At 31.0% G+C, this 57,671-nt stretch carries 59 protein-coding genes (1 of these 59 running past the window's edge); 12 read left to right on the top strand and 47 right to left on the bottom strand.

Annotated features, from left to right (window positions below):
• The 13 genes from ACO6OL_RS01365 to ACO6OL_RS01305 form a co-directional block, all read right to left on the bottom strand.
• Positions 1–1,549, bottom strand: the 5' portion of a protein-coding gene (locus tag ACO6OL_RS01365; protein WP_485501865.1) for a DNA polymerase. The gene continues 425 nt to the left of window position 1, outside the view; 1,549 of the gene's 1,974 nt are visible here — the first part of the coding sequence; the start codon lies at positions 1,547–1,549; its stop codon lies beyond the left edge, outside the window.
• Between the two features lie 53 nt (positions 1,550–1,602).
• On the bottom strand, positions 1,603–2,286 hold the full coding sequence (locus ACO6OL_RS01360) for a DUF2815 family protein (protein WP_485501864.1): 684 nt from the start codon (positions 2,284–2,286) through the stop codon (positions 1,603–1,605).
• A gap of 27 nt (positions 2,287–2,313) precedes the next feature.
• Entirely contained in the window at positions 2,314–3,495 is a 1,182-nt protein-coding gene (locus ACO6OL_RS01355) for a DUF2800 domain-containing protein (protein ID WP_485501863.1), read from the bottom strand.
• Positions 3,495–3,938, bottom strand: a complete 444-nt coding sequence (locus ACO6OL_RS01350; protein ID WP_485501862.1) for a hypothetical protein — start codon at positions 3,936–3,938, stop codon at positions 3,495–3,497. Before ACO6OL_RS01350 ends, ACO6OL_RS01355 begins: the two co-directional genes overlap by 1 nt.
• An 11-nt stretch (positions 3,939–3,949) precedes the next feature.
• Positions 3,950–4,309, bottom strand: coding sequence for a hypothetical protein (locus ACO6OL_RS01345; RefSeq protein ID WP_485501861.1), 360 nt, complete (start codon positions 4,307–4,309; stop codon positions 3,950–3,952).
• On the bottom strand, positions 4,287–4,475 hold the full coding sequence (locus ACO6OL_RS01340; protein WP_485501860.1) for a hypothetical protein: 189 nt from the start codon (positions 4,473–4,475) through the stop codon (positions 4,287–4,289). The genes ACO6OL_RS01345 and ACO6OL_RS01340 overlap by 23 nt, the downstream gene beginning before the upstream one ends.
• Positions 4,465–4,677 carry a hypothetical protein gene (locus ACO6OL_RS01335; protein ID WP_485501859.1) on the bottom strand — a complete coding sequence of 71 codons (213 nt, stop codon included), beginning with the start codon at positions 4,675–4,677 and terminating at the stop codon, positions 4,465–4,467. The genes ACO6OL_RS01340 and ACO6OL_RS01335 overlap by 11 nt, the downstream gene beginning before the upstream one ends.
• Positions 4,667–5,275: a hypothetical protein gene (locus ACO6OL_RS01330; RefSeq protein WP_485501858.1), complete on the bottom strand. Its 609-nt coding sequence runs from the start codon at positions 5,273–5,275 to the stop codon at positions 4,667–4,669. Before ACO6OL_RS01330 ends, ACO6OL_RS01335 begins: the two co-directional genes overlap by 11 nt.
• Positions 5,276–5,355: 80 nt before the next feature.
• Positions 5,356–5,805 (bottom strand): dCTP deaminase/dUTPase family protein, encoded by a 450-nt coding sequence (locus ACO6OL_RS01325; protein ID WP_485501857.1) that lies wholly within the window; start codon positions 5,803–5,805, stop codon positions 5,356–5,358.
• Positions 5,798–5,995, bottom strand: coding sequence for a hypothetical protein (locus tag ACO6OL_RS01320; RefSeq protein WP_485501856.1), 198 nt, complete (start codon positions 5,993–5,995; stop codon positions 5,798–5,800). Before ACO6OL_RS01320 ends, ACO6OL_RS01325 begins: the two co-directional genes overlap by 8 nt.
• A 4-nt stretch (positions 5,996–5,999) precedes the next feature.
• Positions 6,000–6,260 (bottom strand): hypothetical protein, encoded by a 261-nt coding sequence (locus ACO6OL_RS01315; protein ID WP_485501855.1) that lies wholly within the window; start codon positions 6,258–6,260, stop codon positions 6,000–6,002.
• A gap of 1 nt (position 6,261) precedes the next feature.
• Complete coding sequence (locus ACO6OL_RS01310; RefSeq protein WP_485501854.1) at positions 6,262–6,426, bottom strand: hypothetical protein; 165 nt, start codon at positions 6,424–6,426, stop codon at positions 6,262–6,264.
• A 71-nt stretch (positions 6,427–6,497) separates the two neighbouring features.
• On the bottom strand, positions 6,498–6,707 hold the full coding sequence (locus ACO6OL_RS01305; RefSeq protein ID WP_485501853.1) for a hypothetical protein: 210 nt from the start codon (positions 6,705–6,707) through the stop codon (positions 6,498–6,500).
• A gap of 160 nt (positions 6,708–6,867) precedes the next feature.
• Between ACO6OL_RS01305 and ACO6OL_RS01300 the strand changes: the two genes are divergently transcribed.
• The 3 genes from ACO6OL_RS01300 (at position 6,868) to ACO6OL_RS01290 (ending at position 9,287) form a co-directional block, all read left to right on the top strand.
• Positions 6,868–7,488: a LexA family transcriptional regulator gene (locus ACO6OL_RS01300; protein ID WP_485501852.1), complete on the top strand. Its 621-nt coding sequence runs from the start codon at positions 6,868–6,870 to the stop codon at positions 7,486–7,488.
• Positions 7,489–7,536: 48 nt separating this feature from the next.
• Complete coding sequence (locus ACO6OL_RS01295; protein ID WP_485501851.1) at positions 7,537–8,037, top strand: hypothetical protein; 501 nt, start codon at positions 7,537–7,539, stop codon at positions 8,035–8,037.
• Positions 8,038–8,258: 221 nt separating this feature from the next.
• On the top strand, positions 8,259–9,287 hold the full coding sequence (locus tag ACO6OL_RS01290; RefSeq protein ID WP_485501850.1) for a site-specific integrase: 1,029 nt from the start codon (positions 8,259–8,261) through the stop codon (positions 9,285–9,287).
• Between the two features lie 362 nt (positions 9,288–9,649).
• On the opposite strand, the gene cysE is transcribed toward ACO6OL_RS01290, so the two are convergent.
• The 10 genes from cysE to ACO6OL_RS01240 form a co-directional block, all read right to left on the bottom strand.
• Positions 9,650–10,189, bottom strand: coding sequence for a serine O-acetyltransferase (cysE, locus tag ACO6OL_RS01285; RefSeq protein ID WP_314160006.1), 540 nt, complete (start codon positions 10,187–10,189; stop codon positions 9,650–9,652).
• A complete protein-coding gene (locus ACO6OL_RS01280) occupies positions 10,189–11,097 on the bottom strand; it encodes a PLP-dependent cysteine synthase family protein (protein WP_485501849.1) in 909 nt (302 codons plus the stop codon). Before ACO6OL_RS01280 ends, cysE begins: the two co-directional genes overlap by 1 nt.
• Before the next feature lie 684 nt (positions 11,098–11,781).
• Positions 11,782–13,245 (bottom strand): IMP dehydrogenase, encoded by a 1,464-nt coding sequence (gene guaB / locus ACO6OL_RS01275; protein WP_485501848.1) that lies wholly within the window; start codon positions 13,243–13,245, stop codon positions 11,782–11,784.
• 17 nt (positions 13,246–13,262) lie between these two features.
• On the bottom strand, positions 13,263–13,853 hold the full coding sequence (locus tag ACO6OL_RS01270) for a xanthine phosphoribosyltransferase (RefSeq protein ID WP_371454344.1): 591 nt from the start codon (positions 13,851–13,853) through the stop codon (positions 13,263–13,265).
• A 108-nt stretch (positions 13,854–13,961) separates the two neighbouring features.
• Complete coding sequence (gene hslO / locus ACO6OL_RS01265) at positions 13,962–14,837, bottom strand: Hsp33 family molecular chaperone HslO (protein WP_485501847.1); 876 nt, start codon at positions 14,835–14,837, stop codon at positions 13,962–13,964.
• Positions 14,838–15,038: 201 nt separating this feature from the next.
• Positions 15,039–15,584: an LOG family protein gene (locus ACO6OL_RS01260; RefSeq protein WP_314160011.1), complete on the bottom strand. Its 546-nt coding sequence runs from the start codon at positions 15,582–15,584 to the stop codon at positions 15,039–15,041.
• Positions 15,585–15,699: 115 nt separating this feature from the next.
• A complete protein-coding gene (locus ACO6OL_RS01255) occupies positions 15,700–16,473 on the bottom strand; it encodes a type III pantothenate kinase (RefSeq protein ID WP_314160012.1) in 774 nt (257 codons plus the stop codon).
• A gap of 165 nt (positions 16,474–16,638) precedes the next feature.
• Positions 16,639–17,817, bottom strand: coding sequence for a helix-turn-helix transcriptional regulator (locus ACO6OL_RS01250; RefSeq protein ID WP_314160013.1), 1,179 nt, complete (start codon positions 17,815–17,817; stop codon positions 16,639–16,641).
• Between the two features lie 28 nt (positions 17,818–17,845).
• On the bottom strand, positions 17,846–18,667 hold the full coding sequence (locus tag ACO6OL_RS01245) for an ABC transporter permease (protein ID WP_314160014.1): 822 nt from the start codon (positions 18,665–18,667) through the stop codon (positions 17,846–17,848).
• Positions 18,667–19,884: an ABC transporter ATP-binding protein gene (locus ACO6OL_RS01240; RefSeq protein ID WP_314160015.1), complete on the bottom strand. Its 1,218-nt coding sequence runs from the start codon at positions 19,882–19,884 to the stop codon at positions 18,667–18,669. Before ACO6OL_RS01240 ends, ACO6OL_RS01245 begins: the two co-directional genes overlap by 1 nt.
• Positions 19,885–20,380: 496 nt before the next feature.
• Here ACO6OL_RS01240 and ACO6OL_RS01235 point away from each other — a divergent pair, with 496 nt between their 5' ends.
• A complete protein-coding gene (locus ACO6OL_RS01235; protein ID WP_485501846.1) occupies positions 20,381–20,947 on the top strand; it encodes a 5-formyltetrahydrofolate cyclo-ligase in 567 nt (188 codons plus the stop codon).
• Positions 20,922–21,698: a class I SAM-dependent methyltransferase gene (locus ACO6OL_RS01230; protein WP_485501845.1), complete on the top strand. Its 777-nt coding sequence runs from the start codon at positions 20,922–20,924 to the stop codon at positions 21,696–21,698. Before ACO6OL_RS01235 ends, ACO6OL_RS01230 begins: the two co-directional genes overlap by 26 nt.
• Here the strand turns inward: ACO6OL_RS01230 and ACO6OL_RS01225 are convergent.
• The 5 genes from ACO6OL_RS01225 to ACO6OL_RS01205 all read right to left on the bottom strand — a co-directional run bounded on the left by ACO6OL_RS01225 (position 21,695) and on the right by ACO6OL_RS01205 (position 29,365).
• Complete coding sequence (locus tag ACO6OL_RS01225; protein ID WP_314160018.1) at positions 21,695–21,961, bottom strand: UPF0223 family protein; 267 nt, start codon at positions 21,959–21,961, stop codon at positions 21,695–21,697. The two genes, ACO6OL_RS01230 and ACO6OL_RS01225, sit on opposite strands and share 4 nt — an antisense overlap.
• Before the next feature lie 7 nt (positions 21,962–21,968).
• Entirely contained in the window at positions 21,969–22,643 is a 675-nt protein-coding gene (locus tag ACO6OL_RS01220; RefSeq protein WP_314160019.1) for a response regulator transcription factor, read from the bottom strand.
• Between the two features lie 97 nt (positions 22,644–22,740).
• On the bottom strand, positions 22,741–23,100 hold the full coding sequence (locus tag ACO6OL_RS01215; protein WP_485501920.1) for a VanZ family protein: 360 nt from the start codon (positions 23,098–23,100) through the stop codon (positions 22,741–22,743).
• A gap of 466 nt (positions 23,101–23,566) precedes the next feature.
• The gene (locus tag ACO6OL_RS01210; RefSeq protein WP_485501844.1) at positions 23,567–29,227 is read right to left on the bottom strand and encodes a collagen-flanked surface repeat-containing protein; all 5,661 of its coding nucleotides are present in this window, start codon (positions 29,225–29,227) and stop codon (positions 23,567–23,569) included.
• A 24-nt stretch (positions 29,228–29,251) separates the two neighbouring features.
• Positions 29,252–29,365, bottom strand: a complete 114-nt coding sequence (locus ACO6OL_RS01205; protein WP_485501843.1) for a YSIRK-type signal peptide-containing protein — start codon at positions 29,363–29,365, stop codon at positions 29,252–29,254.
• A 727-nt stretch (positions 29,366–30,092) separates the two neighbouring features.
• Between ACO6OL_RS01205 and ACO6OL_RS01200 the strand changes: the two genes are divergently transcribed.
• Positions 30,093–30,410, top strand: a complete 318-nt coding sequence (locus ACO6OL_RS01200; RefSeq protein WP_048803358.1) for a DUF1904 family protein — start codon at positions 30,093–30,095, stop codon at positions 30,408–30,410.
• Between the two features lie 300 nt (positions 30,411–30,710).
• Here ACO6OL_RS01200 and ACO6OL_RS01195 read toward each other — a convergent pair whose 3' ends face one another.
• From ACO6OL_RS01195 to ACO6OL_RS01185, 3 genes are all read right to left on the bottom strand, one after another.
• Positions 30,711–32,444 (bottom strand): ABC transporter ATP-binding protein, encoded by a 1,734-nt coding sequence (locus ACO6OL_RS01195; RefSeq protein WP_485501842.1) that lies wholly within the window; start codon positions 32,442–32,444, stop codon positions 30,711–30,713.
• Positions 32,431–34,194 (bottom strand): ABC transporter ATP-binding protein, encoded by a 1,764-nt coding sequence (locus tag ACO6OL_RS01190; protein ID WP_314160023.1) that lies wholly within the window; start codon positions 34,192–34,194, stop codon positions 32,431–32,433. Before ACO6OL_RS01190 ends, ACO6OL_RS01195 begins: the two co-directional genes overlap by 14 nt.
• Before the next feature lie 390 nt (positions 34,195–34,584).
• Positions 34,585–35,193, bottom strand: coding sequence for a ribonuclease H1 domain-containing protein (locus ACO6OL_RS01185; RefSeq protein WP_485501841.1), 609 nt, complete (start codon positions 35,191–35,193; stop codon positions 34,585–34,587).
• Positions 35,194–35,539: 346 nt separating this feature from the next.
• On the opposite strand from ACO6OL_RS01185, the gene murC reads away from it, so the two are divergent.
• Together murC and ACO6OL_RS01175 are read left to right on the top strand one after the other, a co-directional pair.
• Positions 35,540–36,844 carry a UDP-N-acetylmuramate--L-alanine ligase gene (gene murC / locus ACO6OL_RS01180; protein ID WP_485501840.1) on the top strand — a complete coding sequence of 435 codons (1,305 nt, stop codon included), beginning with the start codon at positions 35,540–35,542 and terminating at the stop codon, positions 36,842–36,844.
• A 66-nt stretch (positions 36,845–36,910) separates the two neighbouring features.
• The gene (locus ACO6OL_RS01175) at positions 36,911–37,429 is read left to right on the top strand and encodes a DUF948 domain-containing protein (RefSeq protein WP_485501839.1); all 519 of its coding nucleotides are present in this window, start codon (positions 36,911–36,913) and stop codon (positions 37,427–37,429) included.
• A gap of 159 nt (positions 37,430–37,588) precedes the next feature.
• Here the strand turns inward: ACO6OL_RS01175 and ACO6OL_RS01170 are convergent, their stop codons facing one another.
• Both ACO6OL_RS01170 and ACO6OL_RS01165 read right to left on the bottom strand, forming a co-directional pair.
• A complete protein-coding gene (locus tag ACO6OL_RS01170) occupies positions 37,589–38,032 on the bottom strand; it encodes a DUF3021 family protein (RefSeq protein WP_485501838.1) in 444 nt (147 codons plus the stop codon).
• 11 nt (positions 38,033–38,043) lie between these two features.
• Positions 38,044–38,478 carry a LytTR family DNA-binding domain-containing protein gene (locus tag ACO6OL_RS01165; protein ID WP_314092492.1) on the bottom strand — a complete coding sequence of 145 codons (435 nt, stop codon included), beginning with the start codon at positions 38,476–38,478 and terminating at the stop codon, positions 38,044–38,046.
• Positions 38,479–38,939: 461 nt separating this feature from the next.
• Between ACO6OL_RS01165 and mscL the strand changes: the two genes are divergently transcribed.
• On the top strand, positions 38,940–39,311 hold the full coding sequence (mscL, locus tag ACO6OL_RS01160; protein ID WP_485501837.1) for a large conductance mechanosensitive channel protein MscL: 372 nt from the start codon (positions 38,940–38,942) through the stop codon (positions 39,309–39,311).
• Between the two features lie 272 nt (positions 39,312–39,583).
• Here mscL and ACO6OL_RS01155 read toward each other — a convergent pair whose 3' ends face one another.
• The 4 genes from ACO6OL_RS01155 to ACO6OL_RS01140 all read right to left on the bottom strand — a co-directional run bounded on the left by ACO6OL_RS01155 (position 39,584) and on the right by ACO6OL_RS01140 (position 42,359).
• Positions 39,584–40,582, bottom strand: a complete 999-nt coding sequence (locus tag ACO6OL_RS01155; protein ID WP_485501836.1) for a D-2-hydroxyacid dehydrogenase — start codon at positions 40,580–40,582, stop codon at positions 39,584–39,586.
• A gap of 111 nt (positions 40,583–40,693) precedes the next feature.
• Positions 40,694–41,392, bottom strand: coding sequence for an HAD family hydrolase (locus tag ACO6OL_RS01150; protein WP_485501835.1), 699 nt, complete (start codon positions 41,390–41,392; stop codon positions 40,694–40,696).
• Between the two features lie 101 nt (positions 41,393–41,493).
• On the bottom strand, positions 41,494–41,640 hold the full coding sequence (locus tag ACO6OL_RS01145) for a hypothetical protein (protein WP_485501834.1): 147 nt from the start codon (positions 41,638–41,640) through the stop codon (positions 41,494–41,496).
• A 41-nt stretch (positions 41,641–41,681) separates the two neighbouring features.
• On the bottom strand, positions 41,682–42,359 hold the full coding sequence (locus ACO6OL_RS01140) for an HAD family hydrolase (RefSeq protein ID WP_485501833.1): 678 nt from the start codon (positions 42,357–42,359) through the stop codon (positions 41,682–41,684).
• Positions 42,360–42,712: 353 nt separating this feature from the next.
• Between ACO6OL_RS01140 and ACO6OL_RS01135 the strand changes: the two genes are divergently transcribed.
• Positions 42,713–43,549 (top strand): DegV family protein, encoded by an 837-nt coding sequence (locus ACO6OL_RS01135; protein ID WP_485501832.1) that lies wholly within the window; start codon positions 42,713–42,715, stop codon positions 43,547–43,549.
• A gap of 118 nt (positions 43,550–43,667) precedes the next feature.
• On the opposite strand, the gene ACO6OL_RS01130 is transcribed toward ACO6OL_RS01135, so the two are convergent.
• From ACO6OL_RS01130 to ACO6OL_RS01090, 9 genes are all read right to left on the bottom strand, one after another.
• Positions 43,668–43,862: a heavy-metal-associated domain-containing protein gene (locus ACO6OL_RS01130; RefSeq protein WP_485501831.1), complete on the bottom strand. Its 195-nt coding sequence runs from the start codon at positions 43,860–43,862 to the stop codon at positions 43,668–43,670.
• 31 nt (positions 43,863–43,893) lie between these two features.
• Positions 43,894–46,347 carry a heavy metal translocating P-type ATPase gene (locus tag ACO6OL_RS01125; RefSeq protein ID WP_485501830.1) on the bottom strand — a complete coding sequence of 818 codons (2,454 nt, stop codon included), beginning with the start codon at positions 46,345–46,347 and terminating at the stop codon, positions 43,894–43,896.
• A 381-nt stretch (positions 46,348–46,728) separates the two neighbouring features.
• A complete protein-coding gene (locus ACO6OL_RS01120; protein ID WP_485501829.1) occupies positions 46,729–47,376 on the bottom strand; it encodes an RDD family protein in 648 nt (215 codons plus the stop codon).
• 13 nt (positions 47,377–47,389) lie between these two features.
• Positions 47,390–48,367, bottom strand: a complete 978-nt coding sequence (gene sppA / locus ACO6OL_RS01115; protein ID WP_485501828.1) for a signal peptide peptidase SppA — start codon at positions 48,365–48,367, stop codon at positions 47,390–47,392.
• A gap of 87 nt (positions 48,368–48,454) precedes the next feature.
• Positions 48,455–49,726 carry a DUF4767 domain-containing protein gene (locus tag ACO6OL_RS01110; protein ID WP_485501827.1) on the bottom strand — a complete coding sequence of 424 codons (1,272 nt, stop codon included), beginning with the start codon at positions 49,724–49,726 and terminating at the stop codon, positions 48,455–48,457.
• Between the two features lie 11 nt (positions 49,727–49,737).
• On the bottom strand, positions 49,738–51,099 hold the full coding sequence (dnaB, locus tag ACO6OL_RS01105) for a replicative DNA helicase (RefSeq protein ID WP_485501826.1): 1,362 nt from the start codon (positions 51,097–51,099) through the stop codon (positions 49,738–49,740).
• A gap of 22 nt (positions 51,100–51,121) precedes the next feature.
• A complete protein-coding gene (gene rplI / locus ACO6OL_RS01100) occupies positions 51,122–51,565 on the bottom strand; it encodes a 50S ribosomal protein L9 (protein ID WP_314160041.1) in 444 nt (147 codons plus the stop codon).
• A 31-nt stretch (positions 51,566–51,596) separates the two neighbouring features.
• Positions 51,597–53,543 (bottom strand): DHH family phosphoesterase, encoded by a 1,947-nt coding sequence (locus tag ACO6OL_RS01095; protein WP_485501825.1) that lies wholly within the window; start codon positions 53,541–53,543, stop codon positions 51,597–51,599.
• Positions 53,544–53,545: 2 nt separating this feature from the next.
• Positions 53,546–54,541 carry a DUF2232 domain-containing protein gene (locus ACO6OL_RS01090; protein ID WP_485501824.1) on the bottom strand — a complete coding sequence of 332 codons (996 nt, stop codon included), beginning with the start codon at positions 54,539–54,541 and terminating at the stop codon, positions 53,546–53,548.
• 319 nt (positions 54,542–54,860) lie between these two features.
• Between ACO6OL_RS01090 and ACO6OL_RS01085 the strand changes: the two genes are divergently transcribed.
• The gene (locus tag ACO6OL_RS01085; RefSeq protein WP_485501823.1) at positions 54,861–55,625 is read left to right on the top strand and encodes a D-alanyl-D-alanine carboxypeptidase family protein; all 765 of its coding nucleotides are present in this window, start codon (positions 54,861–54,863) and stop codon (positions 55,623–55,625) included.
• A 26-nt stretch (positions 55,626–55,651) separates the two neighbouring features.
• Positions 55,652–56,608, top strand: a complete 957-nt coding sequence (locus ACO6OL_RS01080; RefSeq protein ID WP_485501822.1) for an SH3 domain-containing protein — start codon at positions 55,652–55,654, stop codon at positions 56,606–56,608.
• A 122-nt stretch (positions 56,609–56,730) separates the two neighbouring features.
• Here ACO6OL_RS01080 and ACO6OL_RS01075 read toward each other — a convergent pair.
• On the bottom strand, positions 56,731–57,671 hold a 941-nt coding region (locus tag ACO6OL_RS01075; protein ID WP_485501821.1), incomplete at its 5' end, for a DUF1542 domain-containing protein.

Below are 57,671 nucleotides of genomic sequence, written 5' to 3'. Positions count from 1 at the left end.
CAAGTCCTCTTACATATTGAGTTCCGTTGCCATTCATAGCTTGAATTACAGCATCTCCAACTGCATACCATAAGCGGACAATGTTCTTATTAGCTTCTCTCCAACGAACCTTAATATCCATAAGTTCTTCACTAGTAAGGCCCATTCTATCAGCTCCCATTGCTATTAAAGCTGATTCACCGCCTTGATATCCTAATGCTAATGTAGCAACTTTACCACGTTGCCTTAAGCTATACTCAGGATTACCTTTTGAGATTTTATCAATCGGTACATTAAACATCTGACTTGCTGTTGCCTCGTAGATTTTACCGTGTGTTGCGAATACTTCGTTGACCCACTCTTCACCTGCTAACCAAGCAATTACACGTGCTTCAATAGCACTAAAATCGCTTATTATAAATTTATCCTTGCTAGCAATAAATGCTGTTCTTACTAGTTGGCTTAGTGTGTCAGGCACATTACCATATAGAAGTTTTAAAGCTTCATAATTACCAGCTTTTGCAAAATTTCTAGCTGTGTCTAGCGTATCGATGTAGTTTCTAGGTAAGTTTTGAACCTGCACTAATCTACCGGCCCAACGACCAGTCCTGTTAGCTCCGTAAAACTGTAACAGCCCTCGAACTCTATCGTCCTTACACATCGCATTTTCCATAGCTGCATATTTACTAACACTAGTTTTTCCAAGTTGTTGCCTTATCTCTAAAACTCTTTTAACTTTCAACGGTAAATTATCTCTTGATAACAAATCAGAAATAACATCTTTTGTTAATCCATCAAGTTCTTCTCCTAATTGATTTTCAACCCAAGTTTTAAGTTGACTAACACTATTTGGATTTTCAAGTTCGGTAATTTTAAAAGCTTCCTCTGTTAAATTATTAGTACTTTCAGAATCGATAGAAAGCACACCATTTACAAGTGATCTATCTACCATTACTCCGTTAGCGTTCATTAGAATATCCATTTCCCAAAGTTTTTGTTCTTTTGATGGAACTTCAAAAGCTTTTATATATTGGTATATTTCATATTCTGCTTCTACGTCCTGCATATTATAATCACAGTATAGTTTCCATTTCTCTAAATCATGATGCGGATTATTCCAAGTCCTACCACCATTGGTCTTTGTTGGCTTACAGGGAACAGAGAAATATTGAATTAATCTACTTCCAGTTGTCAATTTTTTCTTATCTTCTGAAATACCTATTGCCTTACCAGTCATTCCTAATCCAGCAGGCAATCCTAAATAAGTTGCGTGCATCATAGTACACCTCCACTGAGATATATTAGTCTCATATCCAGCCCTATTTAAGCAGTACCACTCAAAAGCAGCATTATATGCATGCTTAATACAATCTGGATTATTTAATAAAGCAGCGATATCATCTGGAATTTTTTCACCTTGTTTTAAATCTACCAATTTAACTTCCGAATCATTAAGTTTGTAAGAGAATAGCAAAATTTCAAAGTCTTCAGATTGAGCATATTTATAAGCCCCACATTTAGATATATTCTCACTGCTTCGTGTTTCAATATCAATACTTAAATGTTGCATATAGTCCTCCTAAAAATTTAGGGGGGCTAACCCCCCATAGTAATTTATTAATTTTAAAGTGGAAGTCCAGTTAATGGATCTATCCCAATTGAAACTTGTTGAGTTGGTTGTTGGTATTGAGGTGTAGTTTGTTGATACTGCTGTACAGGTTGTGCTTGTTGCGGATTAGGGAATGGATTAGGATTTGATGCACCACCTAACGTTGTAAATAATTTATCTGCAGATACTGGAGCACCACCTAAGGCTTCACCATCTCTAACTTTTTGAATGTGAGTAAGCCCGAATCCAACACCTTTTTTCCCTGTATGCATATATGGAAATACATTAATAGCTACGTTCGCATAAACTCCTGAATAAATTTCAGATTGATTTAATATAGGTTGAACATTTTGATCTACAATTTGCGGTTGTCTATCAGCGTTTGCACTGGCTGTGAAAACCCAACAACCTTTACATTCATCTCCGAATGGTGTTCCATCTTGCTTCACTCCATCACCATCATGGATAGGATTAGCAACTACAGGTGGCATTACACCGTTCCATTTTTCATTTAATCCTTTTTGAGCTGCAGCTTGAATTGCTGCATCTAATCTTTGCTTACTATTTAAATCGCTTTTTGGTAATAAAATTGTAGTGCTATATTTTGGCGGTAAATCTGGATTATTTGAGAAAGGTTTAAATACATTTACATAACTTAATCTCACGTTTTGTACTACTGCTGTTGTTTCATTTGTCATAATTTTAAAATCTCCTTAATTTCTGTTTTAATTTATTGGTTTAAATATACTTGTTGCTTTTACTGTGTCAGTAATCGCAGGTCTTTTATCGTTTTCAAATACTAAAGTAGGCTTTCCTGTACTTGTAACAACCATATCACCTACTAAATTGTTAAATTGTTCTTTCCCAAGGGCTTTTTCTAGTTTAGCCAAAGTCAACGGTACTTTATCAAAAATTATAGCTTCATCAATACCGCCATCAATTAATTTCTTAAGTGCCTCATCTTGATTAGTCCAAGAGCGTGAAGTTCTTCCAGCTACTGCTTTTAGTCCCTTAACATCTTCACCAGTTAAGCATAGATTTAAGGCATAGGCTTTTAAATCGTTAACCCACTTCGCTATGTCTTCACCTCGTGAGATATATTCGAATAGCTTATCTCTAGGAATTTCATTAGGATTTAAGTGAATTTCCGATTCTAGAGATAAATTATTCTCCGCCCTGGCAGAACAAATATCACGGGCTTTACAGAATTTACAAGCCTTAGCAGATGGAACTAATTCACCTTCACCACTTAGAGCCTTACTTGATTGAACGCTGAAATAATCACCCCACAATAACAATTCAGAGAGGTCAACTTCCCAACTTGAATAATTATTTAAGCGTGGTTGTACAATATTCATTTCAATTTTTTTTATATCGTAAATTAAGCTAAAAGCGTTATAAGCTCCAAGTGCATATAAGATTAGCTGTTCATTTTTCTCAGCAGAGACTGGAACCCCCTTGCCATATTTCAAATCAATAATAGAAAGTGTAGTCCCGTGAATTAAAATACAGTCACAAGTCCCAAATCCTCCTGGAACCCAACTAGAAAAATCTACTCTTTTTTCAATCTCTATATAAGGCTTAGATGGAAAGCTTAAAGCTTTTTCTTTTATAAAATCAACATAATTGTCTGTAAATCCATCCATTTCAGCTTGATATAATTCATCTTCTTTTATCTTTTTAACTGCAGCATTAAGCTTTCTTTTACCAAAGCCTTTTGAATCTAAATAATGCTTTAGTTTAAGTTCGCTTAATTCATGTGCCAATGTTCCTTCCTTTGCATAAACAGACTCAGTGTCTGGAATACCTTCCTCCATTTGAACACTACCAGGACAGGTGACCCACCTACTGGCACCACTAGCACTAAGCTTTGCATGAGCCCTTTCTTTGTGATTAATCTCAGTCATTAGATAGCCGCTCCTAATTCTCTTAATCTAAGTGCAAAAGCTCCGTATTGTTCAACAGGTAATGTTGTAAGGGCTAATGAGTTAAACTCTTGTAATAAGCCCTGTAAAAGTTGAATTTTACCAGCTTGAACTAATGTACTTGATGCACGTTGTAAATCTTCTAATGTATAAGTTTTCTCTGCAACAGGTACTGCAGTTTGTACTGGTTGAGTTTGCACAGGCTGTTGAACTGGTTGTACAGGTACTGTTTGCTGAACAGCTTGTACTGTTTGCACAGGTTGTTGAGTTGGTAATTGAGTTTGTTGAACAGGAGAATCTTTAAAAGCCTCCACATTAACTGCTACATTCTCAACTGCATTTCCATATCTTGCTACAATTTCATCTAATAAAAGGATATCCTCCTTATTTGTGATTAACACATTTGCATTTACTATTAATTTCATTTTTTAATCTCCTATTTTAAATCTTTTAATAATCTTCTACCTTCTTGAATATACTGAATTTTTATATTATGATCTGTACATTCTTGAATATTTTCTATAACAACATCAACTAATTTTTTCAAATATCCTCTTCTTGAGAACTCTTCTGAAGAATGGTTATAATCTTTCAAAAATGCTATGCTTTCTAAAGCGGTATATTTACCATCCTCGATTATAATTTCACCATTATTTTTTAATCTGTTTAAAGGCATTCTCATTTTGTCATAAGGAAAACCTAAATTATTAATTAGTTCATATTTTGAACATCCAGGATTAGAATATATGTAATTTCTAATTGCTTGAGTTAAATTAACTCCAGTATTCTTCCTCATTTTTAAACTTCTCCATTTCTAATACTTTGTTGTCAAATATATCTTGTGCTTCTCTAATTTTTCTACGTTCTAATGAATCGAACACTCCAAAATCAACACAATCAGACATTTTATTGCTTGTGAATTTTAAATCCTCTATTTGTTCTGAGAAACGTTTATTCTTCATCTCCTAATCTCCTTTGTTTTCTGTATTTTATATACTCTTCTAATACTTCTAATTCTTCATCTTCTGACAATTCAAAGTAAGCTTTATTTACACCTGCGTCTTCGTATGTAAATGTATCGTGAAAATGTGCTATATCACTAAAGATATATCCTTCCGTATAAAGTTCTTTAAGTTCATCTAAAACTATTTCTTTATTCTCCATAAGCTAAATCTCCTAAAATATCGATCAGTTCTTTAACCTCTTCAATAGTAAGTTCTTGTTTCTCTATTAATTCCCTGAACCTTTCATTTTTAAATGGATTTTTACCAATTCTAGCTAAATTTGCAATAGCACTAGGTATGTTACAGATACCTTCAACTTTTAAAGCTTGAATATTTCTTATTCGGTTGATAAGTCGCTCTTCTTGAGAATTTAATAAGGTGTGTAATTTACCTATAGTTGCTATTTCTTCTTTTTCGTTTAATAAATCATTTCCTTGTTCATCAAGTAATTTAGCTTTATACTCCTTACCTAAAATAGAACTAAGTAAGAATGCTGCTTCTTGAATTATCTTCTTAATATCAGTTGTCGGATCATCGTGTTTTTTACACAATCTAAAATATCTTTTACCAATATTCCCATACCAAAATGCTTGTTCATGAGTTAATTTAGTATCGTTTAGTACATCTTTTAGTACGTGTCTTGTTTCAAGTTGTAAATTATCGACAACAACCTCTTTTCCATCGATAATTACAGGAATATTTTTAAGTTCAATTTTGTAATGTTTTGGATTAGGTTTGTTAATATTATCTTTTGTCACTTGATTTTTCCTCCTAAATGTGTTATTTTATAGTTGTAAATTTTTGTAAGTAGTCGTTGTTTTAAACGGCTATTTTTTTATTATTTGTTGCCACTACTACCATATCCACCAGTTCTTTCTTGCGACAGCACTTCTATATTGTCAATCGGTAAAAACTGCATAAATATTCCTTGACCTATTCTTGTGTGCTTTTCAATAATCACTTCTTTATCGGTGATATTATCATATAGAAAAGTTATATGTCCCTCATTACTTTTATTGTTGTAAAAACCTTTATCAATAACAGCAACACTATTACTCATTCGTAATCCGTATTTCTTTGCCATACTAGATCTAGCAAATAATAATAGCACCTCACCATCACTCATATAAGCTTTAACTCCAGTAGGAATTAAATTATTAATTGTTCCTGGTCTCAAGACTACTCTTTCTGCTGTGTAGAAATCTGCACCGCCATCACCAACATTTGCAATTACAGGTAATTTTCCGTCATATCCTTTTACAAGTTCAAATCCTCTCATTTTATTCATCTTCTACCTCCATATCAGGAAATATGTCTTTCCCTCTTTCATCAAAATACACAAATGGAATCACCGTTCCAGTTGTTAGCATTGCTATAATTATTTGCCAATCAAAATTACTGAATGTTAGCATACATACAGCAACAACTGAACACGTCCAATAATACACATTGAATTTTCTTCTTCTTAGATTATTCATTTCTTTATGCTCCTTTCTTTTGAGAATCGTTATATAGATGTAAAAACATCTCGACCCTTGCATAATGATATTTTTTTAAACGGTCATTAACCCTACGAATTAAATCATAAGAATTATCTAGCTTCATAATCTCAGGTTCAATTTTTTTCAACATATATTTTGAAATAATATTTTTTTTCAATAATTCTTTTTCGTAAACCCAAAATTTTCGTTCAGCTAAAAATTTCTCATAAGCTTTATCTTGTTCAGATGTGTTAAATTGCATTTTAATCACTCCTTTCACTCATTATTGAATCTATCTCAACATCATCTACGATTAATTCAATAGTGAGTTTTGTTCTATTGGTATCAGCATCAATGGTATAACTGATTAACTTATCCAATTTAATATCATTCAAATAAAATTCATTGTTATTAATTGTAAATTTCATCTCCACTCCTCCTTTCTGCCTTATTAAATAAGGGGGTTTTTGTTTAGTTGTTAAACTTGCAAAAATGCAAGTTAGTTATTAAAAAAAATAGTGAACGTTTCTTCACGAGTTAAATTTAATGTTTTTCTAATTAAATTTGCTTCATCTACATAAAATCCACTAGAATTAATTTGATTAATCTTGTTAGAGAAACCATTTAATGTAATTCCTAGCATTTTAGCCATCGCTTCATACGTTATTTTATTTTTTTTCATTTTGACTTTTAGTAACTCGTAGTCCAAAATCTCACCTCCATTTCTTGCGTTTTTGCAATTTTTATTTTATAGCATATTTTAAAAACTGTCAATACTTTTTTGCAAGTTTTTTAATATTTTTTTAAAAAAACTTGCGTTTTTACAATAAAAATGTTAAAATTAAAATTGTAAAAAGGTGGTGGAAATAATGGATAAAAGTAACGTTGGACAAAGAATATTCAAAATTCGAAAAAAGAAAAAAATTACAAGAAAACAAATAGCAGATTTTTTAGACGTTCATGAAACGACTATAAAAAGATATGAAGATGGAACTACTAAAAAAATACCAACCGAAGTAGTAGAAAAAATCGCTAAATTCCTGAATGTTTCTATAGACTATTTAACAGGTTGGGAATACGAACCTCAACCAACCCAAGGCTTAAAAATCCCAGTCTTAGGAACAGTCGCAGCGGGAATACCTATCTCAGCTGTTGAGGATATTTTAGACTATGAGGAAGTACCACAATCGTGGGAAAATCAAGGAGAGTTCTTTGCTCTTAAAATCAAAGGAGATAGCATGGAGCCAAGAATGGAAAGCGGAGATGTTGTTATCGTAAAGCAACAATCAGATGCTAATAGTGGAGATACTGTTATTGTTTTAGTTAATGGGGATGATGCAACTTGTAAAAAACTTCAGAAGACTGACAATGGAATAATGTTAGTAAGTACTAATCCAAAATACCCACCTATGTTTTATTCAAATGATGAAATAGTAACTAAACCAGTTGTGATACTAGGAAAGGTTGTAGAGTTAAGACAAAAATATTAAGATAGCTTTACACCTGTTGAAAAATAAAATATTAAAGGAGATTAAAAAATGAAATCAAAAATATTATTAAATTCACTTATCGCAGGAGCTATATTAATTAGCGGATGTTCAAGTAGTAAGGAGGAGAAAAAGGAAGAAAGTAAAACAGAACAAACTCAACCTAAAGAAAAACTATCAGTTGAAAATATTAAATATGAAAACAGAAAAGATCCAGATATAAAATATGTTAGCTATGGAATAGTTAAATTAACTCAAGATGAGTGGAATAACTTAACACCAGAAAAAATTTATACATTTATCAAACAGTGGGTTGAAAAAAGAGATGCTTACCATCAAAAATCATTGATTATTTACAATGAGTCGACAAAAAAAGCGATTATTTCCTTAGGTACTGAGGAGACAGTCAACTATAGACCATTTGAAATTAACGTATCTCCAAAATCAAAATTTGATGTTTCTAATCCTACTACTACAATGTATGTATGGAACGGAAAAAACAAAACTTACAACCATGTAGAATCACAAGTTAAGCTTGACCTAACAAAATAAACCATATCGAATTCGATTAGTTTAAACAAAATAAAAAAACTCCCCCGTCCGCCAAGATAGTGAGAGTTTTTATCAACCGTAAGTCCATTTTGAGTATTAATATATCGCCATACATTAATAGGATTCTCAAAACTACTTAAGATGTGGAGCGAACCTCGCTCATTTAACTAATATTATACCATACACATCTTAAGTTTATCAAGAAAGGATGTGTATTTGTTATGCAAAAAAGACAACTTCCAAATGGAAAATGGCAATTTACAGAAGGATATAAAGATAAAGAAGGAAAATACAGACGAATTACTGTAATTAAGCCAAACAAAACACGAGCTTCGGAAAAAGAAGCATACGAGGAATTGCAACAAAAGATTAGAGAAAAACTAGAAGATAAAGTAGAGTTAAAAACTATAGGTTTCTATAAGGAAGAATTTTTAGAAATTAAAAAGAATTCTGTCAGCATCAACACATTAACCTCTTATGAGTTTTGTCTTAAATTACTAGAGGATGATTTATATCTCCATGATATCACTAAATTAAAGTATGAAAAGAAACTGATTGAGTATAGAGAAAAATATTCTCCTAGTCATGTTAAATTAATTAAAACTATCTTTAACATCTTCTTTAAATTTATTAAATCATACTATGTTCCAACATTTAACATTAATCTAGAATATACCTTATCTAAAGAAGATAAATTCAAAGAAAAGCAAAAGATTAAATATATAGAAACTAATAAAATTCAAGAAGTGTTAGAATCAATCACCCACCCTATTACCAAAGATTTTGTAACAGTTCAATTATTAACAGGTTTACGTGCTGGAGAATTGCTAGCAATAACACCTGAAGATATTGATATAGAAAATAAAACACTTAGTGTAAATAAAACTAAACACACTTCAGGAATCTTTACATCTCCTAAAACTTTATCCAGTATTCGTATAATTGAAATCGACGATAGAACCTTAAATATTTTAATGCGATATATGAGTGCGTCAGAGACTTTATTCGATACTAATCTTTCAACACTAAATCACAATTTAAAAAAAATAAAACTATCTACTCACATGTTCAGACACACTCACGTTGCACTACTAGTTGAAGCAGGAGTGCCTATTAAAGTTATTTCTGAGAGATTAGGACATTCAAAAATTGATACTACATTAGATATTTACACTCACGTTACTGAAAATATGAAACTAGACCTTAGAACAAAACTGGATAAGCTTTGCGCAGATATTACGCAAAAATAAAAACGAGCCTGTTAGATGCCTATTTAACAGGCTTTGTACAATTATAACATATAAAAAATAAAGGAGCTAATATCTAAAATTATGATTTCAAAAAATCAATTTATTGAATAACTCCTTTATTCTTCTATAAATATTTAATTGTTTAATTCTTATAATTTAAAAGTAAGAGGGTGACTCGACAAAATCGTGATTTCTTAAGAAACAAGATTTTGTCGAGTCAGCCCCGCACAGTTTATTAGATATCTAAAAAGCTTTTATAAAACATATTTAGATATCAATAAACCACTGCGTCTATCAGTTATAATATAAACTTTTTTAAAATCTAAAACTTTCGGTTTGGCTCAACCACTTACTTTTTTATTTTAAATCTTAGTTTTCTCAGATTCTAAATACTTTACTACAGGTTTCGCTTCATAAACTATTGTTCCTGCAGGAATACTATGTTTTACAACTGCATTGGCTCCTATTTTCGAATTTTTTCCAATTGTAATATTCCCTAAAACTTTTGCTCCAGCACCTATCATTACATTATCTTCTATCGTGGGATGTCTTTTAATTGGATCTAATGTTGTGCCACCTAATGTTGTGCCATGATACATCGTGACATTATCTCCTACTACGGCTGTTTCTCCTATAACTACACCCATACCATGATCAATGAATAGTCCTTTGCCTATTTTTGCTCCTGGGTGTATTTCTATACCAGTCTTACGACGTGCTCTTTTTGATAATAATCTAGCTGTAGTATGCCATCCTTTTTTATATAGTTTATGAGCAAAAAAATGATAATTAAGAGCCTTTATATGTGGATACGTAAGATACACCATAAGTTTTGACTCCGCTGCAGGATCATCTTTCAAAACTCTGTTTAGATTATAATTTAAATTTTCAAAATAGCTCATTACACTTCTACATATGTAACATCTTCGAAATCAAGTACTGATAAATATTTATCCACTCCATCCGGTAGGATTGTTACGATATTTTTACCTGGATATTTCTCAGCAGCCTTTTTAGCTCCAACTATCGCAGCCCCTGAAGAAATACCTATACCTACACCTGTTGAACGTAAGAAGTTCTTAGTCTCTTCGATTGCTTCTTCACTTGTTACAGTGTATACATCATCCATGTACTCTTTTCGGAAGTTTTCTGGAATAAATCCTGTTCCAATACCTTGGATTTTATGAGCACCTCCACGCCCTTCACTAATTGCTGGTGATTCCGCTGGTTCTACAGCAATCGTTACAACTTCTGGTTTTTGTTCTTTCAGATATCTTGCTACACCAGTAAATGTTCCTCCAGTACCAACTCCTGCAACAAAGACATCAATATTTGGAACTTGTTCTAAAATTTCACATCCTGTTGTTTTGTGGTGATATGCAGGGTTAGCAGGGTTATCAAATTGACTTAGAGAAATTGCATTGCTGTATTTTTTACGAATTGCAGCAGCTTTTTCGATTGACCCTTTAATACCTAATTCTTTAGGAGTTAAAATTAATTGTGCCCCATAGGCTTTAATAATATTACGTCTTTCAATACTCATACTTTCAGGCATAATTATAACAGCTTTTAAATCTAAAACTGAAGCTAAAATAGCCACAGCTATACCAGTATTCCCACTAGTCGGTTCTACTATAATAGTATCTTTATTAATAGCACCTTGAGACATAGCTTCTTCTAACATACCTAATACAGCTCTGTCTTTTACACTTCCTCCTAAGTTGTATTTTTCTAGTTTCACAAAAATATTTGTGTTATCTAATTGATATACGGGTGTGTTACCCACGAATTTTAATGATGTTGAAATCATAAAATCCCTCCTCTTCTGACTTATTAAAATAACTTTATTATTTGATTTTGATTATATCACATTTTCTTACTGAAAATAAAGTAATTAAACTAAAATTCTTCAACGTTTTCATCAGCTATATTTTAATTTTTTCTCAAAAAATCGAATAAGATTACTATGAAATATCAAAATATAAAACACGATAAGTTAACAAGTGAGAAATATAAATCTAAACAGTACTTGCAGTAATGAATTTACTAAAATCTAATTTTTATCAAATTACTCATATTAACTCTTATATAAATTTATAAAAAAGCGTAGAAAAGTTCAAATTTTTTTTTATAATTTTATCTAGAAAATAAATAAAAATATCTATATCTATAGCGAATAAGTCGAAATTAAAAATAAATCTAAACGATAAAATACTCTCTACATTCTTTGTGTGATTCTTTCACTACCTATTACCTTATTAAAAAACATTCCTGGTGACACGTATTTAGACTAAAAGCAAAAAAGGGAGTGACTCAAAAATCGTGATTTCATAGAAATCGATTTTGTCGAGTCACCCCCGCACAGGTTATTAGATATCTAAAAAGCTTTTATAAAGCGCATTTAGATATCAATAAACCACTGCGTCTATGAGTTATAATATACACTTTTTTAAAATTTAGAGCTTTTGGGTCAGCCATTTTCTTATGCATTCTTTTATTTAGAGTAGTTTGGACTTTCTTTTGTAATTTGAACATCGTGTGGATGAGATTCGATTAATCCTGCACCTGTCATACGAACAAATTGTGAATTTTCACGAAGTGCACGTAAATCACGTGAACCTGTGTAACCCATGCCTGCACGTAATCCTCCGATGATTTGGTAAATTGTTTCAGAAACAGCACCTTTATAAGGTGTACGTCCTTCAATTCCTTCTGGAACTAATTTTTTACCATCTTCTTGGAAGTAACGGTCTTTAGATCCTTTTTCCATTGCAGAAATTGATCCCATTCCACGGTATGCTTTAAATGTTCTACCTTGGAAGATTTCTAATTCACCTGGTGATTCTTCACAACCTGCAAACATAGATCCTAACATTACGGCATGTCCACCAGCTGCGATAGCTTTTACTACGTCTCCAGTATATTTAATTCCACCATCAGCGATGATTGTTTTTCCTAATTCACGAGCTACTGTCGCACAGTCATAAATAGCAGTTATTTGTGGTACCCCTACCCCTGCAACTACACGAGTAGTACAGATTGACCCAGGTCCGATACCAACTTTAACAACATCTGCTCCTGCTTCGAATAAATCACGAGCAGCTTCTCCAGTTGCAACGTTACCTGCAATGATATCTAAATTAGGATAGTTAGTTCTTAATGTTTTAACAGCATCTAATACACCTTTAGAGTGTCCGTGAGCTGTATCTACTACAATAGCATCTACACCAGCCGCTACTAAAGCATCTACACGTTCAACTGTATCGTTTGTAATTCCAACAGATCCAGCTACTAATAAACGTCCTTTAGCATCTTTTGCTGAGTTAGGATATTTTGCTAATTTTTCAATGTCTTTAATTGTAATTAATCCTGTTAATTTTCCTTCTTCATTAGTTAAGATTAATTTCTCAATTTTGTGGCTACGTAAGATTTCACTGGCCTCTTCTAAAGTAGTTTTCTCTGGAGCAGTAATAAGATGCTCTTTAGTCATTACTTCACTAATTTTAATGTCGAAATCAGTTAAAAATCTCATATCACGGTTAGTGATGATCCCTACTACTTTCATATCTTTTTCATTATTTACTATAGGTACACCTGAAATTCTGTATTGTTGCATTAACTCTTCTGCTTCATATACTAAGCTATCTGGTGTAAGGAAGAAAGGATCAGTTATTACTCCACTTTCTGAACGTTTAACTTTTCTTACTTCTTCAGCTTGTTCTTCAATGCTCATATTTTTGTGAATAACACCAAGACCACCTTCACGTGCCATCGCTATTGCCATTTTGTGTTCTGTTACTGTGTCCATTGCAGCAGAAATAACAGGTACTGATAATTTGATTTTCTCCGTTAAACTAACTTTTAAATCAACCTTCTTAGGTAAGATGTCACTTTTTGCTGGTACTAAAAGTACGTCATCAAATGTTAAACCTTCTTTTTGAAATTTATTTTCCCACATTTTATTAAAATCCTTTCTTATTTTTCATCATCAGATATATTAAATTTAACTTCATTATTCTCAAGAGAAGCAATTCTACATAAAGAACAAACATTTACATTTCTCTCGTCTAATAATTTTCTACCATCTTGGAAACTTTTCTCTACTAGAATGCCGACACCTACAGTTTCAGCCCCAGCTTGTTCTACTATTTCCATAAGTCCTAGAGTAGCTTGCCCATTAGCAAGGAAATCATCGACTATAAGAACTTTATCATCTTTATTAATGAATTTTTCAGAAACTACTATAGTATTAGTTATATTTTTAGTATAGCTATGAACTTCTGCAGTATACACATCGTTATTTTTCAAAGTAGATGGCTTACTCTTTTTAGCAAACACCATCGGTACTTTAAATAAATTAGCAACCATAATAGCTGGTGCAATACCACTTGCCTCAATTGTCAAAATCTTCGTTATTTTCTCTTTTTTAAAATACTCGTAAAAAGATTCTGCCATTTTCATCATTAAACCAGCATCGATTTGATGGTTTAAAAATGAATCAACTTTAAGGACATTATTATCATAAACTTTACCATCGGTAATAACCATTTCTCTTAGTAATTCCATAACTCCTCCTATATAAACTTTGAGTAATTTTATTTATGATACCAAACTTTCATTGAAAATTCAAGAGCCTAATGAAATGTTATTCATTAAGGCTCTTTATTCATAATATTATTTTAAATTGTCTAATAAGTCAGTTATTTCATTTTGAGAAAAATGATATTTTTCTTTACAAAATGCACAAACTAATTCTGTTGTCTCTTGTTTAGCGATATCTGCCAACTCTTCTTTACCTAATGTTACCAAAGCATCAGCATAGCGCTCTTTAGAACATGTACATTTGAACTCAACGTCATTCTTATGTAAGATACGGTAGTTTTCTTCTCCACCAAAGATAATATTCGCAATTTCTTCAGGCGTTTTCCCTTCATGAATAAGCGTAGAAATAGGCTTAATATTGCTAATTGCTTTTTCAATCTTAGTTATAGTTTCATTAGTGGCATTCGGAAGTACTTGTAGAATAAATCCACCTGCAGCTATTACAGAATTGTCAGTTTCTACTAATACCCCTAAAGATACTGCTGAAGGCACTTGCTCACTAGCAGCAAAGTAGTATGTGAAGTCTTCTGCAATTTCTCCTGATACTATCGGTGAGGTAGTTGTATACTTTTCATTTAATCCTAAATCACGCACTACTGTGATATTCCCACTACCTACTACTCCTTTTACATCAAGTTTTCCTTGTGCATTACTCGGAATATGAACTTGCATATTTTTTGCGTATGCTGTAGTTTCCCCAAGTTCATTTGATGAAGCGTATATAGTTCCTACAGGTCCATCTCCACGTACAGCTACATCAATTCTATCTCCACTCTTAAGCATAGCTCCCATCATAGTAGTAACCGTAGCAGTACGTCCTACTGCTGCAATTGCCGTTGGATACGCATCGTGTCTTTGTCTAATTTCTTCTACTAAATCTGTAGTTTTTGTCACAAAAAATCTAATTTCATCATTAAAGGCTAATCCTCTAATTAAATAATCTTTCATTAAAATTAATTCCTTTCAAATTCTTATACTTCTATAAATTTCTTACGATTTTCTATTATACATTTAATTTCTATTATTGTCTATTTATTTCATAGAAGCGACTCAAAAATCGTGATTTCTTAAAAAACAAGATTTTGTTGAGTCACTTTTTTAAAATTTACTACTTTTGGGTCAACCTCGCTAACTTAACTACATCTTCTCTTATTTATTATTATAATTTCTAATAAACTCATTCATCTCAGCTACACTATCAGTAAATAATGTTCTTTCTCTATCTTCTTTAGTTAAAAATCCTTCTTCAACCATCTTATCAAAGTATTGTTCCAGAAAATCATAATATCCATCAACATTCATTAAAATACACGGGGCATCTTTTTTTCCTACTCGAACCCATGAAATTACCTGTGAGATTTCTTCTAATGTTCCAGGACCTCCTGGCAGAGCAACAAATATATCACCTAAATCAACAAGCTTATCCTTCCTTACAGACATATCATCAACAATAATAAACTCATTAATACCAGTGTGACTAATTTCTCTATCTACTAAAAATTGAGGCATTATACCAATAACTTCACTATTATTTTCTAATACAGTATCAGCTATAACACCCATCAAACCTACTTTACCACCACCGTAAACTAGCGTGTAGTTGTTATCAGCAATCCATTTACCCAGTTCAATAGCATTTTCTTTATATGCTTCATTTCTACCATTATTAGCTCCACAAAAAACAGTAATTTTCATTATTACTAGCCTCCTTTTAAATATCTGATGAGTTATCTTTATTTATTTCATGTAAAAGATTTACCTTCCAAAACAAAGTGGTAAATCCTTAATATATAGAAAGTATTAATAATTATTATTTTTCTTTATTCATTTTATATAATTCAATAATACCTTTTAGCGTTAACTCTTCATCAACTACGTCAACTACATCACTATATTTGGCTATAAATTTAGATAAACCACCTGTTAACACTACTTTATAATCTTTATCTAAATCTTGTTTCAGATGCTTAATAATATTTTCAAATTGACCCAAGAAACCATAGAATAATCCCGCTTGCATCTGACTAGTTGTATCTAAGCCTAAAGAAGAATTTACAGCTTCAAATTCTACTCTTGGTAACTTAGCAGCTCTTGAATACAATGCTTCAGCACTAATATTCATTCCTGGACAAATAATTCCACCACGGTAATTCATATCTTCATCTACACAATCAAAAGTCGTCGCCGTTCCAAAATCAACTACAATAGCAGGCAAATACGAACTAACTTTCGCACCAACGATATCAACAACACGATCCGCCCCTAGCTTACTACTATAAGGTTCCGGAACTTTTATTCCGGTATTAATTTCCGCTGAAACAATAACCGGTTCTTTTTCAAAATATTTTTTACTCAGTAGTTCTAGAGCAAACATCATCTTTGGAACAACACTTGAGATAACTACGCCATCAAAATCTTCAAACTTTATCCCTTTATCAATGAAGAAATTTCGAATAATAACATAAAGTTCATCTTCAGTTTTGGTATTATCTGTGGCGATGCGCCAAGAATGAAGCATCTTATAATTACTACCAAATACTCCCAGTACAATATTCGTATTTCCAACATCTAATGCAAAAATCATCTACAATCTCCTATGATTAACTTATTTTAAGAATGATTATATTATACCACAATTATTCTAATGCAAATAGTAAAATACAAATATATTAGAGTCAATAAATTAAACTACTGGCAAAATTAAAAAAAGATTGTTGACTACCCTTTTAGCCAACAATCTTTTTTTCTATTATCTTCTTGATAACGATTCTCTATATTTAAGTGGTGTCATTTTCACTAGAGTTTTGAATATTCTAATGAAGTAACTTGTATCAAAATATCCAATATAATCAGCTACTTCTGAAATTGAAAAATCAGTATTCGCTAATAAATAACAAGCGTTAGAAATACGTTTATCATGAATATAATCTACAATACTAATCCCCATATCTTTGTTAAAAATTGAAGATAGATAACTCTTATTCACACCTAGATAATCACTTACATTATCTAAACTGATTTTTTCTGAAATACGGTCATTAATATATGCTATACAGTTACGCACTACAGCCTGTTTGTCTTTGTATTTATTTCTATCTACAAGTAAGCAATAGCTTCTAATAACGTCTTCTGATAAATCGTAGTTATCAAGTTTATTTTTAATCTTAACCCATAATTCTTCAATACCTAAATAATCATCATTATGTTGTTCTAAAGCATAGCGTAATAAATCATTCATATTATATGATTTTCTACGACGAACATTAACACCTTGTTCAATATGATTTTCTTCTACTCCGTGATTTCTTTGACGAAGATCGAACAGCATATTTACACGAGAAATATTCCCATCTACTACAGCTTCTAAGATTTCATGTTTAAACTTAACCTCACTCTCTAAAATTCCGTTTAAATATGTATTTTTTCTAGAAGCCGTTCTTCTTACATTTTTTACACTTGAATCTTCTATTAAGACAATTGCATCTAAGAAGTCTACATCTTCACTTTCTACTAATAATTCTATTAAATAGTTGAATTTCTTTCTTGGTGTGATTGGCAATGAAAAATATACATCACGAATTAATTCACTAATACTTGCACCATATTTAGTTAATGATTCTTGGAATAGTTTCGTCGGTATTAAATACTCTAAAAATGGAGTGATTAAATAGAATTCTTCTTCATTTTCACTTGGTATAAATAAACATGAAATCCCCAATCCACTTTGACATTTTACCAATTTACCTGAATGTAATCCTTCTTTAATTTTTGGTAAATTTCTCTTAATAAATCTACTGAAAATACTACTTAATTGCTCTTCTCCTAAGTTAAAGCGGATTTCTTCATCAGTATATTTATAAGTCAATACATCTCCATTTAAATCTAAAATATCCTTAATTCTCTCAATTTTTTTAAATGAACTTCTCATTTTACCTACCTCCTAACAACTTTTAATTTTAATCTATTGTAATATCTCGTCTTGCATTTACAATATATGAAATTGTAAAGAATACAACACTATATGCTACTAGCATGATAATTAATGCATTCGCATTATCAAACTTAAATACTTCCCTTACAGCATTTCGAGCTGCTTCATCTTTATAGTAATCACTAAATAATGGAACATCAAACATGTGGTATTTAGCCCATGAATACTTTGTAACAGCAAAGACTGTTAGACCTTGTATTAATCCAGTTCCTAAAAGTGACAGCATTACTAATACTAGTGATAAAATTTGTGTTTTAAATACTACACAAACTAATACAACCATAGCAACAAAGAAGATAAACACCGCTAAATCTGCTAAATTCGTAATGATTAGTTGTTTAGCAACTGTTCTACCAAAATACCCTTCTTCTATAGTATCCTTCAAGTGGTTTAAACCTACTTTTCTATCAAAAAACACATAGTATTTTGTTAAAAAGTCAAATACTGTTCCTACTACTAAGAAAATAATGTAGTTGATAAATGCTAAAACTATTTTCGCAGTAAGTATTGCAGAACGTGATTTTGGTTTTGTGTATAAGAATTTAATAGTTCCTTTTGAATACTCTTGAGATAGATTATTAGCTAACATAATTAGTGAGAATACCAAAGCAAGTGCAGCTGAAACTACTGTTATTCCACTTAATATTTTCACCGCATCAATACCATCTTCAAACTGTCTTTTTGTAAAGTAACTATTTAGTAAAATAATCCCAAATGATAGTAAGAAATATAGCCACGTAGTTTTCTTTTTATAATCTTTTATAAATTCATTTATTAGTAATTTCATTATTTTCTCTCCCCTCCTGTAATTTGTAGGAATCGATCCTCTAATGATGTATGTAATTCACGAATTGTATCTAATTCTACATTATTATTAACTAGATATGTAATAATACGAGCTTTTCCCTCACGGTCAAGATTTTCAAATACAAAGCCATCCTTAGTTAACTCATATTTAACACCTAGTTCTCTTACTAATCTTTCCGTTTTTTCTACATCGTAAGTTGTTATTAATGTTTTAATAATCTCATCTGCTACAAGATTTTCTAATTTGTCATCTGCTATGATTTTACCTTTTTCTATTACGATAACTCTATCACAAACTTTTTCGATTTCATCCAATAAGTGAGATGAAATTAATATTGAAACTCCTGTTGCTGCAATTTCTTTAAGTTTATTACGGAAGTCTTGCACTCCTTGCGGATCTAAACCATTTACTGGTTCATCAAGGATTAAAATTTTAGGATCATTAAGTAACGCTTGAGCTAATCCTAATCGTTGGCGCATACCTAGAGAATAAGTTTTAACTTTTTTTCTTATAACTTTTTTCAGTCCAACGAATTCTACTAACTCTTTCATTCGTGCTCTTGTTACTTTTTTACCACAAACGCGGGCACTTTGTTTTAAGTTAGACCACCCCGACATATAGTTATAAAACTCAGGTGTTTCAATCATCGCTCCAACTTCTTTAAGCATAGTAGTCTTACCTAAACCTAAAGGTTTCTCAAAGCAATAAATATCTCCTTTTGACACTTTAGTTAATCCAACCATCATTCTCATTATTGTAGTCTTACCACTACCGTTAGGACCTAATAATCCAATAATTTCACCTTCGTGCATGTCAAAAGTGATATCCTCAACAATTGTTTTTAAGCCAATACGCTTTTTCAATCCTAAAACTTCAAGAACTACTGGATTTTCTTCCACTTCTTCTTTTTTTACTTCTCTTACTTGTTCTTTTTCAACAGCATGCACTAGCTCATTTCTATCTAATACTACCGTTTCTGCATAAACATCTACTTCTTCTTTAACTGAAGGCATTATTACCGTCTCTTCATGATTTTTCTGCACATCACTTGTCTTTCTAGTGTAAGTAGAAGAATTTTCTATATCTACTTGTTTTCTAATTTTTTCAAGTAAACTTGCGTAATCCTCAGATTTTTTACTATTTCTTCCCAATTCATCACTACTTAATATGTCTTTATTTTTTTCTGAATTTGTCATTATTTGTAGAAGATTCCTTTCTCATAAATTTTCTTTTATATTATATCATATTTATACTATTATTTCCATTAAATAATGAATAATTATTTTTTATTTTACTACTTTCTTTCTTTACATATTACAAACCAGAATTTAAGATTTTTCTATTTATATAATTCCCTTTTTCTTATAAAAATTTGAAATCCCTATATAACAATATCAATAACATTTTCATTTATTTATATTTTCTTAAAATTTTGATTATACTTGTACATACATTATTATAAAAATTCTAAAAATTAATATATAACATTTGCAACCTTGTTATAAGTTTAATTATCACTAAAATCTATATTTGTTTTTATATTAACTTTCTGAAATGCTAAACTATAAAATTTATTATTACAGATATAATGTACTTTTTTTCATTTACATAACCTTATTAATAACCTATACTATAATCAAATCTAAATTACATTTAAATTTATGATATAATATAAATTGAGGTGAAATTATTATGAAAAAAGAACTTAGAAAAAAATTTATTATAGAACGAAATAAGCTAACAGAGAAATATAGAAGTGATGCATCATCTAAAATTTTTTCAAATCTTGAAAAAAATCAATTATTCGAATCTGCTGAGAAAGTATTTATCTTCGTTGGTTTTGGCAGCGAAATCGCAACCTTACCATTTATAAAAAAATGGATAAATAAAAAACAAATTTTTGTACCAAAAATTGATAACAAAACAATGAATCTAGTACATATTACATCTATAGATGATTTAGCTCCAGGGCATTTTGGAATACTAGAACCTACTAGTACCACTTACTACAATGAGGAGATTGATTTAGTAATTACACCTTCTATAGTGTTTGACAAAAAGGGTTATCGACTTGGCTACGGTAAAGGTTATTACGATAAATATTTCGCGACAAATAAACATAAAACTAGCATCGGTTTATCTTATGATAAATTACTTCAAGAAAAAATCCCTACTGAGAAACATGATAAAAAAGTGGATATTATAATAACAGAGGAGCAAACATTAATAATCAATGAAAGATATAATAATAACAACTAGTGTAAAAACCACCCTAGAATTAAATAACCAAGCACAAAAACTAGCTAATGAATTAAATTTAAACTATATCAAAAGAAATAAAACAACTATTAAACAATTACTAGAAACCGTAAGAGGTGTAATAGTTATTTATAAAAACAAACTTAGTTATTTCGAAAATGATTCAGAATTTTTCTTTCACTTAGATACAACTGTATTAAAAATAAAAAATTCGGACAATGAACCTTTAGTTGAGATAATTAGTAAAGAAAAACAAAGTGTTCTAGATTGTACGATGGGGCTTGCAGGTGACAGTATTCTACTAAGTTATTATGGACACAATGTTACTTCTATTGAGAAAAATAAGATTATACACCTAATAACAAGTACCGGACTTAAAAATTATATATCTCCTAATGAAGAAATAAACAAAGCTATGAGAAAAATTACAACTCATAACTACGATTGCATAGATTATTTAAAAAGAACTCCTGATAATGCATTCGATATAATATACTTTGATCCAATGTTTTCACATGATATAACTGAATCTAATAATCTAGACGGGATAACACCCCTTGCCGATACAACCTTCCCTTACGAAGAATTCTTGCAAGAAGCCACTCGTGTCGGAAAAGACAAAATAATTATTAAAGCTCACTTCAAAGACAACATATTTGAAAAATATAATTTCACTAGAATCGTAAGAAAAAACACTAAATTCCATTTTGGATTCCTAAATATAGACAAAAAACCAAAAATCAAGCATTAAAGCTTAATTTTTGGTTTTTCATTTTTCATTTCTTTTACCGCCTGATAACCATCATATCCAGTAATTTCTTTAAAATCACGATATAATGAATTTTCCTCAGATTTAGCGCGAACTACACTCTTAAAGTCTTTGTATGTAGCTTTAAACTCTGCTAATTCCACTCCTGATAAATAACATTCTTCTATTAAATCTAAAAATTTAATAATAATAGTTATCTCATCTGTATTATATAATATATAATCTATTGGATAGTTAAATTCCATACGCTACCTACTCAAATGTATATCCAACACCTCGAACTGTTCTTAAGTTCTTATCATAACCAATTTTTCGTAGTTCTTTTCTTAATCCTGAAATATAAACTTCGATAGCGTTTATAGTTGTTTCTGAATCAACACCCCACACTCGATCAAATATTTCTTCTTTTTCAAGTACGATGTTATTATTAATTACAAAGAATGATAATAGTTCAAGGTATTTCCCTTTAATTGTATCAAGCGTCCCTTCGCTAGAAGACACCAATTCATTTTTAAGATCTAGTACTAAATCATTATAAGTGATTTCATTTTCACCTTTTAAATTGCTTTCACGTTGAAGTAAATTTGACATAGTCGTCAGCAAAAGAGAAGCATCTGCTACACGTGGTAGATATTCTGTTACTCTATGCTTCATAACTCTAGCCTTTTCGTCAGTTGATTCTGCTATAGTTATTACAATCACTGGTGTTTTCAGCTCTTTTTCTTCACGAATATAATCCAGTAAATCAATTCCACCCATTCCAGGTAAAATACTATCAGCTATTACAAAATCATATCTATTTTCATCAACAAGTTTTTGTCCATCTAATCCATTATAACAAACGTCCGCATCAAATTTTTCTGCAATCGCAGCCTTTAATGACGCAGCTAATAATTTGTCATCTTCTACAATAAGTGCTCTAAGCATCAGTAACTCCTCCTTATATTTTTCTATTTAATCTATCTAGCTTCTTATTTTATAACTTTTCAAAAAAAAATACAACTAAAAACTACAATATTTTTTACTATTTTTTTATTATAAGAGAATATACAATACTAGACAATAATATTCCTACTAAAGCACCGCTACTATCTATTAATACATCAACGATATTTCCATCTCTTCCTACCACAAAAGTTTGATGAAATTCATCGCTTGAGGCATAAAGAACAGAAAATAAAAAACTAAATATAACAGTTTTTTTGAAATCTCTCATCTTATTTTTCTCTATGAATAAATTCGATAAATAGCAAAACAAGAAAAATCCTAAAACCATATATTCGCTAAAATGACCTAACTTTCTTATGATTAAATCATTAGAAATCTTCGATGATTCCGCACCAGCTTGGCTAGAGAATAAAAATATCACTGTACAAACTAAAATTAATATTATTAATGAAAAGTATTTCTTATATAAAAGTTTAATAATAATTTCTCCTTAGTATTTATTTTAATATTTTTTTCCTACTTTCTATAATACCACATTATTCAAATTAATGGTAATATTTGTAAGTAAAATAAGCGAAAAATTACTTTTATTTTTTTTCCAAACAGCTAAAAAACATAATATTTTCTCTAAATTACTCATATGATGAAAATTATTATTTTTTATTATAAATGGAAATTTAATTTCATAGAATGTAAGAAATTTCATCAATACCTCTATTATAATTTTATCTATTATGCGAAAAGATAGAGGACGATTCTTTAAATATGATTTCGAAAAAATCAATTTAACAGAGTCGCCCCCCTAATAACTTAGTAATATGTTTGCGAAATACTACAACCTAGTAGCGAACCTTACTAAATCTGATTAATAAATATCAATTATATTCCACTAACAAGTTATTTTAATTTTCTTTTCTTCTAAGTAAGTAAAGTGCAAGTAACACCGTACTTCCTATGAAGACTGAAGTATCAGTTTCCCCTTCACCTGTCTTAGCTAACATTCCTTTACTACCATCCACTTTAATACCGTCTATAGTAGGTAATAATTGTTCTGGAGTTTTCATTGGAATTTGAGGTGTCACACTTGGAACTTGAGGTTTGTCGCCTTTTGGTTCTTCCAGTTTATCTTCACGTGGTGTTTCTGGTCTATCACCTTTCGGGTCTTCCGGTTTATCCTCACGTGGTGTTTCTGGTTTATCACCTTTCGGTTTTTCCGGTTTGTCCTCGTGTGGCGGCACTGGTTTATCACTACAAGTACAATTACCATCTTTTCCGTCGCGACCGTCTTTTCCGTTCTTCACTACGAATTCTTGCTTAGTTCCGTCTGAATTTGTGATTACTAACATATGCGTTCCGTCTGAATTCTCTTTCACCTCAACCGTAGCCGACTTACCATCGATTCCGTCTTTTCCGTCGCGTCCGTCTTTTCCATTCTTCACTACGAATTCCTGTTTCGTTCCATCTGGATTTGTAATAACAATAGCGCGACTTCCATCGGTATTTTCTTTTGTTTCAATTGTTGGAGATTTTCCATCTTGTCCATTTTTCACAATGATTTCTCGTTTTGTTCCATCTGGATTTATAATAGTGATTGTATATGTTCCACCTTGATTTTCTTTTGTTTCAATTGTAGCTGATTTACCATCAATACCATCTCGTCCATCTACTCCATTATAGATAGTCTCTTCACTAATTAAAGTATCTCCAGTAGTATATGTTAAGCTATTATCATTGTCATAATAAACAGTAATATGAACCCCAATTGGTTTAGCTGTTGGTTGCAATGTTGGAGTAGAATCCACACTTCTTGCTCTTCTTGCACTTCTAGGTTGTGCTGGATAAATTGGTTTTAATTCAACTCTTGGTGCTCGACCATCTTTTCCGTTTTCTCCATTTTTGACAGTTGTTGTAATTGGTTCTTTTCCATCTGGCTGAGTAATTGAAATTGTATGACTTCCATCTGAATTTGTTACAATACTAACTGTCGGTGTGAATCCGTCTTTTCCATTGTCTCCTTTGTCACCTTTCGGTCCAGCGGCTCCTGTTTCTCCTTTGTCGCCTTTAACCCCTTTAAGGTTTCCTGCTGGTTTCCATTCTCCATCTTTCTTAACAAGTACATCTCCTGTTGTTGTATTGATGAATGTATCCCCATCTTTTCCATCTTGTGCTTCTGGTGTACTTGTTCCATTTAGAATATCTTTTCCATCACGTCCGGCTGCTCCAGCGTCACCCTTGTCACCTTTAGCTCCAACTGCTCCGTCTTGACCATCTTTAATTACAGATGTTCCTAGAACTGTATCTGTTCCTTCGTCAAACTGGTTATTTGCATTCTTATCACTATAGAACGTTAATGTCGTTTCTTTCTTAGTTTCATCGCGATCTACTTTGACTTTTGGAGTTTCTCCATCTTTACCATTTTTGATAATTGTTTCGACAGGTTGTCCATTCGGTTGTGAAATCGTAATTGTATGAGTTCCATCATTGTTTTCTTCCACTGTTACTGTCGGCGTTGGTGGCGTTAAGTCTACAACATCGATTGTAATGTCTTTTGTAATTGACTTAGTTTTACCCGCATTTGTCACTGTTACCGGGATATCAAATGCTCCAGCTACTGTCGGTGTTCCTGAAATAGTCTTACTTGCTTCATCATACGTTACACCCTCTGGAAGTTTGGTCTTATCAACCATTAATGTAGCATCTGCTGGTATTCCAAACGTAATCTGTCGAATTGTTTTTCCTAGCGCAATCATTTGACGATCATTTTTGATATCTAATGACACTGGGTCATCTACTACTTTTAGAATAATAGTTGCTTCTGCACTATCATTTGAAGTTCCTTTACCTAACAATTCAGAATCTAGCGTTGCTTTCAAGCGAATTATATATGTTCCAGGCTTGGTTGGAGTTCCTGTAATTGTATGCGTTGCAGCATTATAATTCAATCCTGCTGTTGATTCAAGGTAAGAGTTTATATCTCTTTCTGGTAAATCCACACTTAGATAACGAGCACCTAAATCTGAATGTTCACTGTGCGAAACAACCATACTTTTAATAGTCTCACCAAGTCGAATAGTTTGCTCATTTTCTGTAACATTAATAGTTACAGGAAGTGGACGAACATTAATTTTAATATGTCCCCCATCTACTGGAGACTCTGCCATTTCTGGGAAAGTAGCCTTATATGGAATTAAGTATTCTCCAATTTTAGATGGTGTTCCAGAAATTGTTCTACTTGCAACATCATAAGTAACTCCCGGCGGTAATTGACTTGTATCAACATCTAATCTTGCTTTAGCATCTGAAGAAGTTAAAACTACATTGTCTATAGCAGTTAGAACTGTCTTCTCTTGTTCCTTATTCTTAACATCAACACTTAAATCACGTGACGTTACATTTATCGTTAATGTTGCGCTCGCTGTTGAATTTCCACTAATCGTTGGACTTGTTGCTGTAAATGTTGCCGTATAAGTCCCTACTTTTGTTGGTGTTCCTGAAACAGTTTTTGTCTCAGCATCATAGTTTACACCTGGAGGAAGCTCCCCAGAAGTAATTGTTAACAATGCTCCATCAGCTTGTAACTTAATAGGAGGAAGTTCATCTAAAGCTTTCACTTCTTTTCTATTATCAGGAATAGAAAAGTTTAATGGTATACTTTTTACTGTGATGTTCACATACGCATATGTCGATTGATTTGTACCACCTGCAGTGGTTCTATTAACATAGCCATACACTTGGAAAGTCCCTACTTGAGTCGGAGTACCTGTGATTGTTTTTCTGTCAGCAGACCAACTTAAACCATTTGGTAACCATCCTCCGACTGAACTTACAGTCGTATTTGCAGGTAGTTTAAGAGTAATCGGTGGAATTGGTTCTCCTGCCGTATAAGTGTAATTAGCTGTTGGAACATTAAAACTTCCTGGAGTTACTGTAAGGTCTACTATCTTAGTGATTGACTTATTATCTTTAGTAGCCGTTACCGGTATAAAATAACGTCCTTCATACTGCCCAGTTCCTGATAAAGTCTTACTATTTCCGTCATATTTTATTCCTTCCGGCAACTTAGTAGAATCAACTGTGACTGTAGCCCCTTCTGTAGCTGTTATCACCATATCAGCAAATTTAGTTCCTTCTGATACCGTTTGTTTATCATTAGAAATCTCTAAAGATAAATCCGTTACTGGTGAAGCATTTACCTCATAAGTAAACTTCGTCTTAATCTGACGACTTTCACCTGCATTATTCATATACGTAGCAGTAACATAAGCTGTTTGAGGTTTATCTGTTTTCTTTAAAGCGTATCCTACTATCCCTGTATTATCCGCATTAGGGCTTAGCTGGATATAGTCTCCCTCTGATTCAACCGTTAAATTCGTAATCTTACTTCCATTTATCATTGAAACAGGAATATTTGGAATTGTTTGACCTTCGGTCCAAGTCTGATCACCAATGGCATTTAGTCCATCCATTACTTCGAAAGTAAATTCTCGTACTGGAGCATCTTCTCCATAATGTCCATCCTTAGCTTTCGCTGTAATCTTATGAACACCGACAGGTAAGATTACCCCATTTTCTTTTGTAATCTTGTATTTAGTTGGGTCATCTGTTCTTCTTGTAATTGTAATTCCTTCGGGAGCCGTTATATTTATTAACTCTGCATTTTCTTTATTTAATATTAAGTCACCAAGCTCTTGAGTTTCTGATTTTTTTTCAACTGCGACTGGAATAGGATTTTCAACTTGATAAAGTTTATCTGCTTTAAGTAGTACATCTGCATGAGTCAAGTAATAATTCAATCTATCACTCATATTATTAGCTACCGCACGTTCCTGAGTTCTAACAGGCACCGTGAATATTTTTTCAGTTCCAAAACTATCCGTCGTTTTAAACTTAATTATAAAGTTTTCTTGCTGTTTAGGAAGTTTTGTAAATCTTACTCGATAAGGATTTTCACCTATCTCAGAAGAACGAGCATCCCAATTATGAGATTCAAATTTAGAAATATCAACTAGTTCATATGCTACATCAGGATTTTTATCTAATCGTTCAAACTTATCAATCCTAACCTTATCCCGAGGAACAGAACTATCCATAAAACGCAATCCAAATTCAGTATAATAATGAAGAGTATCTTTTTTAGCATCCTTAATTGTTCTTCTAGCGTATGAATCTCTTAAATAATTGTGGTATTCAAAATAAGAATTATAGATTTTAGAATCATAATGATCGACATTTTCACTATCATAACCTATAGCATAACCAAAGGTTGTTGTAGGAATAACCAAATTACCTCCTGAAGCATCTGCAGCACTAGGAGATAAAACATAAGGAGAGCTCCTGTATGTATTTATTTCAAAAGTTCCAGGATTTCTAATAGTTAGAGGTATACTCTTTTCATATTGACCGTCTTTAGAAACTAAACCAATATTATAAGTCCCTTCCTTAACAGTCTTATCTAGAGTTATTTTCCCTGAAATTCTTTGATTGGTAGAATCGTAAGTTAACCCTAGATCTTTAGCCCCTTGAGTTAGTTCAACTCCTTCTTTAGGATCTATACGGCTAGTTCCAGTTTTATAACTTAGTGTTATTTCACGACCATCTTTGGTAACAGTACGATAACCAGACTCATTTTCGACAGTGATATAAGGTAATTCATTAACCGATTTCACTACTAGTTCTGTTGTATACTCTTTACCTTTAAATATAAAACCAGGGTGATAAGTACCGGGTTCTATAGTATTGCTTATTTCAGCTATAAAATTAGGATAATAGTCATAAACCCTTTTAAAACCTAATTTTTGAGCATCCTCATTCAGTGCAAACTCTCGAACAACATCATAATCACTGTAATATTGATTCTCATCTTTCAGTGAATTAACAAATTCTCTTGATACTGAGAATTCTACATTAGTAGATTCATTAGCTAAATATGAATATATTGTTTTAGACATTGGATTAAATGCTGTCGGCGTTGAAGTCGTCTCCGCATCCAACCTATAACTAACTTTCCCTGAATGCCCTGCTCGTCTAAGCTCTAAATATAATACCTCAAGAGCCTCTTCTAAAGTTCGCACACCATTATTTAATTCTTCTAGAGTCGCTTTATCTTTTGTTAAAAGTTGTTGTACTTTATTTTCTTCCTGCTTAGAATTTTCTAAATTTTTTGTCAGCTTAGCTCTAACTTCTGCACTAACATCTTTTCCAGCTAAATATTTTTCAGTTTCTTGGCTAACTGCCTTAGATTCCAAAAGTCTATTCGATAAAGTATCCTTAGCTTCTTGAACTTCTTTTGTTTCTAAAGATTTTTTATCTTCTTTTTCTTTCTTTTCTGAAGACTTCTCAATCTCTTTTTCTTTTATTTCTGTAGATTTTTCAGCCTCTTTTTCTTTTGGTAATGTTTTTCCAATATTTGTCGAAGCGGTATTTTCTACTACTTTTTTCGTTCTAGTAGAAACTGCATTCTCAGCAGTCGGCAAACTTCCCTCTTGCTCCTTATTTTTCAGTAAATCTATATCCAAAGGTTTAACATCAACAACAGGTGGATTAAGAGACTCTTTGCTAGCCACTTCGGTCCCCGTTACTTCCCCAGCTTACACTTCAGGAACATCAGATACACTACCTACATAAAACTGTGCAGCAAGAACCGATGCCACACCGACACTAAGTTTACGAATTGCATATTTCTGTCTTTTTTCTAACTTCATATTAATAAACAATCTCCTTCTATAAATATATTTCTTTAATTCTTCTTACATATAGATAATAACAAATAAAAACTTAAAAAGCTCTGAAGATTTATTAGACCTTAAAGATAAATTCTTTAGTCTTTTTACTTCACTCCTCATCAAACAATTAATAATACAAAATAATCATACTGAGTTTAATTTTAGAAAACTTATAAAATTATTTTACCCTATTATTCAACTTGTTACTATAAACTCAATAAAAAGCGATTAAATTTTCGATATTCATTATCTCTAATATACATAGACAATACTCCAAAAGTATACCACGAATTATGATTCTAAGTAAATATTTTTAATATAATTTTAATACAAATTTAATATGATTTAATATTTGGTTTTAAATTATTATAATCTTACTAAGTGCTAATTAGAGAGTTTTTTTCTTTGCTTTTTATTTGAAATCTTCCACTAAATAACTTTAGAAAATAAAAGTATAATAATTTAGGTTAATATGATAAAAATAATTTTTAATTGTACTTTATTTTAATAAATTTATTTCATATATTTATTATTAATACTAATATATCTATTTTTAATTTTATATATTAAATGATTTTAATATCGAAATTCTCTTTAAATCTTATTTTTCTATTGCTTTAAAATTTCTTTTAATCTATTTTCCAACAAAAATACACTATATTATGATATAATATAAGAAAACGAATTCAAATAATGGAGGTCTGTTATGCCACGTATAGTTGCTAGAGGATTTAAAAAAGAAGATTTAAAAAAAGTTAGTGCTGAACTTTTCGATACTATTGCTGAAATAATCGAAAGACCACGTGAAGCATTCACATTAGATTTAATTGAAAGTGTTGCTATTCTTGATGGAGAAGAAATCAGCAGAGCAAACTTAGAAATTGGATGGGTTCACCGTCCTGTAGAAGTTTGCGAAAAAGTTGCTAATGCTGTTAATGAACTTTTCAAACCACTTGGTTACGAAACAGTAATGATTTCATTTAAAGATATCGATTTAGCATACGAATTTGTATTCAAAAAATAATTATTAAAAAAGGAACGTCTAAAATTTTGATTTTCTTAATCAATTTTAAACCGTTCCTTTTCTCTTGTAATAAACCAATAAACCACGATGACTATATAATACGAAGAGACTACTCCTGAATCCCTAAATTTTTAAAGTTCATATGAAAACTCATAGACGTAGTGGTTTATTGGTATCTAGATGTGCTTTATAAAAGCTTTTTAGATATCTAATAAACTGTGCGGTGGTGACTCGACAAAATCTTGTTTCTTAAGAAACCACGATTTTTGAGTCACTCCCTTTCAAATCACTCTTTTTGTATTACCCTTTTACTTGAGTTTCATACATTTTCTTATAACTTCCATCTAGGTGCAACAACTCTTCATGCGTTCCACTTTCTATGACTTTCCCTTTTCTAAGGACATAAATCATATCTGCATTTTTTATAGTTGATAACCTATGAGCTATTATAAGCGTTGTTCGTCCTTGTTTTAATTCTTCTATAGCACGACTGACATTTTGTTCTGTTTCACTATCAATATTCGCCGTCGATTCATCAAGAATTAAAATCTTAGGATCTTTAGCTAAGGCTCTTGCTAGACAAATAAGTTGCTTCTCCCCTGTTGAAAAGTTATTTCCACCTACTTCTACTTTTGAGTCCAACGAGCGATTTTCTAATATGAAATCTCCTCCAACTCTAGATAAGGCCTCTCTGGCAATTTTCTCATCATTTGAAGTAGTAATATTTTCAAGTAAGGTACCTTCAAATAAAAATGAATCCTGAAGTACTATCGCCGTTTTTTCTCTTAGATACTCCTTACTATAATCATTTATATTTCTACCATTAATTAGGACATTACCTTTAGTCGCACTGTAGAACTTAACAATCAAGTTCATAATAGTACTCTTACCGCTTCCCGTATGTCCTACAAAAGCTACAGTTTGATTTTCTTTAATTTCAAGATTCAAATCACGAAGCACATAAAAATCATCTTTATAAGAAAAATACACATCTTCAAATTTAATATTTCCTCGGAAATCATCCTCGGTAATATCGTTATGATTGTCTTCCTCGATTTCTAGCTTAAGTATCTCTTGAATATTTATAGCCGCACCTTGCGCTCTGATATAATTAGAAATCCCCATCGTAAAGTCTGCGATTCTATAAATTATATCGGTAGTATAATTTATAAATAGATATACCATTCCCAATGTAATGCCATAAACATTATTAAAATGTGAATACGAATAGTAATAAACAATACCTATGAAAATCACAATTCTAAATACTCCAGTTATATTATGAAGTAACAGACTATCTACTAGATTTAATTTTTTCCAATATTTATAGCGTTCTTCATTATGCTTATTCCAGTCTTCAATACTTTCTTTCTCTTTATTGAAAGCTTTGATGATTTCTAAATTTTGATAATTTTCATTTATAATTCCATTACTTTGAGAAAATTTGCGTCTGTATCCCTTAATACTATCTATAGATAACTTGTTGTAAATTTTTAATACTATAAACATTACCGGGAATAACACTAGCATAAATAATCCAAAACGTACATCTACATAAAATAATACAATATAAGAAAAAATAATCTTTAGCACGATTATTAATATCTGCACAAATGTCGAAACGAAAAATGTTCTAATTTGGTTAACATCACTCGTTATCCTAGATACTACAGAACCAGCTGGCATATTATCGAAATACTTAATCGGTAGGCTTTGTATATGATCATATACCTGCATCTGGATTCTAACATAAACCTCATTAGCACCTTTTACTAAGTAAATATTTCTAATATAGTTAGAAATCCCTGAACATAATAGTATAAGTCCATAGCCAGCTATTACTACCAATGATTTTAGAATTATCTGACGTGTCAAATTTCCAGTTATACCATCAAAAACTTTCGACAACACATATACACCAGCAACACCTAATCCCACATTTAGTAGCGAAAAGACAAAACCTATTATATAAGATTTCTTTGCTTCTTTCATATAAGGAAGAAATTGAAATAACGGATTTTTATTCTTCATCATCTTCTACCTCCTTATTTTGATACTCATCTAGTTGTTTATACCAAGGGCATTTTTCAAGAAGCTCATCATGCGTTCCGAAATTTAATATTTTACCATTATCTAATACAACTATTTTATCAGCATGCCTTACTGCAGAAATTCTATGGGCTACTATTATATTAGTCTTACCTTCTCGAGTTTTCTTAATATTTTCAATAATAGTTTTTTCAGTATTAGAATCTACAGCACTCAAACTGTCATCAAGTATTAATATTTCAGGATTAGATAACAATGCTCTCGCTATACCTAGACGTTGTTTTTGACCACCCGATAGAGATAAACCATTTTCTCCTACAAGAGTATCAATACCATCTTTAAATCTACTAATATCCTTTTTAATATCAGCTTGTTCCAATACTTCGTCTAACCTATCCTCTAAATCATATCTATAAAACAACACATTTTCTTTTATAGATTTTGAGAACAACTGATATTCTTGTGGTGCGTACCCTATTTTTTCTCTAACAGAATAATCATAATATCGCTCCATTCCCTTGCCGTCAAGAAGTAGCGTATTTTTCTCTATCGGATATAATCGAAGTAATTGCTTGATAAATGTCGTTTTCCCACTACCAGTTTTTCCTACTACACCTATAGTTTCACCTTTATTAATTGTAAAATTAATATCTTCTAGTATATGATTATTATCCTCATAACTAAAATTAAATTCTTTAAATTCAATACTATTATTAAACTCAAAATTACTTTCAGCTAAGTCATTATTAACATCTGCTTTTTTATCAGAGATTTCTAGGACTCTTTTTGTAGCTTGACGCACTTCTATAATCATAATAACTAACTCAGATAAAGCAATATACGGCCACTGAATCATACCTATAACTACACAGACTGAGATTAACTCTCCTAATGTCATCATCCCTAAATTAATAAAGTAAAATCCAAAAGCTACAGCTATAATATAACTTGTCGCTAACGATACTGTATTAAGTGGTTGATAGACAAGAGTTTTCTTCATGTATTCTTCATTACTTCTAGCATAGCTTCTAAGTTTTCCTACAAAACTATTTCTCACTCTATCTAGCAAGCTATAAGCTCTAATTACACGAATACCTTTAACATTTTCTAAAGTCTCTTCTGTAATTTCATCCATAGTTTTCGCCATCTCATTATAGTATTTTTCCTGCACATTACGTCTTCTAACTAAATAAATAGTCTGAAGAATCAAAGGTATATGAATCAGTAATAAATAAATTAAGCTAGATTTGTTAAATATAAGAACACTTATAAATAAATTGTAAATTATCCCATCAAAAATTAATAAAATACCATAACCAAAAAGTGGTGCAATATAATTCGTAATATCATTCGTTGATCTACTAATAACTTCTCCAATACTAAATTTATTAAAAAATACCGGAGTATGTCTATAAATATCATATTGAATATCATAGGTCATATCTTTAATAACTTTATCATATCCTATAAATGTATAGTATTCTTTAAAGAAATAAACAATATATAGTGCTATTCCAGCTAAAACAATTCTTAGAATTTCATTAACTACACCATCAAAATCAATATTTCCTCCTGCTATACCATCAACTATATAACTTAACCTATCAGTTGGGTATAACGTAAAATAATAAGATGCAATAGAAACTATTAGTGCAATTATTATGCGTTTTTTATCTCTATAAATAAGACTTGCTATTTTATTAAATATTTGCTTATTATTTATCGTTTTGTCCATTTTTCACCCTCCTTTTTTCATTTATTAAACTATATTTTAATAATTATAACATATTTAAACACTTAATTTTATTAAAAAGTAAATAAAACAGGAATAACTAAAAAATTCTTATTTCCCAGTTATTCCTATTCATTTTTTGAATATATATGATTAGAGCATATAATTAATTTCGACTTAAGCTACTCATTATAGGGAGTGACTCAAAAATCGCAATTTCGAAGAAACAAGATTTTGTTAAGTCACTTCCGCACAGTTTATTAGATATCTAAAAAACTTTTATAAAGCGAATTTAGATATCAATAAACCACTGCATCTATGAGTTTTCATATGAACCTTGTTAAATTTTAAGACTTTTGGAGCAACACCAAATCCAAAATAGCAACTTCTTAGTTATTTTTCTTTTTTAAACTCCGCTATTGCATCCTTAGCAAGTTTATCAACAACCTCATTAAGTTCAACACCTGTATGTGCCTTCACTTTTACAAAATTTACCTTCACTACTGATTTTACCTTATTATAAAATTTCACATAATCCTGTGTATAAGGTAAGTTAGCTTGCCAATCTCCAGTTGCCCAAGATTCTATTCCTTTATAGTCATAAAATAAAGTGATTTCTTTGATTTTTCTATCTACTGCGTACCACATAACATATTTGGCTGCCTCTAATTCTCCAGCAACATTGTGTAATTGAGCATAATCTTCTCTATTTCCAGCATGTTTGAACTCATATTTCTTATCACCATCTACTATAACTACACCAGAACCATAGATACCTTGTACTCTATCAAAACTTCCATCTATATATGCATACACTCCATCAACTGCTTCCACATTCTCTATCTTTTCTTCATTACCTTTTACAAACTCTTCTGCTTCTTCTATAGTTTTAAAACTTTTGTATATCGCACCCTTAAAACCTGTAACCTGCTCTTTACACTCATCCCATGTTGAAAATATTCCAGTTTTTTTACCTTTTCTTACCGCATAAAATTTAGTCATCATATTCTCCTAACAAAAAACATTTACTTTAAAATTATACTACATAGAAAATATTTAGTAAAATTTAAACTGTATCAACTGTCCTCTAACACAAAACATTATAGTTTATAATTTAGGTTTCCAAAATCAAACTCAACTGCAACATTTATTCTGCCACTACTACTAAAAAATTATACATTATTTAAATCTTTTTTTATGAAAAACAAAGAAAATTTTTGAAAATACAATAGAAGAAAAAACTCCTATTGATTGAATTTTTATGTATTTTGTTGTAAAATTGAATTGCTTATGAAAAAATATTAAAGAAATTTTTTTATTTTATAAAGACAATTTAGGAGACATGATAATGAGTAAATATCATTTTATAGGTATTAAAGGATCCGGTATGAGCTCACTTGCTCAAATCGTTTACGATATGGGACATCAAGTACAAGGTTCAGACGAGGAAACATACTTTTTTACACAAGAAAAATTAGAACAAAGAAACATTCCTATGTTTAACTATGGAGTAGAGAATATAAAAGAAGGATACGAAATAATTTTAGGTAACGCCTTTAACGAGACTCATATCGAATATAAACGTGCTAAAGAACTAGGCTTAAAAACTTACACATACGCTCAATTTCTTGGTAAACTGCTTTCTGATATTCCTTCAATAGCAATTACTGGAGCACATGGGAAAACAACCACAACAACAATGGCAAGTAATATCTTTAAACACAGTCACGTTACCTCTTACCTAATCGGTGATGGTACTGGTCACGGAGAAAAAAATTCTAAATTTATGATAGCTGAAGCTTGCGAATACTATAGACACTTCCTTGCATATCATCCAGATTATGCTATAGTTACAAATATTGACTTCGATCACCCTGATTATTTCAATGATGAACACGACATGTTTGATGCATTCCAAAGCTTTGTGAATCAAGTTAAAAATACAGTAGTAATCTGCGGTGATGATCGCTTAGCTTCACAACTTAAACCAACTACTGCAAAAACAATTAAGTATGGATTTAATGATGGGAATGATTATCAAATCAAAAATGTTCAAACTACACCAGAACACAGTAAATTCGACATTTATAAAAATTCTGAGCTATTAGGAACATTTACAATGGCAGTCTTTGGATTACATGATATTTCTAACGCTACCTCAGCAATCGCTTTAGCTGATTTAGTTGGTATCAGTATTGAAAAAATTCAAGAGTCACTTGATTTATATAAACCTGCTGAAAGAAGATTTAGCGAACACAAAATTGGAAACAATGTTATTGTTGACGACTATGCTCACCATCCGAGTGAGATTAAAGCAACTATCGACAGCGCACGTAGAAAATACGCAGGCAAAGAAGTTATCGCTATTTTCCAACCTCATACGTATACACGTACAGCTAAATTCCTAAATGAATTTGCTGAAAGCTTAGAAACAGCAGATAAAGTATTCCTTTGTCCAATCTTCGCTTCAGTACGTGAGAAGGAAAAAATTGTTGGAATTGAAGATTTACAAAAAGTAACTAAAGGTGCTCAAATAATAAATAGTGAAAATGATTTTGATAAACTTAACTTTGACAATAGTGTATTCCTTTTTATGGGAGCTGGTAACATTAATAAACTTTGTCATAAATTTATCGAACACAAATCAAAATAATTTAGTTGTATTATAATCAATATTAAAATATAATTGATTATAAGGACTTATAAAGGAGGAAATATTATGTTAGATATAAACTGGTTAATTTTAGCTTATGCTGGAATCTTTTTAGCAGGAGTAGGAGTATTAATCCTATGCATAAGCGCTGCAATTACACTTGGAACTGTTAGAAAATCACTAACTGTTGCTACTGAATGTGTAGAAGATGTAACAAATATTGCAGAAGATGCTCTTAATCTTGCTAAAGACCTAAATCAAACAGTTAAAAAAGTTGAAGGTAACCTAGAGCCAATCATGGCAGAAACTAATATTTTATTGCAAAACACAAACATCTTAGCAGAAGACTTACAAGTTAAATCTGAAAAGCTAGATCCGCTGTTCAATTCAGCAGAAGGATTAGCGACATCTATTAACGGATTACAATCTTCAGTAGATACTATGAAATCTAATGTTACAGGATTTAAGAAAAATACTGATGAAAAAATCGAAAATCTTTCTGAAAAAGTAGAAGAAAATAAAGCTAAAGCTTCTAATTTACTTAACAAATTCTTAAAGAAAGATAAAGTTGAAGAAGAAAAATAATATTTAAATTGAAACAAAATAATAATTTAAAATAACAAAAATTAAAAAATATTTTATATCAAGTATTCTTTAAAAAGTATTTTATAATCTGTTATAAAATTTAGAGGAGTAACACAAAATCATTAATTTGTGTTGCTCCTCCTTTGTACTAGCAAAATCTTATCTATTATCTCTTAATTTTATATTTATCTCACTTATACTATTTTTAATACTAAAATATCGAACTGTTCCTATTAAAATATAAACCACAGTAGCTGTAATCAGCATTAAAATTAAAGTAGTAAGACTACTAAACCATTTCAAATAGTAGCCCGCTAACACAAGTGGTAACATAATAAGAAAATAATGTGATACAAATACTGTTACTATATTATCATTTAACTTACTTTGAAATACTTTACCAGCTAATCCTTGTAATAAACCTAAAATAGCATATACTAAAGTTTGAATTAATACTGCCGTATTTAGATTATCAAAACTCTGAATATACAATGGCATACCAGGATAAAACTGACCATACAAAATACCAAATATTAGATTAATAACATTTCCTACTCCTATCCCTAACAACATAAATATTACAATTTTTTGAAATAATTTCATTTTAATACCTCCTATAATCCTAATTTCATCTTAAATTCTTTTAACATCCTACGTGATACATAACTTATATCCGAATTTTTATAATTTATAACTATTGTTCCTCTCAATCCTAAATCTAAACTATGAATATATTTAACATTAGCTATTTCACTTTGAGATATTTTTATAAAATCCTTAGTTAATGTACTCTGCACTTCATATAATTTTTTTCTAACAATAAATCTACCTTCAACTGTAACTACATATACTTTTCTATCTTCAACATATACCCTTATAATATCCTCCGTATTTAATAAACGTACTTTCCCATCTAAAACTCCTATAAAGTAATCTTCCTTATTTTCTATATAATTCACTAAATTTTGAATCTCATCATTCACTTTATTTGTTGATATAGTAACTATTGTTTCTCCAAATTTCTTATCTATATTTAATTCAACTTTCATATCTTTAGCTCCTTTCATAATTATATTTTATATAATAAATATTTAAAAATCTATAGATAATGCATATTCGGTTAGTTTTCTTGTTTATTCGGTAATTTATATTCTAATTACAAATACAGTATATTCTAGGAGTGACTCAAAAATCGCGATTTCTTAAGAAACAAGATTTTGTCAAGTCTCTTTACGCAGTAGTTTATTAGATATCTAAAAAGCTTTTATAAAGGCGCATTTAGATATCAATAAATCTCTACGTCTATACGTTATAATATACACTTTTTTAAAATTTAGGACTTTTGGATTATCCCAAATAATTTATAAAAAATATATTTAAATAATAGGATAATTAATATTAGAATACGTTTTCTTTTGTTTTTCTCATAAAAATAAGTTCTTATACTTGATTTTATTTATATTTTAATATATTATACTTTAGTATTAAATTTTAAAAGGAGATATTTTTTATGTTAAATGAATTTAAAAAATTTGCATTTAAAGGAAATGTATTAGACTTAGCTATCGGGGTTATCATGGGGGCAGCTTTTGGTAAAATCGTTAGTTCATTAGTAACTGATATTATGATGCCATTAATTGGATTACTTTTCCCTGCTAAACCAGACTTCACTAACTTAGCTTGGAATAATATTAAATACGGGAACTTCATTCAAATTACAATCGACTTCTTAATTACAGCAATCGCAATCTTCATTTTTGTTAAAGCTATCAACACAGCTAAAGACAAAATGTCTAAAGAAGAAGAAGCTGAAGAAAAAGCACCAGAAGTTGATGCTAAAGAAGAACTTCTTAAAGAAATCCGTGATTTACTAAAAAAATAATAAATTAAAATTTCAAGGTCTGACAATGTCGGATCTTTTTCCTATATAAAATTAAAACTCAATGGTAGATTTCTAATTATACAATTTAAAAACGGGAGTGACTCAACAAAATCTTGATTTCGAAGAAACAAGATTTTGTCGAGTCACCCCCGCACAGTTTATTAGATGTCTAAAAAGCTTTTATAAAGAAAATTTAGATATCAATAAACCACTGCGTCTATGAGTTATCATATACACTTTTTTTAAATTTAGAAATTTTGGATCAAACCCTTTTATTTATTTACAACATTTGCAGATGTTCCAGTTGTAATAACCTCTACAGCCGCTTCTAATCCACCTTCTACAAGGTTTTGGATTGCAGTTTCTGTATAAAACGCTGTATGAGGTGTGTAGATTACATCATCGCGATCTATTAGAGTTTGTAATAATTCATCATCAAACTCTTTTCCTTCAAAGTTTTTAGGAACATATTTACCTTCATTTTCATAAACATCTAACCCTGCTCCAAGAAGTTTCCCGCTATCTAGAGCTCGTAAAACAGCCTTAGTATCTACTAGCATACCACGAGCAGCATTTAATAAAATTGAATTATCTTTCATCTTAGCAAGAAATTCATCATTTACCATATGATTATATTCTTTAATAGCTGGCATATGAATAGTAATAATATCTGAATTCATAATTAGTTCATCTAAATTCTCAACATAGTCTAGAACTTCTTTTGCCGCTTCATTTTGATAAACATCATAACCTAAAACTTTAGATCCTAAAGCACTGAATAATCGAGCAGCTTGAGTACCGATTCTTCCAGTACCTATAACACCTACTGTTAAAGTTCTAAGTTCACGTGATAATATCCCTGGATTCCAAGAAAAATTATGTTTTTCTAAATTGCGTTGAATTTTGTTTGTATTTCTACTAATACGTAATGCAGAAGTTAGTACATGCTCAGCAATAGCATTTGGTGAGTATGATGGTACATTCGTCATTTTAATTCCAAACTCAGACATTAACTCTAAATCATAAATATCAAAACCAGCTGAACGAGTCGCAAAAACTTTGACTCCTTGTTCTTTAGCATATTCATATACATCACGTTCAAAAGGTTTGTTTTGAGCTAGAACTACACCTTCTTTACCTTCTAGTAAATGTTTGTTAGCTGATGTAAGTTCCTCTGCATAAACATCAATCTCAACTTCAGAATGAGCATTTCTCCAATTTTCTAATGCACTTTTTTCATCTTCTCTTAAATTAAAAAATACTAATTTCATCTCTTTTCCTCCTTATACAAAGTACTAGTTCAACTGTATTCTAGTAAACTTCTAATAAAATCAATATAACTAATTTTACCATAAAAATTAATTTACTAAAACTATTTTATTTCATTTTTCAAAAATTTTCTTGATAATTTCAAACAATTTGATATTATTTTCCGCTATTTTATAAACGTTAACATTCTCTGGTGATTTTCGCTTATAACGATTTATCCAAATTGCTTTCCAGCCTGCATTATCCGCTCCAACTATATCATTTTCCAACGAATCTCCTATATAATATAGAGAATCATTAGGAAGCTGTAGTTTTTCTTGCATGATTTCAAATATCCTAACATCTGGTTTATTTATACTATAATCACCTGAGACAATGATATTCTCTTTATCAATCCATCTTTCAACACCTAATGCTTTTATCTTAGACCATTGATGTTCACTTGGTCCATTAGTAATAATTCCTAACTTTACATTATTTTCTTTCACTAGTTCTAAAATACTTATAGTTATATTAGACATTTGTAATTTTTGTTGATTCTTTTTATATTCTTTCTGCATATCAAGAGCTTGTTCATCAGTTAGAATAACACCTAAGTCTTTCGCCGCTTCTTGAATTCTATAAATATGATATTCATCCATAGTCATCTCACCATTTCGAGAAGCTTCAAATTTCACATCACTATAATGTCGACTCAAAAGATAAAATTGTTCCATATCAATATCCATATCGAATAGACTCTTATATGCATTTTCAAATGGAGCTATCTGTTCATATAACGTATCATCCACATCAAAAACCAGACCAATCATTTTATTCTCCTTATATTAAAATCAACTCAATATCACTATAATTATTCCGCTAAATCCAATGAGTCAGGCGCTTTAATTATTAATTGAGTTGATTACAAAAATTATTTCATTAGTTTTTCTATTTTATTTTTTGCTTCTTCTAGCGTTTCACTATTTTCTAACTTCTCTAAAACTAACTTTAGAAGTATTTCTTTATAATCCATAAACTGTTCATCTGTCATGCCTTCTACATTCTTCATGTTATCCATACTATTCTCCATTTCGATACATATTATATTGTTGTTTACTATTATATCATATCAATAATTTTATTACTAACATCTAATATTTTAATAACCTCTCCTAGATTCTCAACTATTTTATAAGCTTTTTCTTTACAGACTTCATCCGGTTCAAACATATCTGGAACCATAATAACTTTGGCACCTGCTGTACTTCCTGCAATTACACCAGCCTTAGAATCTTCCAAAACTAAGCATTCTTCAGGTTTTACTCCTAAACGCTCTGCCGCTAATAAAAACACATCTGGTGCTGGTTTACCATTTTTCACCTCTGCACCACTAGCAAGCTCATCTATATATTTTACAAGACCTGTTTTTTCCATATTGTTTGTTATATGATTCATATTAGAAGATGACGCTACCACAACTTTGTAATTATTATCTTTTAGATATATTAACAATTCCTCTATAAATGGCATTTTTTTAGGACCTGTCGTAAACAATATATCCTCTATATATTTATAATGATCATCAACTAATTGCTTTCCACTAATATCAGAATCCTTAAAATAATTTTCCCAAAATTCATAAATACTCTTTGTAGTAAAACCTAATACTAAAAGAGTCTCTTCTCTAGTCATTTCATAACCTTGTTTTTTCGCACTATGAATAAATGCTTCTGTAGCCAAACTTTCGGTATCTACCATTAATCCATCCATATCAAATAACACTGCTTTTATACTCATGTTTATCCCCTTCGCTTTTTCTTTTATATCTTTCATCTAAATTTTTACTTTATAACCTTTAAATTATTATATCATACTTAGTATTTCATGGGAAAATGTTTCTTTACCAGTATTATCAGCCCAAGATAATAAAAATATAATTGTCGATATCCAATATCCACGTTAATAAATATTAAAACACTATATTACCTTTAAATTCAATATATTAAGCGTATTAAAATTTAAAAACAACGATAATAGCTTACTTTTTATTTCACTTTTTGTTTGAAAAAATTTTATTTTTAGTGTATTATATAAAAACGTAGTAAAGCTACAATAATTTTTAATATAATATTAAACATGAGGTTAAATTTATGAAAACAGCTTTTGTGTGCGATTCGGCATTACAAATTAATAAAAATTTTGCAAATAACAATCCAATTACAGTTATTCCGGTAGAGGTTCGTCTTGATGATGAGATTTTCGAGGATAACGTAACTATAACTCCTGATGAATTTTACGAAAGAATACACAACGGACAAAAACCTAGTACAAGCCAACCTGCAGTAGGTAAAATTTTAAGCGTTTATGAAGATTTAAAACAACAAGGAGTAGAGCGTATCGTTGCCTTTAGCGTTTCTTCTAAACTGTCTGGAACATATTCTTCTTTCGTTCAAGCTAAGGAACTTATCGATGGTGTAGAAATCAAGATAATCGATACTCTTCAAATAGCAAGAATGGTAGGAATAGCTATCGAAAAAATTATTAAAGAATTCGAGACAGGAAGTCTAACATTCGAAAATATAGAAAATAGATACTTAGAACTTTCACAGCAACACAATGTTCTTGTAACAGTTGAAACTATGCAATATTTATATGCAGGAGGTAGACTTACTAAAGCTCAGTTCGTTCTATCAAACCTACTAAATATTCTTCCTATTATCACTATTAAAGATGGTCTCCTTGCAGTAAGTGGTAAACATAGAGGAATGAATAAAGTTCTTTCAAAAATGTGTGAAGAAATAAAAGAAAGAAATCCAAAGAGTTTATTTGTTCTTTATACAACAGATGAATTATTAGAAAAAGCAATGGCATCTATTAAGAAAACTTTTGGTGATATCGAAGTTGAAACAGAAATCGTTTCTCCCGTAATTGGATCTCATGCAGGACCTAAAGCTATCGCAATAGGATATTTAGGTTACGATAAATAAAAAACAAAAATACCTTAGAATTAGGATTATAACTAATTCTAAGGTATTTATTTATTAAGCGTGACTCCAAATCATAATGTTAAAAAAATCAAATTTGTCGAATCAATTTCATTTTTTATTAAACTATTTTAAAATTTGTATCTACTAATGCAACTTGAAGTTTTTCTTTTGAAGCATTTCCTTCTACTACAATATTTTTATCTTGGATATTAACTTCAACATTGTCTACATTATCTAGTTTTGATAATCTTTCTTTAACAGCAGCGGCACAACCACCACATTTTACTCCTTCGATACTATATTCATTTTTCATTATTAATCCTTCTTTCATTTTAATGATTTTATTAATTTAATTTTACTCTTTTTAATCTTAAGGCATTTAGAACTACAGATATAGAACTAAAGCTCATTGCAGCTCCTGCTAGCATTGGATTTAACAATGGTCCACCGAATATGTAGAATACTCCCATTGCAAAAGGAATACCTATAATATTGTAGAAGAATGCCCAGAATAGATTTTCTTTAATATTTGTTATAGTTTTTTTACTTAAAACTATAGCATTAACAACAGAATTTAAGTCAGGTTTCATTAACACTATATCTGCTGCGTCGATCGCTACATCTGTTCCTGTTCCTACTGCTATTCCAACTTCTGCTTGAACTAATGCTGGTGCATCATTAATACCATCACCAACCATTGCTACCTTTTTACCTTTAGCTTGAAGTTTTTTGATTTCATTTGCTTTATCTTCTGGTAAAACTTCACTAACAACTTTGTCTATCGATAATTGTTCTGCAATTACCTCAGCAGTTTTTTTATTGTCACCAGTCAACATAACTACCTCTAACCCTAAGCTATGTAATTTTTCAACAGTTTCTAGACTACTTGCTTTTATTTGATCGGCAACAGCTATAATTCCAGCTAGTTCAGAGTCTACAGCTATGAATAATGGTGTTTTCCCTTCTGAAGCATATTTCTCTGCTTTTTCAACTGAATCTTTTGTAACAATATTATTTTCCAACATTAGTTTTTCATTACCGATAAGTACTGACTTTCCATCAACCATTGATGAAATACCTAATCCTGTTAATGAACTAAAATCTTTAACTTCTAACAGCTCTAAATTTCTATTTTTAGCTTCATCTACTATAGCTAGACCTAATGGGTGTTCTGAAAGATATTCTACACTCGCTGCAAGTTGCAAGAGAACTTCTTCAGATAAATTATTAAATGTCATTATATCAGTTACTGAAATTTTACCTTCTGTTAATGTTCCAGTTTTATCAAAAACAACAGTATCAACTTCTTTAGCTAACTGCAAAGCTTCTGAACTTTTTATTAAAATACCGTGTTCAGCTCCCTTACCTGTACCTACCATTATAGCTGTCGGTGTAGCTAAACCTAAGGCACAAGGACAAGCAATAACAAGCACTGCGATAATAATTTTTAGAGAAAAACTCCAAGATGCATCTCCAACAAAGTACCATAAAATTCCAGCTATTAGTGCTAAAACAATAACAATAGGAACAAATACTCCTGAAATTTTATCAGCAAGTTTTGCGATTGGAGCTTTAGAATTCTGAGCATCTTCAACAAGTTTAATAATCTGTGATAAAGTAGTGTCTTTACCCACTTTAGTAACTTTCATTTTAAAAACACCTGTTTTATTAATACTAGCTCCGACAACTTTACTATTTATTTCTTTTTCTACTGGGATACTTTCCCCTGTTAACATCGATTCATCTACAGTCGAACGACCTTCAATCACGACTCCATCAAGAGGTACTTTTTCACCAGGACGAACAAGTAGTATATCACCTGTAGATATTTCATCTACGGCTACTACATGTTCTTCACCATCTATAATTAAATTAGCAGTTTTTGGTACCAATCCGACCAACTTACTAATAGCATTTGTAGTACGACTTTTAGATACTCCTTCAAAGTATTTACCTAGTGTAATTAGCGTTAAGATCACCGCTGCAGATTCATAGTACAAATTCATAGCTGCATGTTCATCACCTAAATATATCAATACGGTTGAATAAACACTATATAAGAATGCTGCCCCTGCTCCTAACGCTACTAAAGAATCCATATTAGGTTTTCTTCTAAGAAGAGCTCTAATTCCTACACTAAAGAATTTTCTACCAAAATACGAAACAGGTAACACCAGAATAAACTGTACAGTTGAAAATAATCTTGGATTTCCCATTGGACTTAAACTTTCCAACATAGGTAATCCCACCATCTCAGCCATCGCTATGTACAACACAGGCACTGTAAATATAGCTGAATAAATAAATCTTTTCCAAATACCATCTATTTCTTGTTGTTTTTTCTCGGCTTGGTCATCTACCGAATTATCTATCTCTAATCTTGCTTTATAGCCCGCTTCTTCTACTTTTCTCTCAATCTCAGCTACACTTAATTTTTCTTTATCAAATTCTACTACCATCTTCTCAGTAGCGAAATTTACAATAGCTTTTTCTGCTCCATCTAAAGATGAAATCGTATCTTCTATATTTTTCGCGCACGTTGCACAACTCATTCCTTCTAATATAAATGTTCGCTCTTCAATACTAGAAACATAAGTAAGCTTATACCCCAATTTTTCTACAATCTTTTCTACTTCCGTTCTATCTATTCCTTCTTCTCTGACAAGAGTAAGTTTACTTGTCGCAAGATTCACATTAACATCCGATAAATTATCGACTTGTTTTAAACCCTCTTCAATATGCGTTGCACAAGAAGCACAGCTCATCCCTTCAATTAAATATGTTTCATTTTTTACCATATATTAATCACACCTATCTTTTAAATATTTTTATTCGTCTACAATTGTAGTCTTTGTTGTAAATTAATTATACTACCACCTAAAAGTATTGTCAACAATATTTTAAATAATCAATAACAGCTATCATTATGATATAGAGAGTGACTCAAAAATTGTGATTTCGTAGAAATCGATTTTGTCGAGTCACCCCCGCACAGTTTATTAGATATCTAAAAAACTTTTATAAAGCAAATTTAGATATCAATAAACCACTGCGTCTATGAGTTATCATATGAACTTTGTCAAATTTTAGGACCTTTTTATCAATCCCAGCTGATTTTCTAGGATTTAATTTAAAATTTAAAGCTGTAGATTTATTAAAACCTACAGCTTTTTACAATATTAATTTTTACTCTCTAACTTTTCATTCATCTGACGACGTAGTTTAGAGAAATCTTCTTTAACTACTACAGTATCAGCAATAAAGTCATGAAGTCCTTTTTTCTTATTTGTGAAAGCTACTGCTAAATACGGCAAGTATACTAAGAATATCGTTAATAATCTACCTACTAGCTCACGATAAACTACATCTACGAAACTTAACTTTTCCCCTTTATTAGTCTCTACCTTTATCTTCATAATCATCTTACCTAAGGTTTGAGAGAAGAAGTAAGTCATAGCTATAAAGTAAGTAAACATAACAATAACATAACTCAGAGATTCTTCTCCTAAGATAGGAAAATCTAATTGCTTATTCAAAAGTCCAAAACTAAAAGTATTTAATAAACTAGATATAGCATAAATAACTATCATATCAATTACATATGCAACAAATCTAATCCAAAAGCCTGCATAGAAATTTTTAGAAAGTACTAAATAATCTTCTAATGAAGTTGGCAATGAAAAATCTTTTTCTAATTTTTCTTGTGTTTCTTTAGCATCTTCATACTCCTTAACAAGTTCTTCATTTTGTGCAATTTCATTCAGTACTACTCCCCCATTAAGAAACAGGTCATATGAAGGTGTATTATTATTTAAATCGTTGTTCATTTAAATTCCCTCCCTATCCTAAGTAGCTACGCTCAACTTTGTTTGAATTTACTTCGCTATTTAATTCAGAGATGAAACTTTTTGTTGTTGCTTTTACAAATCTAGAAATTAAACTTTCTGCAGTTTTATCAGCTCTTAACTCGATCATAGTTGGATTAGATAACCCTTTTTCTTCTTTTATTAAATCAATAAGTTCATCTTCAGTACCTACTTTATCAGCTAATTTGTTCGCTACTGCTTGAGTACCAGTGTAAGTTCTACCATCAGCAAGTTTCTTAACCTCATCTTCACTTAAGTGTCTACCTTCTGCTATAGCTTTTACAAATCTTTCATACGCTTCTTTATTTTGTTCTTGCAATATTTTTCTAGTTGATTCTGGTAAGTCTTCTGTTAAGCCACCTACTGCTTTTTGCTCTCCAGAACGAATAGTTTCTTGTTTAATTCCGTGATCGTTTAAAAATTTTTGAGCAGAAACATAACTCATGATTACTCCTAAAGAGCCAGTGGTTGTTTCAATATTCACAAAGATTTTCTTAGCTGGCGTAGATACATAATATCCACCCGAAGCAGCTATTTTCTTCATTGAGACATAAACATCTTTACCACTATTTTTTAAAGCATTATATAATTCAGCAGTTTCATAAACTCCCCCACCTGGTGAGTTTACTGATAATAGTATAGCTTTAACATTAGGATTATTTTTAGCTTCTTTGATTTGATTTAACACAGATCCTCTTGAATAAGTGTTCGTCATTTCAGCATTAATTTCACCATCTATAGAAATTTTCTGAATAATTTCACTACTATCACCTTTTTTCAAAGTTAATTTAGTAACACTTTGTTCTTGTAAAAACTCTGTTAAATATCCATTTAATTCTGCATCGTCTTTTTTACTGTTGTTACTTGATGTGATAGTTCCTTTAATTAACGAAAATACTACTAAGACCACAACAATAACTGTTGATATCAATCTTTTATTCTTAAAATTCATAATTTTTTCCTCCAAAACTTTATTATATTTTTTTTGTAAAAAGCCAGTGACAAATAACCCTTTAGCCATCTGTCCCTAGCTTTTAATCTACTCACCTTTAACTATTTTTTCAAACTCTTCTTGTAGATAAACATTCGCTGTTCTCTTGAAATATAAGTACGCTTTATCATTACCTTGATTTTGTTCAGTTACCAAGACAATCGGTTCTCCATTCAAGATTGTAAAGTAATATAAATGCGACGCTGGACCTCTAACATTCTCAATATCAGAATATACAGCAACTATATTATAGACATCTTTCTGATTCCCTTCTGGCGACCACTTCATATTAATCAGTTTATCACCTTCAAGAACTAAACGTGATTTCCCGACTTTTTCCGTATCTCCTGGAAGATGTAATCCATAGTAATTAACTTTATTATCAATAGTATATTCCTTATAATTTTGATCTAAAGTTTTTTCCCATTCTTTTACATATTGATAAAGTTTATTTCCTTTTTCTTTATTCCAAAGAGTATTACTTGTAGATTTTTTCTCTTCTTTTTTAGGACTATTTTCTTCTGATAAGCCAGTTACTGTAAGAGTACGTTTAAAGCTACCAGTAAGTTTTAAACCTTTCTTTTCAGCTTCCTCTTTATTAAGAGTTATCTCTACATCAACTTTACTTCCATTTTCCAAGTTTTCTTTTGGCGAATATTTAACCTCAGGTTTTCTTAAGAATTTCTTGATGTTTTCGTCGGTATCTTTAACTTCTGGAATTTCCGTAATATTAACATCAACCTTACCATTTCTATTAGTTCCATAAGCAGCTAGTTCAACTTTATACTGATCAATGTGAACTACTTTTAAATCTTTATTGTAGAATTTAAAATAATAGATACCTGCGGCAATTATACATATTAAAAGTAATACTACTAGGTAACTCAGTTTAGATTTTTTCTTTTTAGATTCTTCTTCAATGCAATTTTTAGCATTTCTAACACTATTATCAATAGAATTACCATTATAATTATTTCCTGGACCAGTAAACGAAACAAAGTTTCCACCTTGATTGTATTGCCCGTTATTGACATTATTAGTTGAATAACTACTATCTTCTACATAATTACCATCTTGATCATAATATCCAGTTATAATAAAGAAACCATTTGTATCATAATACCCTGCAGGAGTTAAATCATTATTAGGCGTATAATACTCGTTAGGTATAAAATTGCCATCTTGATCATAATATCCACCAGATACAAAATTTCCACCTTGGTCATAATATCCACCTTGGATAAAATTGCTATTTTCATCATAATAACCATTTTGATTGCTATTCATTTCATTATTTTGATTATTATTTCTATTTTTCACAACTCCCTCTCCTATTCTCCATAAGTTTTAGATACGAACTTATTATATCGTTTCATAAATGCAAGTTCTGCCGTTCCTGTTTGTCCGTGCCTATTTTTAGCAATAATTACCTCAATAGTAGAGACATCACTTGTTTCTTGAACTTCATTTTCATCGGCATCTTCACTTCTATAATAGTCACCACGGTATAAGAATGAAACAATATCAGCATCTTGCTCAATACTTCCCGATTCCCTAAGGTCACTCATCATAGGTCGTTTATCTTGCCTAGATTCAACACTACGCGATAACTGAGATAACGCAATTACAGGACACTCTAATTCCCTTGCCATCTGTTTTAAACTACGAGATATTTCAGATACCTCTTGTTGTCTATTATCGGTTCTCTTACTTCCTTGCAGAAGTTGTAAATAATCGATAACCACTAAATCTAAACCATGTTCTGCTTTTAATAACTTACATTTCGCTTTTACTTCATTTACTTTAATAAACGCACTATCCTCAATAAAGACATTTTTCTGATTTAAGAAATGAACTGCTGTTTCTAATTTCATAAGATCATCATTATCAAGAGTCCCTCGTTTAATTTTTTCAGAATCTATCATTCCTTCACTACAGATCATCCTAGAAACAAGCTGATCTGCTCCCATCTCTAATGAGAATAGGGCAACTGTTCTTTTTTCTTCTTCCGAACGCGGATTCTTCCCAGCAATATTAAGAGCAATATTAAGCGCAAAAGCTGTTTTCCCCATCGCAGGACGTGCTGCAAGGATAATTAAATCTCCCTTACCAAAACCTACAAGCTTATCTAAAGCTCCGTACCCAGTAGGTACAGCTACATTTTCTCTTTCTCCTGCCATACGCGCTAAAATTTCTTTAAAAACTTCCTCAGTAACATCTTTCATATTCTTAAACTGAGATGTCTTAGCACGTTCCATGGCACGTTCTACTTGATCGAATAAAGTTGCAGTTAACGAATCAATATCAGCATTTCCTTGATTCATCTCCTCAGTACTATTTAACAATGCAGCACGAATTTCTCTGTAAATAGAATACCTTTTTACTAAATTTGCATAATGCATTATATTACGAGAACTTGGTGTAACATCATATAAATCCACTATATATAATGAGGCATCCACATTTCTGAATGCCCCACTATTATTTATTTCTTCAAAAATTGTAGTGGTGTCAGGTATTATTTCCATTTCGTCTAAACGTAAAATAGCACTGTAAATATCTTTATTTCGTTCATCATAGAAGTCTTCAACATCAACCGTCGCCTTGACTTCTACTAACTTTTCAGGCTCTTGCATTAGAGCCCCTAATAACGATTGTTCCGCCATAACGACAGAATCTATATGATATTTCATATTATCACCTTCAACTTATTTACTATTGTTCCACCACGTGAACTTTAATTGTTCCTTCTACTTGAGAGTGTAGTTTAATTTTAACATTTGTATAACCTAATGATTGAATACCATGTGGTAAATCAATTTTTTTCTTATCAACTTTTAGGTCATGTTGTTTTTTTAGCTCTTCAACAATTTGTTTAGAAGACACTGAACCGAAAAGTCTTCCGCCTTCTCCAGATTTAACTTTAATAGTTACTTCTAAACCTTCTAATTGTTTCGCAAGTAAGTTAGCTTGAACTAATTCTTCTTGTTTATCTTTTTCAACACGTTTTTGTTGTCCTTTTAGTGTCGCCATATTAGCGTTTGTTGCTGCTACAGCTTTCTTGTTAGTTATTAAGAATTTTGCATATCCGTCAGCAATCTCCTTAACATCTCCTTTTTTTCCTTTTCCTTTTACATCTTCTATAAATATAACTTTCATTTCAGTTTCTCCTTTTTTCTATGATTTATTTTTAAGATATTATTTTATCAATAGCATCATTTAAACGTTCCAACGCTTCGTCTAAATTAACTCCTTCGATTTGTGTTGCTGCATTAGCAAGATGACCTCCGCCACCAAGTTCTTCCATAATAAGTTGAACATTTACTTTTCCTAGTGATCTTGCCGAAATACCGACCTTACCTTCTTCTAAGTATCCTATAGCAAAACTACATTCAATGCCTTTAAGAGTAAGAAGTAAATCCGCACTCTGAGCAAGCATAACATTAGTATAATATTTATCCTCTGGGGCTTTTGCCATGATGATCTCCGGTGATTTTTGAATAGAATTATTAATAATTTCTACTCTATTCATAAAATTCTCAAACGGTTCTTTTAAAATTGTTTTAACTTTTGTAGGATCAGCACCATTACTACGTAAATACGCTGCTGCATCAAAAGTTCTAGAACCTGTTCTTATTGAGAAGTTTTGTGTATCAACTACTATCCCTCCAAGCATAACCGTTGCAGCAATAGGGGAAATTTTCTCTATCTTAGTTTGATACTCAATTAACTCAGCGATTAATTCCGATGCCGATGAAGCATAAGGTTCAATGTAAGTTAACAATGGATTTGTAATTATATCTTCACCACGTCTATGGTGATCGATTATAACTTTCTTATTAGCTTTTGATAAAATCGCCGCATCTATTACACGAGAAGCATCAGATGTATCAACAATAATTAGAGTTGTTTGCGGTGTCATAAGTTCCCAAGCTTCATCACTGTTTACAAAAACACGTGACAGCTGTTCATCTAGACTGTCAATCTCAAACATTACTTTCTGAATTGTTTCATCTCGATCACTATCATTTAAGATAATATAGCACTCTTTACCTAAAAACTTAGCAAAAGTATAAATACCTATACAAGCTCCGACTGCATCGAAATCTGGACGTTTATGCCCCATTACGATAATCTTATCGCTATCATTTACGATATCAGCCAATGCATTAGAAACAACACGAGCCTTAATTCTAGTACGTTTTTCCTGTGGATTAGTTTTACCACCATAAAATCTAATCGTACCATCAACATCCTTCATGGCAACCTGATCTCCACCACGACCTAAAGCTAGGTCTAATGAACTCTTCGCAAGTTCTCCTAATTCCGGCAAAAAGTCAGTTCCCATTCCAACACCTATACTTAAAGTAATAGGTGCATCAAACTCCTCTTTTAGATTTCTAATAGTATCTAAAATTTGGAATTTTTCTTTTTCAATTTTCTTTAAGTCTTTTACATTTAATAATCCGATAAATCTATCTTCATCTATTCTTTTCAGATAAATACTATTTTTCTTAGCCCAATCTGTTAATGTAATAACAATAGTAGCATCCAATCTACTTGCCACTTCGTCATCTAAAGAATCAGATACATCTTCATAATTATCAATACTCAAATTAAGAATAATCGGACGAGTATCTCTAAATCGTTGCATTACAACTTTACTTTCTGTAATATCAAAGAAATAAATATATCCGCTATCTTTTTGATAGTTTACTTTAAAATGCTTACCAAAAATTTCAAACTGATTATCAACTGGCGTTTCCAAATCAAACAACTCTTTAATCTCAGGCATAAGCTCTAAAATATTTAGACCCTTTATCTCTTCGACTTTAATGTTTTTATAAATAAAGTTATTTGCCCATTCAATATTTTTATTTTCATCAATTACTACTATTCCTATAGGGAACTTATTGATCCCTCTTTCTGAAGAATCTTTAATTCTATTAGTCAATTTGCTAACATATCTTTCCATTTGCTCGCTAGACTTTCTCTTTTGCTTAGTATAAAGAAAGAAAATAAGTAAGCCTATCAATATATAAATAACTAAGCTATAGATATTAAATATCCCACTTAGAATTGCGCCAATTAGAAAAATAGTAAAAATAATTAATTCATATTTTTTCTTATCATTCACACTTATCTCCCCCTCTTCATAACAATATATCCTTCTCTTAACTTAAATATACTATCAACAAATCCAAGTAATTCGAAAATAGGACTAAAAATCAACATTAATGTAAACACCACTGTCTTCCCAATATTTGATTTTGATTTTTGTTCTACAAAGAAGAATGCAGTAAACAATCCATTTAAAATAAACGCCAGCGAGAACACTCCTGTAATATTTTGGAATAAAATATTCCAAAAACTATAAGTATTACTTCCCACTTCCATCTCTACAAGAAAAGTTATCAATGAAACTCCTATGTATATATATCCACTTCTAGGGCTCAACATTATGTGACTAAACTTAGGAAACACTGGAATAATCACATACTCTCTAGCCAATAACGATAATGTATACTGAACCAAAGCCAAACTATATACAAATAACATTACAAACAACGTCACAGGAAATGTCTTTTGTAAATTTGAAAAACTTTCTAATACCAAGTTTTTATCAACATTTTGATTCATTTCTGCCATCGAATTCACATAAGAATTAATAAACTCTAATATCTGATTACTATCTATAGTCAACATACCCATCTTAATAGATAAGAATACATATAAAGCTACAGCTAAGAATAGTAAAACATTAACAGTAACAACTAATAGTATCTTATTCACACGTATAGATATTGCTCTATATACTAAATAAGAGATAATCGCATGCATTCCAAACCAGAAAATCATACCAGGTGAGGCAAATAACAATAATATTCCTCCACCTATAATAATCAATGGAATACAGTATTTGAATCCTTTCGCACCTAAGACATAAGCAAGTGGAAAAACAGAAATAAATGCTGCCATAAATCCAATATTCAATAATGTTCCTAATAATATCAACAATAAATAACTCACTGAATATGCTAAGATCTTTGAATTACTAGGCATTCTAAAGAAAAATTTATTCTTCATTAATTCTTTAATTTCTTTATCCAAAAGTTCTGAAATGTTATTATCCAAATTAACACTCCTTTATTATTTTAATAATACCTCCTCATAGCATTCATAACTATGTAGGTATCTTTATTATTATACCAAATTCCGACGTTTTTTTAAAGAAAAATAAAAAAATACAAATATCAAACTAGAATAAAACAAAAAAATAAAATCAACTTTAAAAACAAGATTTCTCAATTATTTTTTAATGTTAAATACTTTTTATAATTGACAAAAAGCATTATAAAATTTATGATATTTAGTAGAGGATACAACTAATTTTACATTTATTACTAATATATTAATTTTTATATTTATTAAATTTATAGAAGGGGATATTTTCATGAAAAAATATATTATTACCATTATTACAGTCACTCTAGTAGTTTTAGTATTTGCATTAGGTGGATATTATTATTTAACTAAAGATGATAAAACTACAACATCTAATCAAACTACCCAAAAAGACAATAAGAAATCTACTACTAAAGAAAATACCAAATCTGATAACAATAACGAAAACACTCCGTCTACTAACGGAAAAACTCCAGAAACAGTTAATCAACCAACAATCATTAACGGTATTGTGTTAGCTAACAAAAAACACCCACTCCCTGCTAACTACAACCCAGGTGAGAATCCTACAGCACGCCAAAAAGTAAATAAATTAATCAGCGAGGCACAAGCTTTAGGATTAAATGTATCTAATCAGGTTTCTGGTTTTAGAGCATACGAAACACAAGCTGGACTTTACAATAACTACGTTGCTTCGCACGGAAAACAAGAAGCCGACAGATTCTCAGCTCGACCAGGTTATAGCGAACACCAAACAGGACTAGTCTTCGATCTTATCGACAATCAAGGTCAACTTTTAGGTGCAGAAGGCACTAGTGAAAGCAGTAAAAAAGCAGCAGAATGGTTAGATAAAAATGCACATAAATACGGTTTTATCGTTAGATACAAACCTCAGTTCGTTGAAAAAACTGGTTACATGGAAGAAAGTTGGCACATTCGCTATGTTGGTGAGGATGTAGCTAAAACAATTTATGAAAAGAATATTTCGCTAGAAGAGTACCTTAACGCTCCGGGTGGAGACTATGCAAACTAAAATATTATTAATAACAGGAGAAATCAATGAATAGAAATAATCAAAATCCAAATAATCAAAATTTTGACAATCAGAATTACAATAACCAAAATTTTGACAATTCACAATATAACAATCAAAGTTATGACCCTAACTTTACCAATCCTCAACATAACGAAGGGTATGATCAACAATATCAAAATGCGCAATATCAAAATTTTAATCAACAACAAAATTACAATGATCAACAACAAAATTACAATGATCAACAACAAAATTTTAACAACCAACCAAACTATAACGTTCCTCCAATGTACATGGAAGAACCCAAAGAGAAGAAAAAAAGTATCCTACCTGTTGTCTTAACAGCAATCATTACTTTAGTTGTTCTAGTAGTAGCATTATACTTTGGATATAATAAATTCCTTAAGAAAGAAAATGTTATTGACCTAGCTACTTACGAAGTTAACTTCGTCGCATACGGAGCTGAAGGAGAAGGGAAACCTGAAGCTGATATCAAAAAAGTTCCTGAGGTTGCAAATTCTAATGCTGAAATCTCTAACTTATTATCAAATCCAGATATTTCATTCAATAAACAAAGCAACTTAAAAAATGGTGACAAAGTTGAAGTTACTATTACACTAAATAAAAATACTTTAAATAAATTAAAACTAAAAACAACAGGAGAATTCAAACGTACATTCACTGTTAATGGACTAAATGAAAAAGCTAAAGAAAAAGAAACTATTATTGTAAAAGAAGGTTCTTCTGGTTCTTCTGGTTCTTCTAAACGTCGCAGCGACGAACGTACTGTCTACGTTAAACCTTCTGCAGGTGTAAACTTAAGAAGTTCTTCAAACGATTCAAGTAATGTCATCACTTCAATCAAAGTTGGAAGTTCTGTATATCAACACTATATTGAAGTAAACTCAGATGGAGAAGCTTGGGCTTATGTTTCTTATGGTAGCCGTGATGGTTGGATAAGAGCAGATTTAATTGGATAAAAAATAAAAAAGCGACTCGAAATTTTGATTTCTAAGAAATCATTTTCGAGTCGTTTCTTTTTGTACTTTTGCTAAAAATCTTCTTTAATGAATTTTAGCCATTTAGCCAGCAACCTTCATTATTATTTATTTCTTCTGCGTTGTCTTGCTACTGTCAATAATCCACCGAACATAGCTAGTCCTAACCCTGCTAATCCTGTATTAGTTGTGTTCGCTCCTGTATTTGGTAAAACTGTTTTTGTATTAACATTCTCTACTACTGGCAATTGTCCTTCTTCAATAATTGGAGATTTTTTCGGAAGTTTTCTAAAGATATGTGTCACCACTTCTCCAGCGTTTCTTGTCGCAACAAATTCATATCCTGCAATTTCTCCATGTGCTAATGCTTCATTAGCTTCACCTAATTCAGCTGGCGCTTTAGCATCTGCTGGGCGTAAGTCATTTCCTGCTTCATCTTGCCATTTAGTAATGATAAGTTCAGGAACTTCCAACTTAGCAGCTAATCTCGCTTCTACTGAATTTATTGTTTCTATACCTGTATTTTTCGCTGTTTCTACAATTGCATTTGTTGTTGCTGTTTTTATTTTTACAATAGCAGTCATCGCTGCTTTTTCAGCTTTGTCTTTAAGGATGCCTTTATCGTTATCTGTAAATTCTTTGCTTGATTCTATAGACTTAACCTTAGTATCTAAAGCTTTTTTCACTTCTTCAATAGCGTTTGATTTTTCTATTTCTGTAGGGAATGGCGCCCCATCTAACTTCTCTTTAACTGCATTAATTGCATTTACGGCATCATTTACTTCTGTTTGTGTTGCGTCTGCTTTGTTGAAGATTGTTTTTCCTGATTCTACTGCATTGTCATATGCTGTTTTTTGACTTGCTTCTGCATTGTAGTATTCTGGTTTTGCTTTTGTTGCTGTTACATCTGTTGTTGTCGCTGTTTGTAACGCAGCTTTGTTTGTTGCGACTCCTCTTAATGCATTCTTAGCGTTGTTTATTGCTGTTACTGCATCATTTACTTCTGTTTGTGTTGCGTCTGCTTTGTTGAAGATTGTTTTTCCTG

This window comes from Gemella sp. (genome assembly GCF_057272915.1).
Note: the sequence above shows the minus strand (reverse complement) of the source record. Positions and strands in the feature narration are given on the sequence as shown.

What these genes read in the sequence shown, in the direction of transcription:
- ACO6OL_RS01360 (WP_485501864.1), bottom strand. Translation starts at nt 2,286, where the DNA reads ATGACAAATGAAACAACAGCAGTAGTACAAAACGTGAGATTAAGTTAT.
- ACO6OL_RS01355 (WP_485501863.1), bottom strand. Translation starts at nt 3,495, where the DNA reads ATGACTGAGATTAATCACAAAGAAAGGGCTCATGCAAAGCTTAGTGCT.
- ACO6OL_RS01350 (WP_485501862.1), bottom strand. Translation starts at nt 3,938, where the DNA reads ATGAAATTAATAGTAAATGCAAATGTGTTAATCACAAATAAGGAGGAT.
- ACO6OL_RS01345 (WP_485501861.1), bottom strand. Translation starts at nt 4,309, where the DNA reads ATGAGGAAGAATACTGGAGTTAATTTAACTCAAGCAATTAGAAATTAC.
- ACO6OL_RS01340 (WP_485501860.1), bottom strand. Translation starts at nt 4,475, where the DNA reads ATGAAGAATAAACGTTTCTCAGAACAAATAGAGGATTTAAAATTCACA.
- ACO6OL_RS01335 (WP_485501859.1), bottom strand. Translation starts at nt 4,677, where the DNA reads ATGGAGAATAAAGAAATAGTTTTAGATGAACTTAAAGAACTTTATACG.
- ACO6OL_RS01325 (WP_485501857.1), bottom strand. Translation starts at nt 5,805, where the DNA reads ATGAATAAAATGAGAGGATTTGAACTTGTAAAAGGATATGACGGAAAA.
- ACO6OL_RS01320 (WP_485501856.1), bottom strand. Translation starts at nt 5,995, where the DNA reads ATGAATAATCTAAGAAGAAGAAAATTCAATGTGTATTATTGGACGTGT.
- ACO6OL_RS01315 (WP_485501855.1), bottom strand. Translation starts at nt 6,260, where the DNA reads ATGCAATTTAACACATCTGAACAAGATAAAGCTTATGAGAAATTTTTA.
- ACO6OL_RS01310 (WP_485501854.1), bottom strand. Translation starts at nt 6,426, where the DNA reads ATGAAATTTACAATTAATAACAATGAATTTTATTTGAATGATATTAAA.
- ACO6OL_RS01300 (WP_485501852.1), top strand. Translation starts at nt 6,868, where the DNA reads ATGGATAAAAGTAACGTTGGACAAAGAATATTCAAAATTCGAAAAAAG.
- ACO6OL_RS01295 (WP_485501851.1), top strand. Translation starts at nt 7,537, where the DNA reads ATGAAATCAAAAATATTATTAAATTCACTTATCGCAGGAGCTATATTA.
- ACO6OL_RS01290 (WP_485501850.1), top strand. Translation starts at nt 8,259, where the DNA reads ATGCAAAAAAGACAACTTCCAAATGGAAAATGGCAATTTACAGAAGGA.
- cysE (WP_314160006.1), bottom strand. Translation starts at nt 10,189, where the DNA reads ATGAGCTATTTTGAAAATTTAAATTATAATCTAAACAGAGTTTTGAAA.
- ACO6OL_RS01280 (WP_485501849.1), bottom strand. Translation starts at nt 11,097, where the DNA reads ATGATTTCAACATCATTAAAATTCGTGGGTAACACACCCGTATATCAA.
- guaB (WP_485501848.1), bottom strand. Translation starts at nt 13,245, where the DNA reads ATGTGGGAAAATAAATTTCAAAAAGAAGGTTTAACATTTGATGACGTA.
- ACO6OL_RS01270 (WP_371454344.1), bottom strand. Translation starts at nt 13,853, where the DNA reads ATGGAATTACTAAGAGAAATGGTTATTACCGATGGTAAAGTTTATGAT.
- hslO (WP_485501847.1), bottom strand. Translation starts at nt 14,837, where the DNA reads ATGAAAGATTATTTAATTAGAGGATTAGCCTTTAATGATGAAATTAGA.
- ACO6OL_RS01260 (WP_314160011.1), bottom strand. Translation starts at nt 15,584, where the DNA reads ATGAAAATTACTGTTTTTTGTGGAGCTAATAATGGTAGAAATGAAGCA.
- ACO6OL_RS01255 (WP_314160012.1), bottom strand. Translation starts at nt 16,473, where the DNA reads ATGATTTTTGCATTAGATGTTGGAAATACGAATATTGTACTGGGAGTA.
- ACO6OL_RS01250 (WP_314160013.1), bottom strand. Translation starts at nt 17,817, where the DNA reads ATGAGAAGTTCATTTAAAAAAATTGAGAGAATTAAGGATATTTTAGAT.
- ACO6OL_RS01245 (WP_314160014.1), bottom strand. Translation starts at nt 18,667, where the DNA reads ATGAAATTACTAATAAATGAATTTATAAAAGATTATAAAAAGAAAACT.
- ACO6OL_RS01240 (WP_314160015.1), bottom strand. Translation starts at nt 19,884, where the DNA reads ATGACAAATTCAGAAAAAAATAAAGACATATTAAGTAGTGATGAATTG.
- ACO6OL_RS01235 (WP_485501846.1), top strand. Translation starts at nt 20,381, where the DNA reads ATGAAAAAAGAACTTAGAAAAAAATTTATTATAGAACGAAATAAGCTA.
- ACO6OL_RS01230 (WP_485501845.1), top strand. Translation starts at nt 20,922, where the DNA reads ATGAAAGATATAATAATAACAACTAGTGTAAAAACCACCCTAGAATTA.
- ACO6OL_RS01225 (WP_314160018.1), bottom strand. Translation starts at nt 21,961, where the DNA reads ATGGAATTTAACTATCCAATAGATTATATATTATATAATACAGATGAG.
- ACO6OL_RS01220 (WP_314160019.1), bottom strand. Translation starts at nt 22,643, where the DNA reads ATGCTTAGAGCACTTATTGTAGAAGATGACAAATTATTAGCTGCGTCA.
- ACO6OL_RS01205 (WP_485501843.1), bottom strand. Translation starts at nt 29,365, where the DNA reads ATGAAGTTAGAAAAAAGACAGAAATATGCAATTCGTAAACTTAGTGTC.
- ACO6OL_RS01200 (WP_048803358.1), top strand. Translation starts at nt 30,093, where the DNA reads ATGCCACGTATAGTTGCTAGAGGATTTAAAAAAGAAGATTTAAAAAAA.
- ACO6OL_RS01195 (WP_485501842.1), bottom strand. Translation starts at nt 32,444, where the DNA reads ATGATGAAGAATAAAAATCCGTTATTTCAATTTCTTCCTTATATGAAA.
- ACO6OL_RS01190 (WP_314160023.1), bottom strand. Translation starts at nt 34,194, where the DNA reads ATGGACAAAACGATAAATAATAAGCAAATATTTAATAAAATAGCAAGT.
- ACO6OL_RS01185 (WP_485501841.1), bottom strand. Translation starts at nt 35,193, where the DNA reads ATGACTAAATTTTATGCGGTAAGAAAAGGTAAAAAAACTGGAATATTT.
- murC (WP_485501840.1), top strand. Translation starts at nt 35,540, where the DNA reads ATGAGTAAATATCATTTTATAGGTATTAAAGGATCCGGTATGAGCTCA.
- ACO6OL_RS01175 (WP_485501839.1), top strand. Translation starts at nt 36,911, where the DNA reads ATGTTAGATATAAACTGGTTAATTTTAGCTTATGCTGGAATCTTTTTA.
- ACO6OL_RS01170 (WP_485501838.1), bottom strand. Translation starts at nt 38,032, where the DNA reads ATGAAATTATTTCAAAAAATTGTAATATTTATGTTGTTAGGGATAGGA.
- ACO6OL_RS01165 (WP_314092492.1), bottom strand. Translation starts at nt 38,478, where the DNA reads ATGAAAGTTGAATTAAATATAGATAAGAAATTTGGAGAAACAATAGTT.
- mscL (WP_485501837.1), top strand. Translation starts at nt 38,940, where the DNA reads ATGTTAAATGAATTTAAAAAATTTGCATTTAAAGGAAATGTATTAGAC.
- ACO6OL_RS01155 (WP_485501836.1), bottom strand. Translation starts at nt 40,582, where the DNA reads ATGAAATTAGTATTTTTTAATTTAAGAGAAGATGAAAAAAGTGCATTA.
- ACO6OL_RS01150 (WP_485501835.1), bottom strand. Translation starts at nt 41,392, where the DNA reads ATGATTGGTCTGGTTTTTGATGTGGATGATACGTTATATGAACAGATA.
- ACO6OL_RS01145 (WP_485501834.1), bottom strand. Translation starts at nt 41,640, where the DNA reads ATGGATAACATGAAGAATGTAGAAGGCATGACAGATGAACAGTTTATG.
- ACO6OL_RS01140 (WP_485501833.1), bottom strand. Translation starts at nt 42,359, where the DNA reads ATGAGTATAAAAGCAGTGTTATTTGATATGGATGGATTAATGGTAGAT.
- ACO6OL_RS01135 (WP_485501832.1), top strand. Translation starts at nt 42,713, where the DNA reads ATGAAAACAGCTTTTGTGTGCGATTCGGCATTACAAATTAATAAAAAT.
- ACO6OL_RS01130 (WP_485501831.1), bottom strand. Translation starts at nt 43,862, where the DNA reads ATGAAAAATGAATATAGTATCGAAGGAGTAAAATGTGGTGGTTGTGCC.
- ACO6OL_RS01125 (WP_485501830.1), bottom strand. Translation starts at nt 46,347, where the DNA reads ATGGTAAAAAATGAAACATATTTAATTGAAGGGATGAGCTGTGCTTCT.
- ACO6OL_RS01120 (WP_485501829.1), bottom strand. Translation starts at nt 47,376, where the DNA reads ATGAACAACGATTTAAATAATAATACACCTTCATATGACCTGTTTCTT.
- sppA (WP_485501828.1), bottom strand. Translation starts at nt 48,367, where the DNA reads ATGAATTTTAAGAATAAAAGATTGATATCAACAGTTATTGTTGTGGTC.
- dnaB (WP_485501826.1), bottom strand. Translation starts at nt 51,099, where the DNA reads ATGAAATATCATATAGATTCTGTCGTTATGGCGGAACAATCGTTATTA.
- rplI (WP_314160041.1), bottom strand. Translation starts at nt 51,565, where the DNA reads ATGAAAGTTATATTTATAGAAGATGTAAAAGGAAAAGGAAAAAAAGGA.
- ACO6OL_RS01085 (WP_485501823.1), top strand. Translation starts at nt 54,861, where the DNA reads ATGAAAAAATATATTATTACCATTATTACAGTCACTCTAGTAGTTTTA.
- ACO6OL_RS01080 (WP_485501822.1), top strand. Translation starts at nt 55,652, where the DNA reads ATGAATAGAAATAATCAAAATCCAAATAATCAAAATTTTGACAATCAG.